The 57,671-nt window shown below is 38.5% G+C and carries 41 protein-coding genes, 2 tRNA genes and 2 pseudogenes (1 of these 45 running past the window's edge); 13 read left to right on the forward strand and 32 right to left on the reverse strand.

What is annotated here, in order from left to right:
- Positions 1–2: 2 nt before the first annotated feature.
- A tRNA-Asn gene (locus tag B091_RS0104525) sits at positions 3–76 on the reverse strand.
- 81 nt (positions 77–157) lie between these two features.
- Here B091_RS0104525 and B091_RS0104530 point away from each other — a divergent pair.
- Both B091_RS0104530 and B091_RS0104535 read left to right on the forward strand, forming a co-directional pair.
- Positions 158–1,150: an adenosine kinase gene (locus tag B091_RS0104530; RefSeq protein WP_018108821.1), complete on the forward strand. Its 993-nt coding sequence runs from the start codon at positions 158–160 to the stop codon at positions 1,148–1,150.
- Positions 1,151–1,195: 45 nt separating this feature from the next.
- The gene (locus B091_RS0104535) at positions 1,196–2,899 is read left to right on the forward strand and encodes a S41 family peptidase (protein WP_018108822.1); all 1,704 of its coding nucleotides are present in this window, start codon (positions 1,196–1,198) and stop codon (positions 2,897–2,899) included.
- A gap of 74 nt (positions 2,900–2,973) precedes the next feature.
- Here B091_RS0104535 and B091_RS0104540 read toward each other — a convergent pair.
- Positions 2,974–3,045: transfer RNA gene (locus B091_RS0104540), tRNA-Arg, on the reverse strand.
- Between the two features lie 374 nt (positions 3,046–3,419).
- Here B091_RS0104540 and B091_RS0104545 point away from each other — a divergent pair.
- Positions 3,420–5,285: a fimbrillin family protein gene (locus B091_RS0104545; RefSeq protein WP_018108823.1), complete on the forward strand. Its 1,866-nt coding sequence runs from the start codon at positions 3,420–3,422 to the stop codon at positions 5,283–5,285.
- 65 nt (positions 5,286–5,350) lie between these two features.
- On the opposite strand, the gene B091_RS0104550 is transcribed toward B091_RS0104545, so the two are convergent.
- A complete protein-coding gene (locus B091_RS0104550; RefSeq protein WP_025069470.1) occupies positions 5,351–7,042 on the reverse strand; it encodes a tetratricopeptide repeat protein in 1,692 nt (563 codons plus the stop codon).
- Between the two features lie 171 nt (positions 7,043–7,213).
- Positions 7,214–8,131: a site-specific tyrosine recombinase XerD gene (gene xerD, locus B091_RS0104555; protein ID WP_018108825.1), complete on the reverse strand. Its 918-nt coding sequence runs from the start codon at positions 8,129–8,131 to the stop codon at positions 7,214–7,216.
- A 76-nt stretch (positions 8,132–8,207) separates the two neighbouring features.
- On the opposite strand from xerD, the gene aroQ reads away from it, so the two are divergent.
- The 5 genes from aroQ to B091_RS0104580 are packed head-to-tail and all read left to right on the forward strand — an operon-like array spanning position 8,208 to position 12,318.
- Positions 8,208–8,627, forward strand: coding sequence for a type II 3-dehydroquinate dehydratase (aroQ, locus tag B091_RS0104560; RefSeq protein ID WP_018108826.1), 420 nt, complete (start codon positions 8,208–8,210; stop codon positions 8,625–8,627).
- Positions 8,628–8,654: 27 nt separating this feature from the next.
- Positions 8,655–10,106, forward strand: coding sequence for a pyruvate kinase (gene pyk, locus B091_RS0104565; protein WP_018108827.1), 1,452 nt, complete (start codon positions 8,655–8,657; stop codon positions 10,104–10,106).
- An 8-nt stretch (positions 10,107–10,114) separates the two neighbouring features.
- Positions 10,115–10,756, forward strand: coding sequence for an O-methyltransferase (locus B091_RS0104570; protein ID WP_018108828.1), 642 nt, complete (start codon positions 10,115–10,117; stop codon positions 10,754–10,756).
- A 3-nt stretch (positions 10,757–10,759) separates the two neighbouring features.
- The gene (gene rbfA, locus B091_RS0104575) at positions 10,760–11,095 is read left to right on the forward strand and encodes a 30S ribosome-binding factor RbfA (RefSeq protein WP_018108829.1); all 336 of its coding nucleotides are present in this window, start codon (positions 10,760–10,762) and stop codon (positions 11,093–11,095) included.
- On the forward strand, positions 11,092–12,318 hold the full coding sequence (locus B091_RS0104580; RefSeq protein ID WP_018108830.1) for an FtsX-like permease family protein: 1,227 nt from the start codon (positions 11,092–11,094) through the stop codon (positions 12,316–12,318). Before rbfA ends, B091_RS0104580 begins: the two co-directional genes overlap by 4 nt.
- Here B091_RS0104580 and B091_RS0104585 read toward each other — a convergent pair.
- The 10 genes from B091_RS0104585 to leuS form a co-directional block, all read right to left on the reverse strand.
- Entirely contained in the window at positions 12,315–13,904 is a 1,590-nt protein-coding gene (locus B091_RS0104585) for a S41 family peptidase (RefSeq protein WP_018108831.1), read from the reverse strand. The genes B091_RS0104580 and B091_RS0104585 overlap by 4 nt on opposite strands.
- Before the next feature lie 6 nt (positions 13,905–13,910).
- Positions 13,911–14,363 (reverse strand): pantetheine-phosphate adenylyltransferase, encoded by a 453-nt coding sequence (coaD, locus tag B091_RS0104590; protein ID WP_025069469.1) that lies wholly within the window; start codon positions 14,361–14,363, stop codon positions 13,911–13,913.
- An 11-nt stretch (positions 14,364–14,374) separates the two neighbouring features.
- Positions 14,375–16,240: a DNA topoisomerase IV subunit B gene (locus tag B091_RS0104595; RefSeq protein ID WP_018108833.1), complete on the reverse strand. Its 1,866-nt coding sequence runs from the start codon at positions 16,238–16,240 to the stop codon at positions 14,375–14,377.
- 9 nt (positions 16,241–16,249) lie between these two features.
- Positions 16,250–17,386: a hypothetical protein gene (locus B091_RS0104600; protein WP_018108834.1), complete on the reverse strand. Its 1,137-nt coding sequence runs from the start codon at positions 17,384–17,386 to the stop codon at positions 16,250–16,252.
- A gap of 79 nt (positions 17,387–17,465) precedes the next feature.
- The gene (locus B091_RS0104605; RefSeq protein WP_018108835.1) at positions 17,466–18,434 is read right to left on the reverse strand and encodes a calcium/sodium antiporter; all 969 of its coding nucleotides are present in this window, start codon (positions 18,432–18,434) and stop codon (positions 17,466–17,468) included.
- A 12-nt stretch (positions 18,435–18,446) separates the two neighbouring features.
- Positions 18,447–19,637: a THUMP-like domain-containing protein gene (locus B091_RS0104610; RefSeq protein ID WP_018108836.1), complete on the reverse strand. Its 1,191-nt coding sequence runs from the start codon at positions 19,635–19,637 to the stop codon at positions 18,447–18,449.
- A 2-nt stretch (positions 19,638–19,639) separates the two neighbouring features.
- Complete coding sequence (locus tag B091_RS0104615; protein ID WP_018108837.1) at positions 19,640–20,314, reverse strand: M15 family metallopeptidase; 675 nt, start codon at positions 20,312–20,314, stop codon at positions 19,640–19,642.
- The gene (locus B091_RS0104620) at positions 20,304–20,891 is read right to left on the reverse strand and encodes a non-canonical purine NTP diphosphatase (protein ID WP_018108838.1); all 588 of its coding nucleotides are present in this window, start codon (positions 20,889–20,891) and stop codon (positions 20,304–20,306) included. Before B091_RS0104620 ends, B091_RS0104615 begins: the two co-directional genes overlap by 11 nt.
- Complete coding sequence (locus B091_RS0104625) at positions 20,891–21,790, reverse strand: YitT family protein (RefSeq protein ID WP_018108839.1); 900 nt, start codon at positions 21,788–21,790, stop codon at positions 20,891–20,893. The genes B091_RS0104620 and B091_RS0104625 overlap by 1 nt, the downstream gene beginning before the upstream one ends.
- A 77-nt stretch (positions 21,791–21,867) precedes the next feature.
- The gene (gene leuS, locus B091_RS0104630; RefSeq protein WP_018108840.1) at positions 21,868–24,699 is read right to left on the reverse strand and encodes a leucine--tRNA ligase; all 2,832 of its coding nucleotides are present in this window, start codon (positions 24,697–24,699) and stop codon (positions 21,868–21,870) included.
- A gap of 471 nt (positions 24,700–25,170) precedes the next feature.
- Here leuS and mutS point away from each other — a divergent pair, with 471 nt between their 5' ends.
- Complete coding sequence (gene mutS / locus B091_RS0104635) at positions 25,171–27,765, forward strand: DNA mismatch repair protein MutS (protein ID WP_026166315.1); 2,595 nt, start codon at positions 25,171–25,173, stop codon at positions 27,763–27,765.
- Positions 27,766–28,122: 357 nt separating this feature from the next.
- On the opposite strand, the gene B091_RS11760 is transcribed toward mutS, so the two are convergent.
- From B091_RS11760 to nadB, 13 genes and pseudogenes are all read right to left on the reverse strand, one after another.
- Positions 28,123–28,851 (reverse strand): NAD(P)/FAD-dependent oxidoreductase, encoded by a 729-nt coding sequence (locus B091_RS11760; protein WP_018108842.1) that lies wholly within the window; start codon positions 28,849–28,851, stop codon positions 28,123–28,125.
- A pseudogene (locus B091_RS11765) lies at positions 28,838–29,932 on the reverse strand (UxaA family hydrolase); the annotation flags it as partial. The gene B091_RS11760 and the pseudogene B091_RS11765, both read right to left, overlap by 14 nt.
- A 34-nt stretch (positions 29,933–29,966) precedes the next feature.
- Complete coding sequence (gene lgt, locus B091_RS0104650; RefSeq protein WP_025069467.1) at positions 29,967–30,818, reverse strand: prolipoprotein diacylglyceryl transferase; 852 nt, start codon at positions 30,816–30,818, stop codon at positions 29,967–29,969.
- A 135-nt stretch (positions 30,819–30,953) separates the two neighbouring features.
- Complete coding sequence (ychF, locus tag B091_RS0104655) at positions 30,954–32,054, reverse strand: redox-regulated ATPase YchF (RefSeq protein ID WP_018108845.1); 1,101 nt, start codon at positions 32,052–32,054, stop codon at positions 30,954–30,956.
- Between the two features lie 90 nt (positions 32,055–32,144).
- The gene (locus B091_RS0104660; RefSeq protein WP_018108846.1) at positions 32,145–32,873 is read right to left on the reverse strand and encodes a TIGR02757 family protein; all 729 of its coding nucleotides are present in this window, start codon (positions 32,871–32,873) and stop codon (positions 32,145–32,147) included.
- Between the two features lie 65 nt (positions 32,874–32,938).
- The gene (locus B091_RS0104665; RefSeq protein WP_025069466.1) at positions 32,939–33,973 is read right to left on the reverse strand and encodes an endonuclease/exonuclease/phosphatase family protein; all 1,035 of its coding nucleotides are present in this window, start codon (positions 33,971–33,973) and stop codon (positions 32,939–32,941) included.
- A 19-nt stretch (positions 33,974–33,992) separates the two neighbouring features.
- A complete protein-coding gene (locus B091_RS0104670) occupies positions 33,993–36,041 on the reverse strand; it encodes a DUF5689 domain-containing protein (protein ID WP_018108848.1) in 2,049 nt (682 codons plus the stop codon).
- Positions 36,042–36,067: 26 nt separating this feature from the next.
- Positions 36,068–38,788: a TonB-dependent receptor gene (locus tag B091_RS0104675; RefSeq protein ID WP_018108849.1), complete on the reverse strand. Its 2,721-nt coding sequence runs from the start codon at positions 38,786–38,788 to the stop codon at positions 36,068–36,070.
- Between the two features lie 111 nt (positions 38,789–38,899).
- The gene (locus B091_RS0104680) at positions 38,900–40,615 is read right to left on the reverse strand and encodes a fimbrillin family protein (protein WP_018108850.1); all 1,716 of its coding nucleotides are present in this window, start codon (positions 40,613–40,615) and stop codon (positions 38,900–38,902) included.
- Between the two features lie 63 nt (positions 40,616–40,678).
- On the reverse strand, positions 40,679–42,403 hold the full coding sequence (locus B091_RS0104685) for a fimbrillin family protein (RefSeq protein WP_018108851.1): 1,725 nt from the start codon (positions 42,401–42,403) through the stop codon (positions 40,679–40,681).
- A gap of 62 nt (positions 42,404–42,465) precedes the next feature.
- Positions 42,466–43,983: a fimbrillin family protein gene (locus tag B091_RS0104690; RefSeq protein ID WP_018108852.1), complete on the reverse strand. Its 1,518-nt coding sequence runs from the start codon at positions 43,981–43,983 to the stop codon at positions 42,466–42,468.
- A gap of 236 nt (positions 43,984–44,219) precedes the next feature.
- A complete protein-coding gene (locus tag B091_RS0104695; protein WP_018108853.1) occupies positions 44,220–45,866 on the reverse strand; it encodes a DNA/RNA non-specific endonuclease in 1,647 nt (548 codons plus the stop codon).
- Positions 45,867–46,224: 358 nt separating this feature from the next.
- Entirely contained in the window at positions 46,225–47,790 is a 1,566-nt protein-coding gene (gene nadB, locus B091_RS0104700) for an L-aspartate oxidase (protein WP_018108854.1), read from the reverse strand.
- A gap of 109 nt (positions 47,791–47,899) precedes the next feature.
- Here nadB and B091_RS0104705 point away from each other — a divergent pair, with 109 nt between their 5' ends.
- The 3 genes from B091_RS0104705 to dacB are packed head-to-tail and all read left to right on the forward strand — an operon-like array spanning position 47,900 to position 51,081.
- Positions 47,900–48,319, forward strand: coding sequence for a PH domain-containing protein (locus B091_RS0104705; RefSeq protein ID WP_018108855.1), 420 nt, complete (start codon positions 47,900–47,902; stop codon positions 48,317–48,319).
- A 24-nt stretch (positions 48,320–48,343) separates the two neighbouring features.
- Positions 48,344–49,690, forward strand: coding sequence for a dihydrolipoyl dehydrogenase (gene lpdA, locus B091_RS0104710; protein WP_018108856.1), 1,347 nt, complete (start codon positions 48,344–48,346; stop codon positions 49,688–49,690).
- Entirely contained in the window at positions 49,687–51,081 is a 1,395-nt protein-coding gene (gene dacB, locus B091_RS0104715) for a D-alanyl-D-alanine carboxypeptidase/D-alanyl-D-alanine endopeptidase (RefSeq protein WP_018108857.1), read from the forward strand. The genes lpdA and dacB overlap by 4 nt, the downstream gene beginning before the upstream one ends.
- A gap of 5 nt (positions 51,082–51,086) precedes the next feature.
- Here dacB and B091_RS0104720 read toward each other — a convergent pair whose 3' ends face one another.
- From B091_RS0104720 to B091_RS11770, 5 genes and pseudogenes are all read right to left on the reverse strand, one after another.
- Positions 51,087–51,698 (reverse strand): porin family protein, encoded by a 612-nt coding sequence (locus B091_RS0104720; RefSeq protein WP_018108858.1) that lies wholly within the window; start codon positions 51,696–51,698, stop codon positions 51,087–51,089.
- Between the two features lie 81 nt (positions 51,699–51,779).
- Positions 51,780–52,001, reverse strand: coding sequence for a DUF2795 domain-containing protein (locus tag B091_RS0104725; RefSeq protein ID WP_018108859.1), 222 nt, complete (start codon positions 51,999–52,001; stop codon positions 51,780–51,782).
- Between the two features lie 81 nt (positions 52,002–52,082).
- The gene (locus B091_RS0104730) at positions 52,083–52,646 is read right to left on the reverse strand and encodes a cob(I)yrinic acid a,c-diamide adenosyltransferase (protein ID WP_018108860.1); all 564 of its coding nucleotides are present in this window, start codon (positions 52,644–52,646) and stop codon (positions 52,083–52,085) included.
- Positions 52,647–52,669: 23 nt separating this feature from the next.
- Positions 52,670–53,257, reverse strand: coding sequence for a hypothetical protein (locus tag B091_RS0104735; protein WP_018108861.1), 588 nt, complete (start codon positions 53,255–53,257; stop codon positions 52,670–52,672).
- Between the two features lie 64 nt (positions 53,258–53,321).
- Positions 53,322–55,592, reverse strand: a pseudogene (locus tag B091_RS11770) (GH92 family glycosyl hydrolase).
- 335 nt (positions 55,593–55,927) lie between these two features.
- Here B091_RS11770 and B091_RS0104745 point away from each other — a divergent pair.
- Positions 55,928–57,671, forward strand: the 5' portion of a protein-coding gene (locus tag B091_RS0104745) for a 2-oxoacid:acceptor oxidoreductase subunit alpha (protein WP_018108864.1). Its footprint extends 116 nt past the window's final position; only the first 1,744 of its 1,860 coding nucleotides appear in the window; it begins with the start codon at positions 55,928–55,930; its stop codon lies beyond the right edge, outside the window.

Consider the following 57,671-nt stretch of genomic DNA (forward strand, 5'->3'; position numbering starts at 1 on the left):
AGCTCTTCCTCTTGGACTTGAACCAAGGACCCCCTGATTAACAGTCAGGTGCTCTAACCAACTGAGCTAAGGAAGAATCATTTTTCAATCAAATGCGTTGCAAAAGTAATAGGTTTTTTTGAAATATGCAATATCTTTGTGAAAAAAATATCACAAAATGAGAAGAATTATTGGTTTAGGTAATGCCTTGATAGATCTGCTAGTCATACTAAAGGATGATAACTCACTGGATAACATGAAATTAGCCAAAGGAAGCATGCAGCTTATCTCAGCATCTAAATTTCAAGATTTAAATAAAATAATCTCCTCTATGGAGGTTTCTCAGACAACAGGAGGTTCTGCAGCCAACACAATTCAAGCTTTAGCTTCACTCGGATCACCCGTTGGCTTCATTGGCAAGATCGGAAATGATGCTTATGGTAGCTTTTTCGAACAAACTTTCAAAGCAAAAGGAGTCCACACAAATCTCATTCACGACAATAACTTACCCTCAGGAGTAGCTTCAACATTCATCAGCCAAGATGGTGAACGTACATTTGGTACTTTTCTAGGGGCTGCAGCAGAATTATCAGCCTCCGAAATATTAACTGAGATGTATTCAGGATACGATATACTCTATATCGAAGGGTATTTGGTCCAAAACCATGACTTAATACTTAATGCTGTTAAATTAGCTAAAGAAATGGGGCTAAAAGTATGTATTGACATGGCAAGTTATAATATTGTATCTGAAGACTTGGATTTTTTCACCTATTTGGTTACCAATTTCATTGATATCGTGTTCGCCAATGAAGAGGAGGCTTATGCTTTTGCCCGAACCACGGATGCTACCGAAGCTTTAAACTACATTGCCGAATTATGTGAAATAGCAATTGTAAAGGTGGGGTCGAATGGATCATATCTTAAGTCAATAAACCAAACCTACCCTATCTGTGTTTATCAGAAGCATTGTGTGATTGATACCACAGGAGCTGGTGATTATTACGCAGCGGGATTTCTCTACGGATACATCAACGGCTTTGATTTGGAAACTAGTGCAAATATTGGAGCACTATTATCAGGGTATATTATTCAGGTCGTAGGCACAGCTCTACCCATCGAAACTTGGGATAAGATTAAATGGGAAATAGCTGAGTTAACAAAAAAGTAGGTACCTTTAAATCGTTCATTTCACTTAAACCTAAAATATAGATTAATGAAGAATAGTATAAAAAAGATAGTAATAATAGCAGCAGTTCTTGTAGGTGCTTTGGCTATTTACTCTTTTCGTCCATCGAAAAATCACAACTTCGAGATGGCAAAGAACATCGACATATTCAATGCCGTAGTAAAAGAATTGGATATGTTTTATGTTGACACCATTGATGCCAACGCAACAATAAAAAGAGCAATAGATGTAATGCTAGCCTCATTAGACCCCTATACCTCATACTATCCAGCCGAAGATCAAAGCGAGCTAGAACAGATGATAAAGGGCTCCTACGGAGGTATTGGATCGCTTATTACATATGACCCCAAAAAGAAATGCTCCATGATAGCAGAACCTTATGAAGGTATGCCCGCAGCTGAAGTCGGTTTAAAGGTGGGCGATGTTCTTTTACAGATCGACACAGTGAGCCTAAAAGACAAAAACAACCAACAGGTGAGTGAAATGCTCCGAGGTGAAGTTGGAACAAGTTTTACACTTAAAGTTCAACGCCCAGGAGTTAAAAAACCTATGGAGTTTACAATTGTTAGAAAATCAGTTCAACTCCCTACCATTCCCTATTATGGAATGCTCAAAGATAGTGTCGGTTATATTGAACTAGTGAGTTTTTCGGGAACCCCTGCTGCCGATTTCAAGAGAGCCTTTTTAGATTTAAAGAGCCAAGGTGCTACATCACTTGTTATAGATGTAAGAAATAATGGAGGTGGTCTGCTCGACGAAGCAGTAGACATCATCAACTACTTTGTACCTAAGGGCAAAACGATAGTCACCACCAAAGGCAAGATCAAACAAGCATCCAGCACTTACAAAACAAAAAATCAACCTTTAGACACTGAGATCCCAATCGTAGTATTGGTTAGTGGTTCTACTGCATCCGCTGCAGAGATTTTAGCAGGCTCACTTCAAGATTTAGATAGAGCTGTGGTATTGGGTACTAAAACCTTCGGTAAGGGGCTTGTACAAATTCCTAGAGCACTTCCTTACGGAGCAAACATGAAGCTTACTTCTGCTAAGTATTATATACCAAGCGGACGTTGTGTACAAGCAATCGATTACTCGTACCGTGGTCCTGATGGTAAACTTGAGAGAACCCCCGATAGCCTACTCACAATTTTTCACACCTCGATAGGTCGTGAAGTAAAAGACGGTATTGGCGTTATTCCCGATATCGAAGTGACTCCAGAAAAACTACCAAATATCTTATTCTACCTGGTTAACGAGAATATGACATTCGACTATGCTACTGAATACGCACTAAAACATAAGACTATTCCACCAGCACAGGAGTTTGCATTGACCGATGCCGACTATACAGAGTTTAAAGAGTTTGTAAAAGGAAAAGATTTCAAATACGACCAACAGAGTGAAAAGGTTCTAAAAAGCCTGAGAGAGATTGCCGAATTTGAGGGTTACCTCGAAGATGCACAAACTGAGTTTACTGCCCTAGAGCAAAAGCTATCTCATAATTTAGAGAAAGACTTAACTTACTTTGAAAAAGACATTAAACAGATGCTGGCTATCGAAATCATCAAGCGCTACTACTACCAACGCGGAACAACCATCGAACGTTTGAAACAGGACGAAGATGTAGACATCGCCTTAAAGCTTCTTAGAACACCTTTATACGATGAGGTTTTATCGCCAAGCTTTAAACCCTTGGTAAGCGACAGCATTGCTTCTCTAAACCAATAAAAGTAGAGCAAATCAACAATAAAAAAAATCGGCTTGGTAATCACTAAAGATTATCAAGCCGATTTTTTTTATTGTAGCCTCGCCGAGAATCGAACTCGGATCTAAAGTTTAGGAAACTTCTATTCTATCCGTTGAACTACGAGGCCAATAATTTTACAAATATAGGATTTTTATTAAAAACCACCTTTCAAAATTGCTTTAATAAACACCCTATTTATGAATGCTTCTAAAAGCTTTAGTAAAACAACTTACTCGCTATGGCCAAACGACCTACTCGGAAGACTCATACCACCTACTCGTATATCACCTCCCAACTAGTAAAAAATATTATTTACAATCAAGTCAAAAAAAGAGAAATGTTTTAAATAATTTATAATATTTAATACTAAATTAGATGTTATAAATCGGGTGTGTTGCCGCTAAAATTTCGACAATATAGAATCGACTATAATTACGAAAACAATTCACAACCCAACCTCTTTAGGAGATTGAGTATTTTTTAATATTTAACCCTAAGTTTATGACTAAAAGGAGTATTCAAAAAGCTAAATCACTTTTTGGTGGGATAACTGTTGTATCCCTGTTTTTATCATCCTGTTACAATGAGATCAAAGAACCGCTAGAAGATAGCGATGTCCCCATCAGAATTACAACAGACATTCTACCCCCTTCCACACGAGTTAGTCAAGAGAAGTTTGAGACTAAAGATGCCATAGGGTTCTTTCTGCTCACCAACACAGACAACTTAAATGAATCTTACTTCAAGAACATTCAGTTTACCTTTCATGAAGGAGAAGATTTTATACCCTCGAAAGAGCTATATTATCCCAAGACACAAGATCCTTCAACGATTATCAGCTATTATCCCTATAAAAAAGATATCCTCACCGATGAAGGATTCCTTAGAGTATCGATTAAGAGCAATTCGTCCGATAAGGCTAAAGAGGTGGATACAGACTTTTTGATCGCACGAAAAGAAAATGTATTCGCTGATCTAAAACCTCAGCAGCTGAACTTTAAACATGCACTAGCAAAGGTAGAAGTAGAAATCAAGCCCGCGCAAGGCTATTCTGCCGAAGAGATATTAGGCACAGAACCCTTACTTAAAATTTTAAACCAACCTACAGAAGCTTTGTTTGATACACAAAAAGGCATTTTCACTCAGCACACCAACAAACTCGATTTGCAACCTAATGCCCAATGGCAAGTGCAAGATGGAATTATAAAAGGCTGCTCTTTTCTGTATATACCCAAAGAAGCAACATCTACAGATGAGCAGATTACTATCCTAGCGGAGAACATAACCTATAAGTGCTCATTCCCTAAAAAATGGAACTTAAAAGCGGGGACAGTAAATCGATTAACCATAAACTATACTCCCTCAAAAGGGATTGAAATAGCCAAGGCAGAATCAAATATTAAACCATGGGAGAAAGGAGAGAACGATGAAGTTAATACCCAAATAGAAACCTGTGCGATCCAAACCACAATGTTTAAGTTCCAAAACACAAATGTTTACCGTTTAGTAAATTCGCAAGGCATTATTAGAGCGCAAGTTTGCCGAGAACTGTTGGTTAATAAAGAGATGAAAACTGAAGCAGTCGTAATCTACCCCATCGACAAAGATCTTAAAGTTGCCAACAGGGGAATATGCCTAAAAACGTTTAATCTGAAAGATAATATAGTAGGAGATACTATAATTTGGGATAAAAAGGATAACTCTTTTAGCATAGCAAAACATGGAAGTAAGGTAGATAATACCTATTTCTTCATCGACACACAAGGTGAAATTTGTTTTTCTGAACCGAAAACTCCTGATTATATTCACAGTGAAGAGGTTTACCTAAACAGTAAAAAAGAATCTCTAGCTAACCAATATCCAATTGTAAAAATAGGAACACAATATTGGACCACTGAGAACTGGAAGGAGGAGTTTAAATCAGATCATACTCCGTTAGCATTTGAAAAGGCTAAGACTGTTATTAATGCGGGCTACACAATGAGTTCATATTGTGGAGATGAACACTTCTACAATCGTGCAGCAATTGAGTCCGAAGCTCTTAATCCTCAAGGATGGGCTATACCCAGTACAGAAGAGTGGAAAAAACTCTTTAAGTATATTGACCAAGACTATAACCTGCTGAAGAGTGGTCAATGGATTTCAGCAACATCGCCACTCAATTCAATCTTTAAAATCACTCCACGCGGGTGCTTTGTCAGAGGAGAGTTCAAAACAGACTCAAATTGCTTTGCAGCATATGATAGCCAAAGTGAAGATAAGCTAACTACTATCATATTCCATAACCGAGAAGATTTACCACCTCTAGAGATTAGACTTATTAAGACTAACGACTATATGCTAAACATCAGGCTCATTAAAAGATAAAAAAAATAGGCTGTGTCGTATTGACACAGCCTATTTTCATTATTTCAAAAACTTTAAGCTTTCAATTAGAAGATAGCTACAAAGTCTACATTTGTAAAGTATTTAGCAAATTCCAAATCAGTAGCTGCTTTTTTAGCTAATGAAGGATTTTGTTTAACAGCTTTAGCTAAGTTATCAATAACCATTGCATTGTTGTTAGTGCGAGCACCAAGAACAGCTTTTAGGTAAGATGTGTAAGCATCAGCATTCTTGATACTATCAAGAGTGTTTTTCGCTTTGTTATAATCTTTAGCTAAGATTTGAGCAAGAGCAGCACTGTTTGATTTTACATCACCAAATGCGCTTACTGCTTTGTTATAGTCACCTTGAGCAACGTAAAGGTTACCCATGATTTCGTTCAATTCTTTAGCACCAGCACCTTTACCTAGGTAAGTTTGAGCTGTAGCATTATCACCTTGTACAAGAGCGATAAGACCTAAGTTAGTATTAACCTCAGGAGCAGCATTGATTGAGTAAGCTTTCTTGAAGAAAGACTCTGCTTTTGCAAGGTTACCAGCTTGGTAAGCTAATCTACCTAAGTTGTTATAAGCACGGAAATCACCAGGGAAGTACTCAGTAACTTTAGTAAAGATTACTTCTTGTTCTGCTGGGTTTTCTGTTAGCGTAGTAGCATAAAGAAGTTCTTCGATGTTAAGTTCTCTTGGATTAGACTTAGCTAATTTAGAGATTTCCTCATCAGATTTACCAATGATCTCGTAGTTCAAGATTAAACGTGCACGTCTAAGCTCTGGAAGAATATCTTTTGCAAGAGTAGAGTAAACAGAAGAAATATTTTTGATTTCTTGCTCTCTTTTTTCTGGATCTGGGTACATAGAAAGAACACGTAGAATTAGGTTCTTGTCTTGGATGTTAGATTTAGAAACTAGTTCTTTGAAACCTTCCCAGTCTTGAGCTGTATATTTACCATCAACAACAACATCAGCTAAATCACCTTTTTTGAATTCACGGTTGATTAGAGCTTCTGTGTTTTTCTCACGATTTTTAGCAAGACCTGTATTAAGCTCAACACCACCATCAGGAGAAGCATAAGCAGAAACTTCTACGCTACTGATTCTTTTGTTAACCGCGTCTTTAATGCTTTGAACTTGGTTTTTGAAGTCTTTAGCTTTAGAAAGTTGGTTTGTACGAATGTTAGCTTGTTGGATAAGGAACATAATGTTATCCTTATGAGCATCTAAAATAACACGTTGGAAAGCATCTTGTCCCAATGCAGGGTTTGCTGAACCTAGAGTGTTTTTGATTAACTCAGAAGTAGAAATAACACCATCAGCAATTTTTACTGCAGGGATAGTATACGTTTTTTTACCTTTAAGAGCTTTAAACTCTAAGAACAATTCTGACTGTGCCATTTCTGGAACATAATCAAAAGATGTTTTCATTGTGTAGTTACCACCCATTTTGTAGGCGATTGATTGATGGTTACCTTGAACCTTCTCACCTTGGAAAATAGCAGTCTTACCTCTCGATTCTCCACCTTTCCATTTCAGAACAGGAGTAACTTCAACAACTGTCTTTTTGTTAAAGTATTTTTCTGGGAATTTTCCGTTAATAGTAACAGGAACTTTACCTCCTACAGCCTCTAGGACTACAGGGTTAGTAGTGAAATAGTCTGATGAAAGACCTCTCATTTTACTTCCGCAAGAAGAAAGCACTACAACAAGTGCAACCAATACGGGTAAATACAACTTTTTAGTCATCATTTTTGGCAAAAATTTAGTGTTTATAATTTATCGCAAAGTTATCAAATTATCCCTCTTCTGTATAAAACATACACTAGCTGTAATCTTTACAAAATGAACAATTTGCAACTTAATTTATATTATAGGACAAAAATAACTATAATTCAAGAATTTTCTACTACTTTTAAATTATTTATTTCTAGGATGGTACTCTAGTATTTCATGGCGTATCAAACTCTTGTCTAAATGGGTATATATTTCAGTAGTTGTAATAGACTCGTGGCCCAGCATAGCTTGGATTGCCCGAAGATTAGCCCCCCCCTCCAGCAGGTGAGTTGCAAAAGAATGTCGAAAAGTGTGTGGACTTACATTCTTTGAGATACCAGCCAATTCGGCATACTTCTTTACAATATTAAAAATCATAACACGTGATAGACCAGCACCACGGCGATTAAGAAACAAGGTGTCTTCAGCACCTCTTTTTATAACAACTGCCCCACGCTCCGTCAAATAATATTTAATGAGTTGAATACAGCACTCTGAAATAGGAACTAAACGTTGTTTGCTCCCTTTTCCATCCACTACAACGTATTGATCTTCAAAATTTAACTGAGAAATTTTCAAACCGGTTAGCTCCGAAACACGCAAACCACAACTATAGAGTGTTTCGAGTATCGCCCGATTCCGAACGCCCTCAGGTGTACTCACATCAACAGCCTGAACAATAGCATCAATTTCTTCTACAGACAAGAAGACAGGAATGTGAAAACCCAATTTAGGGCCATCCAATAAACGTGAAGGGTCATTTTCAATAAGTTCTTCCAGAAGCAGGTAGTGATAAAACGACTTAATACCCGAAAGTATCCGAGCTTGCGAACGAGGATGAATTCCTAAATCATGCAATTCGGCCAAGAAACCCTGTAAATCTTGCAGTGTTATTTCAAGAACTGATCGATTTATGCTTTTTGCATAGTCGGTAAGTTTGGTCAAATCGAGTAAGTAAGCATCCAACGTATTGAGAGATAGAGATTTTTCAAGTTTTAAATATTGTCTATAATTGGATATAACTTGTAAAAGCTGTTTCATATTCGCTGAAAAATCTTCCATAACAGTAAAATTTTAATATCTTTGCAGAATAGTATCAAGTCTGAAAACAAAGATATTAAAATAGATTATCGAAAACATGAAAGTTCAACTAATTAATGGACCCAACATTAATCTACTAGGGAAGCGAGAACCCTCTATTTATGGGTCTTCGTCTTTTGATGATTACTTCTCCATTTTGGAGAAAAGATACCCTACAATCGAACTCTCATCATTTCAGTCCAACATTGAAGGAGAACTTATTAATAAGATTCAAGAAGTTGGTTTCTCACACGACGGCATAATATTAAATGCCGGAGCTTACACACACACATCAATAGCTATTTTGGACGCCATTAGAGCCATCACTTGCCCTGTAATTGAAGTTCACATTTCAAATACACAGGCTAGAGAGTCGTACCGTCATCACTCAATGATTGCCGCAGGCTGTAAAGGAGTCATTTGTGGATTCGGACTGGATTCTTATCGCTTAGCTCTAGAGGCCTTATTAGTTAAATAATTAGAGCAGATTAAATATAAATATATTATGATGTTAAAACAAACAAAAATCGTAGCGTCAATTTCTGACAGACGTTGTGAGGTTGATTTCTTGCAACAACTTTATGAAGCAGGAATGAACGTTGTGCGTATGAATACAGCACACGCTACCCAAGATGGTCTTGAAGTATTAATCAACAACGTAAGAGAAGTATCTAATAAAATAGGTATTCTTATCGACACTAAAGGTCCTGAAGTAAGAACAACTGCTTGTGATGAGCCAATCGATTACAAAACTGGTGAAAAGGTTATGATCGTTGCTGACCCTAGCAAAACTACAACTAGAGCTTGCATCTCTGTATCATATACAGGATTCATCAACGACCTCGAAGTAGGTAGAGATATTCTTATTGACGATGGTGATCTTTGCCTTCACGTTCACGAAAAAGAAAACGACCACCTAGTTTGCGAAGTTATGAACGACGCAACATTGGCTAGCCGTAAGAGTGTTAACGTTCCTGGTGTACGTATCAATCTTCCTTCACTAACTGAAAAAGATAGAAACAACATTCTTTTTGCAATCAAAAAAGATATCGACTTTATCGCTCACTCATTCGTTCGTAACGAACGTGACGTTCAAGACATCAAAGATATTCTTGCTGAGCACAACAGTGACATCAGAATCATTTCTAAAATTGAGAACCAAGAAGGTGTTGATAACATCGACGAAATTATTGCAATTTCTGACGGTATCATGGTTGCTCGTGGTGACCTAGGTATCGAAGTTCCTCAAGAAAAAATACCTGGAATCCAACGCCGACTTATCAAAAAATGTATTCTTGCAAAGAAACCAGTTATCGTAGCTACTCAAATGCTTCACACAATGATTAGCAACCCGCGTCCAACACGTGCTGAGGTTACTGACATTGCTAACGCAATTTACTACCGTACTGATGCTTTAATGCTTAGCGGCGAGACTGCATACGGTAAATACCCAGTTGAAGCTGTTAAAACAATGGCTACAATTGCAGCTCAAGCTGAACAAGATAAGCTAGACGAAAATGACATCAGAATACCTTTGGTTAATCCTGACGTTACTGCATTCTTAGCTAAACAAGCTGTTAAAGCTTCTGCTTTGATGAGTATTGGTGCTATCATCACTGACAGCTATAGCGGCCGTACAGCTCGTAACATTGCTGCATTCCGTGGTAAAGCTCCAGTTTTAGCTATCTGCTACAAAGAAAAAACAATGCGTCACCTAGCGCTTTCTTACGGTGTTGAAGCGATCTTCATGCCAGAAAAAGCTAACGGTCAAGAATATTACTTCGCAGCTCTTAACCAATTGGTTAAAGACGGTAGACTTAACGCTGAAGACAGTGTTTGTTACCTAAGCAGCGGCAGAAGAAATATGCGTACTTCTTTCTTAGAAATCAATACTGTAGAAGATGTGCTTAAATATGCTGATGACTACGTTTTACCTAACAGAAACAGATATTTATAATTTGGTAAATGAAAGAAACCGAGGCTTTAGATCAATATATTGCTGATCATAGCGACTCCGAGAGCGATTATCTGAAAGCACTTTATCGTGCAACTCATGTCAATCTTCTTCGACCTCGCATGGCCTCTGGACATATACAAGGACGAATCTTAAAGATGTTTACATCTATGATTCGTCCTCGTAATATTTTAGAGATAGGGACTTATAGTGGATATTCAGCTCTTTGTCTCGCAGAAGGTCTAGAATCAGGAGGAATGCTCTACACATTTGAAATCAATGATGAGCAAGAAGACTTTACCCGTCCTTGGTTAGAAAACTCTCCTTACGCCGATAAGATAGAATTTATCATTGGAAATGCTTTAGATATTGTCCCGCAAATGGACGTAACTTTTGACATGGCATTTATTGATGGTGATAAAAGAAATTATATCGCATATTATGAGATGGTTTTAGCCAAACTCTCAAAAGGAGGCTATATCTTTGCCGACAATACCCTTTGGGATGGGCATGTACTCGAAACCCCAAAACATAATGACTGGCAATCCATCGGGATCAAGGCATTTAACAGCTACATTGTCAATGACAAACGCGTTGAAAAAGTTATATTACCTCTTCGCGATGGCTTAACAATCATAAAAAAACTAGGATAGAAAATGGAAACAACTAGACAACAAAAAATATCACGCTTAATTCAAAAGGAATTAAGCAACATCTTCTTATTGCAAACAAAAGCAACTAACGGCATTTTAATCTCTATTAGCGCGGTTAGAGTGACATCAGACCTTAGTATTGCAAGGGCTTATCTAAGTATTTTCCCTCAAGACAAGAGAGAAGAGTTAATCAAAAATATCAATGCCAACTCTAAGGCTATCCGTTTTGATTTAGGACAAAAGGTAAGACACCAACTAAGAATTGTACCAGAACTCGAATTTTACGTGGACGACTCACTTGATTATGCCGAAAGAATTGATTCTTTACTAGATCAGTGAAACTCCCTTTAAAAATAGCTTGGCGTTATCTTTTCTCTAAAAAGAAGCATAACGCAATCAACATTATTTCAGCAATTTCTGTTTCAGGGATTGCTCTTGCTACTTTAACTCTAGTATGCACACTATCGGTGTTTAATGGCTTTCAAGAGTCAGTAGCAAGTTTTTTCACCTCTTTCGATGCTGAACTAAAGATAGTATCAACAACAGGCAAAACCTTCTCTTCTAACTCCCAACTACTAAATAAAATCAGCAATCTTCCTGAAGTCGAACTACAGACTACTACTCTCGAAGAAAATGCTATGGTCAAATACAAAGAGCTACAAACCATGATTACGCTCAAAGGAGTAGATGACAATTTCCATAAAGTCACCTCGATCAATACCCTACTCTTTGGGCAAGGCAAGTTTATTTTATACGATGAAGTTGTTAATTATGGCATCATGGGAGGAGAGCTAGCTTCTAGTCTTAGCACAGGAATACATCACATCCAACCTCTTGAGATTTTTGCACCAAAACCTGGAGCAAAAATAAATATGAGTAACCCAAGTACCTCTTTTAATACTTCATATCTATATTCCCCAGGGGTTATATTCTCGGTTGGACAACAGAAATATGATGGTAGTTATATTCTATGTTCACTAAAGTTTGCGCAAGACTTACTCGAAAAGAAGAATCAGATTTCCGCAATTGAATTAAAACTCATTGAGGGAGCAAGTATTAAGCAGGTCAAAGAGAAGCTAGCTGCGATTCTAGGACAAGGTTATACTATTCTTGATAGGTATGAACAGCAAACAGATGTTTTCAACATTATGAAGATAGAAAAATTAATTTCTTTCTTCTTCTTAATATTCATCCTACTTATCGCATGCTTCAATATCGTAAGTTCACTATCTATGCTAATTATAGAGAAAAGAGATGATATGCAGATACTCATGAATATCGGAGCAGACAAAAAGTTTATCGCTAAGATATTCCTTTACGAGGGTAGACTAATAACTGCCATAGGGACGGGAGTCGGACTTGTGCTAGGTGTTATTCTAACACTCTTGCAAGAGCACTTTGGCTTTATTAGGTTGAACGATGGATTCCAATTCATCACTTCTGCATATCCTGTTAGCCTACAGCTAACCGATTTACTACTAATTATCGTTACTGTAATTGTAGTTGGATTTATCTCCGTATGGTATCCAATCCAATACTTAAGCAAAAAGATCCTTCGCTAGTTAAGCTCTGCCCTATATGTATCCGAATTTAAGACTTCAAGGCTTTTCAGTACCCCCTGATCGGTTTTATTACGCACTTGATAATAGACTAAATCTCCATACAAATCACGAGCTATAAGTGATTTCAACCAACTATTTATAAACTTATCAACACTAAGAATATCCACCTGCGAATCGGTCGTATCTTTATATCCCTTCATCAAAGCTTTACGAATACTAACAGTTAAGTCTTCGGGAACCACATAGCTCTCAATAAACCTAGTAGAATCATAAGACGAAAGAATGGTACTACGCTGGCTATGAATAAACTTAAAGAGAGGATTAAGAGTGTCTGGCTGATTCAAGCCACGAAATACGGGTGATAAAAGAACAGAGTCTACAGGTATAAAAATATCAGGCATAATTCCGCCACCACCATAAACGGACCTACCCTTAACAAGGGTTCGAAAAGAGAGTGAATCAACCACCATGATACTATCCGGATGAACTAACTCCCCACGATCTAATCGATCAAGAAGCTCCATCCGATACTTAAGTTGATTATCGGAGCCTTTAGCATAGGGTTTCTGAATATGTCGACCCGAAGGTGTATAATATCGAGCAATAGTCAAACGAATCATTGAACCGTCTAAAAGATCAACTGGTCGCTGCACAAGCCCCTTACCAAAAGATCTGCGACCCAAAATCAACCCCCTATCCCAATCTTGAATGGCGCCCGACAAGATTTCACTAGCCGAGGCTGAATACTCATCTTGCAGAATAATAAGTCGACCATCCTTAAACTTGCCAGAACCTGTAGCATAGAAACTGCCCAAATCAACACGTTTACCTTGTGCGTAGACAATTCTCTCTTTGGCTTTGAGGAACTCGTTAGAAATATCAACAGCAATATTAAGTAGACCACCACTGTTACCTCTGAGGTCCAAAATAAGATCTTTTAACCCCTTTTTTTTGAGAGCTTTAAGCGCTGATATAAATTCGACATGTGAGTTTGTATTAAAGCTTTCTAGATTAATATAGCCCACAGCAGGAGTAAGCATATAGGCAGCAGGAATGGTGTTAATCGGAATTGTATTTCGTTCTATAGATAACAGATGCGGTTGACCATCTCGAAAAAGCGTGAGCTCAACTTTAGACTTTCTAGGCCCCCTAAGCAGATCCGATATATCTTTTGTTGTAATGTGCGAACCAACGATAGGCTGACCGTTAGCGGCAATAATTTGATCACCATCCATGATACCAGCTTTTTTGGATGGGCCCCCATCAAGAGCTCGAATAACGTAAAGTGTATCATTTTGCATTCGGTACTGAATCCCTATCCCAACAAACTCTCCTTTTATAGACTCCTGGAGAGCTTTAACCTCCTCGGGAGTGGAGTAAGTTGAGTGAGGGTCTAAATTAGACAACATACCTCGAATACCAGCCTCTACCAGTGCATTTTCATCTACCGAATCAACATAGAGTTGATCAATGAAAAACTCAGCCATATGAAGCTTTTGAGCAGCAGCTCTTGGTGCTTTCTCTTGTGCTTCTACCGAGTATGTTGTAATTATGCCACTAAAGAGAAGCAAAAAGAGATATCTCATAAGTTATTATATTTCCATCCCTTGAGGAATAAACTGTGATATGTCTTTTCCATAGGATAATAATTCGCGTACTAAAGTGGAACTAATACAACTTAATTCAGGTTCAGTAAACAGAAGAATAGTCTCTATCCCTGTAAGTTTTTTGTTTATATCGGCAATAGACTCTTCGTACTCAAAATCTTTGACCGTACGAATGCCCCGAATAATAAAGCCAGCCTCAACATCCATCGCAAAATCGACAGTCAGATTTTCATAGGGCAAAACCTTAATTCGAGGTTCGTCCTTGAAAAATTCAGTAACCACTCGAATCCGCTTATCAATGGGGAAATGCGTATTCTTAGCTTCATTAATACCAATGCCTATTACTAGTTCATCCATAAAAGCTAGCGCTCGCATAACTATAGAATAATGCCCGATGGTAAAGGGGTCAAATGTACCTGGGAATAATGCTCTTCTCATAAATAATTGTCTTAGACTATAATATCTTCTTCAACTACTAAGTTCTCAATAATAAATTCTTGTCTTTCCATAGTATTCTTACCCATATAGAATTCAAGAAGATCGTTTACAATATCGGTCTTACGCCATTTAACCTGCTCTAGACGCATATCTTTGCCTATAAAGTGCTTAAATTCGTGAGGGGAAATCTCACCCAACCCTTTAAATCGTGTTATCTCAGGATTAGGACCTAACTCACCAATAGCCTCTACACGCTCTTCTTCACTATAGCAATAGCGAGTTTGTTTTTTATTTCTCACCCTAAAAAGAGGGGTTTGAAGGATATAAACATGTCCCTTCTTAATCAGATCAGGGAAGAACTGCAAAAAGAAAGTAATGAGTAGCAGACGAATATGCATACCATCAACATCGGCATCAGTTGCTACAATTACCTTGTTATAACGTAACCCATCAATACCATCTTCAATATTAAGAGCAGCTTGTAGAAGATTAAATTCTTCATTCTCATAAACTACTTTTTTAGTTAGTCCATAAGAGTTTAAGGGCTTACCTCGCAAACTAAATACTGCTTGAGTATTTACATCACGGCTTTTAGTAATAGAACCACTTGCTGAGTCACCCTCGGTAATGAAGATGGAAGAACTCTCTTTCGCATCTCCTTTACTATCATTCAGGTGAATACGACAATCTCTAAGCTTCTTATTGTGTAAGCTAACCTTCTTTGCACGCTCACGAGCAATACGAGTAATACCAGCAATAGCTTTACGTTCCTTCTCCGACTCTTGAATTTTTTTAAGCAATACATCGGCTATCTTGGGGTTCCGGTGTAAGAAGTTGTCAACTTCAGTCTTGACAAAATCGCCCACAAACTTATTTACGGTCGGTCCCTTTGGGCCGATATTAGCTGAACCCAATTTGATTTTTGTTTGACTCTCAAAAAGCGGTTCTTCAACATTGATTGCTATAGCACCAACCAAACCATTACGGATGTCCGAAAAATCGTGATTCTTGCCATAAAAGTCGCGAATAGCTCGGGCAAGATGCTCCTTATATGCACTTTGATGCGTACCGCCTTGGGTAGTATGTTGTCCGTTTACAAAAGAGTAATACTCTTCTCCATATTGAGTAGTGTGAGTAAAGGCAATCTCAATATCCTCACCCTTAAGATGTATTATGGGGTATAATCCTTCAGAGGTTAGGTTATCTTCGAGCAGGTCTTGGAGACCATTCTTAGATATAATTTTAGTACCGTTGAAATTCAACGTTAAGCTAGTATTCAAATAAGAGTAGTTACGAAGCATTGTTTCGATATACTCCTCTCTAAAGCTATAGCCTGTAAAAAGTGTCTCATCAGGTTCAAAATAGATATAAGTTCCGGTCTTCTCATCCGAAGGTGCAGTAATGTCTGACTGCAAAATTCCTTTAGAAAAAATAGCATGTCGAACCTTACCTTCACGATAACTCTTTACTTCAAAGCAAGAGCTCAAGGCATTTACAGCTTTAATACCCACACCATTTAAACCAACACTTTTCTTAAAGGCTTTGCTGTCGTATTTTCCTCCTGTATTTAAGACGCTAACAGCTTCTACAAGCTTGCCCTGAGGAATACCACGGCCAAAGTCTCTTACCGAGACTTGAAGGTTATTGGTTACAGATATATTTATCTGTTTACCCGAATTCATTTTAAACTCATCTATACTATTATCAAGTACCTCTTTTAATAAAACGTAGATACCATCCTCAGCATAGGTTCCATCACCAAGCTTACCGATATACATACCCGGGCGCACACGAATGTGCTCCATGTCACTCAAGTGACGAATATTATCATCAGTATAAGCTACACTTCCAGTTTTATTTTCCAAGATCTCACTCATAGTTTAGTTTTAGTTTATTTCTTTAATAAATGCTCTTCTACGCTTATGTTGATCAGTCTTAAAATTAACCCACTGTGCTTGAACCTTATCATTGAGTTCGAGTTCAGGATTAGACTCAGCTATCGTAAAGCCAAGCTTTCGGCTATTAGGTATCATATCTGCAAACACAATTGCATTAACACCCTTATTCTGATACTCAGGCTTAACAGCGACAAGTAAAAGGTCGAGAATATTCGATCTTTTTTTGAAGAATAGTGCCTTAAGCAAATAATACCAGCCAAAAGGTAAAAGCTTTCCTTTGGCTTTTTGCAGAGCTGAAGAAAGAGATGGCATTGACAAACCCACAGCAACTAATTTCTTGTCCGAATCAATAACCAGGGATAACACACGCAAATCGACAATAGGTAAGTACATCTTAACATACTGATCGATCTGCCTCTGATTTAGAGGTGCAAAACCATAAAGAGGCTGATATGCCTCATTCATTAATTCAAAAATAGCTTGACCGTAGTCTGCAGCTAACTTTTTGCCCGAGGTGTACTTAATAATTTCTAAGCCTAGTTTTTGTTGTACTATCTTAGAAACTCGTGCATGTCTTTCGGGAATCTCTTCGGGAATATATATCTTAAACTCAACCCAATCGGCATCTTTTACAAAACCCATTTTATCCATATGTTCTGGATAATAAGGATAATTATAAATAGTAGCCATCGTACCAAGCTGATCAAAACCTTCAATCAACATACCCTCAGCATCAAAATCGGTAAAACCAAGCGGCCCGTGGATATGCGTCATTCCACGCTCTAACCCCCAGTTCTCAACAGTTTTTATAAGCTCTTTAGAGACTTCATCATCATCGATAAAGTCTATCCAACCAAATCGGACTTTGTTTTCGTTCCAAATCTTATTGGCTCGTGTATTAATTAGTGCTGCAACTCTTCCTACAAGTTTTCCATTTTTGTAAGCCAAGAAAAAGTCAGCCTCACAATAGTCGAAAGCAGCATTCTTATTCTTATCAAAAGTGTTTAACATATCATCATATAAGTCGGGAATAGCATAGGGATTGCTTTTATACAACTCATAGTTAAAGCGAATAAACTTCTTCAAGTCATTTTTAGAAGAAACCTTTTTAATTTCTATTGACATATTTAAATAAAGTAATTGAAAGCCTAAAGATACACGAATTGATGGATATCTTACATTATATAACAGAGAAACTCTGCACCTAGATATTGTAGATCAAGTAGGTTACATAGCCCACATACAGCAATATAAACACAATTCCCTCACTTCTCTTGATGATCCGTTTGCCAAAACATAGCGACACAACGAAGAGTAAAATAGTAGAAACAACCATGGTCCACAAATCGAAAGAAGTGATCCCTCCTATCTCCAGGGGCGTAATTGTCGCACTACAACCCAAAACAAAGAAGATATTAAACAAACTACTTCCCACCACGTTACCAATAGCTATTTCGGGGTTTTTCTTAAGCGAAGCAACAACTGAGGTTGCCAACTCGGGCAAAGATGTTCCACCTGCCACTAAAGTCAAACCTATAACAGATTCCGATACACCCAAAGCTCTTGCAATATCTGAAGATCCCTCAACAAAGATCTTACCACCGAAAACTAAAGCCGCTAAACCTATTACAATAAATAGACTTGATTTCAAGAAAGACATCACATGAATCTCCTCAGCTTGCGTCTCTAACGACTCACTACCACTCTTTTTGGCCACATAAAACGTATAGCTCAAGAATATAATAAAAAAACAGAGAAGAATCAAACCATCAGCCCTACTTAATGAATCGGACAAGGCTCCAGCCAACGCAATATCACTAGCCAGAATTACCAAAATAAATGAGGCTAAGATTGTCAAAGGTATCTCAACCTTAAGTGTTCCTTCTGAAATCGTTATAGGAGCAACAAGTGCCGTACACCCCACAATAAGTAAAATATTGAATATATTACTACCCACCACATTACCAATTGCCAAATCAGCACTCCCCTGAATAGCCGAAGAGACACTAACTGCCAACTCGGGGGCAGAAGTACCAAAGGCAACAATAGTCAAACCTATAACAATAGGTGGTATATTAAAACGTTTGGCTACCGAAGAAGCTCCATCAGTGAGCCAACTTGCACCAAAAAGGATTAGCAATAACCCTCCTACTAAAAATACTACATCTAACATATAACTGTATAATTATTTACATCTTGTTCCTTTAATCAAAAGTTTGCTCTCGTCACTAAGTGTCGTAGCATATATATAGTCTATCCCTCCCTCTTTTATCTTTAAACGTTTGATAAGCTCAGGTACAGACGAAGGAAAGTTACGAATAATCACATTGGCCTGAGAAACATCAGACTTCAATTGCTTTAAGGATCGCTTATCGAAGCCGTAGACCTTACTAACCTTAATTATTCGCCCTGGGAAATGAGCTATATATTCATCTGAAGAATATAAATGGCTATTGGGATGTAGTTTTGCAATATTAAAAGCCTGTGTTAATCGATTGAAAGCACCTGCCTTCAAAATCGAGCCGTTAGGCTCATAGAGATACGCACCTACCGACGAAGCGTAATTAATATCGACCACACCCTTATTGAAGTCAAATGTAAAAACTTCTTTTGAATTATTGGGAAGTAAATTAATGCAATGTACATCGAGCCTGTCAGATTGAACCGAAACATAGTCAGTTTTGAGCAGCACTTCTTTACATTCATTACGAACGCTGACAACGTAGACTGCAACAACGTCATCTAAGTCTCTTATAGCTTGTGTTAGGTCTAGCATAGGAGAGAGTTTGATTAACGCTCCTTTGGATTTCTGCCTAAACAACTTCTGAAGTTCAAGCAAATTTGGAGTACAGTCGGCTATTGAAACCGTTTTTTCGCCATGACTATCTCTTCGTGCAGGATCAATAAATATTAAATCAAGATTGTCTGCCCCACTTAAGTAGGTAACAGCATCCATAGCATGACAAGTCACGTTATCCATCCCGAGTGCTCTAAAGTTATGCTCGGCAATTTGCGATAAGTCTGAATCACGTTCGATGTGAACAGCTTTATTAAATCGTGTAGCCAAGAAGGCAGTATCAACACCAAAGCCACCTGTTAAGTCAACCATTGCATCACCTTGAACAAGCTCAGATTTTAGGCGTGCAGTCTCTTCAGATGAACACTGCTCAAGAGAGAGGTGGACAGGATAAATAATATCAGGGTTAGCGTGCCAAGTCGGAAGTTTTTTAGCAGATCGTTGCAAACCATCAATTTGTTGTATTGCTAGTTTAAGCTCATCGGGTGTAAGCTCTTTAGGCTTAGAAAACAGCAGCTGGTGAACATCTGCTGTGCGATGTGTCTCGACAAAAGATTTTATTTTATCATTTAATACCATAACTAGGGTACAACTTTATAGTTTTTACGGGCTTCAGCTCGATAAATTCGGTTAAAATGCCACCACTCCGACTTTAGAGGTTTAAACCCACCGTGAGTCATAACTTCACGCAATAATAACCTATTTTTTCGCTCTTGCTCAGTAATAATTCCTTTTACTACAAGTTCTTTTTCTTGATCGATATGTGCCTCATAGCCCAGGTGATCGACTTTGGTACCCATAGAGAGTGGCTTTCCACTACCACCTAAGATCGAGATATCGACCGCCATTCCATAGTTATGCAATCCTCCCCCATTGGCAGGGTTAGATACATACTTAGCCTTAGCAGTTCCTTTTACCTTATTCCACATGGTTTGCTGTACAGACATAGGGCGAGTTGCGTCATAAACGATAAACCTACACTTGGGACATCTGCGCTTTAACTCTTGATGGGCTTTTATAAGAGAGCTTGCAGCCAAAGGATGAAGATAAGCAGTATGCAAATCTTTATACATAACAACTCCTACAAAGTTATCTGCTTTAGCATACATCATATCTACAACAATGGAAGGGTCTTTTTTTCGAATATCTACAAAACCAAGCTCTTGTATCTTAACCTCAGTATCGCTTAGCTGTTGAGCAGCTAATGAAAAAGAGAATAATAAGCTCAGAAGAATACAGATTAAATTAGATTTCATGCGTACTTAAAAAATCAATTAGTTTTTGAGTAGCGCGAGCACGGTGGCTAATTTGGTTCTTAACCTCATTACCCAATTCGGCAAAAGCCTTATCGTTACCTTCAGGTACAAATATAGGATCATATCCAAACCCGTTGGTTCCACGCTTATCTTTAGCGACATGTCCTTTTACAATACCATCAAACTGATAGCGCTCACCATTTATGATTAGTGCTATCACTGTTCTAAACTGAGCAGAACGGTCGGACTTAACTTTAAGGTTAGCAAGTAGCTTATCCATATTATCATTAGAGTCTCTACCCTGCCCTGCATATCTTGCAGAATAAACACCTGGTGCACCATCAAGTGCAGTAACTTCTAAACCTGTATCATCGGAGAAACAGTTTAGATTATACTTTTCGAACACATAAGCTGCCTTTAAGAAGGCGTTGCCCTCCAAAGTATCTTCGGTTTCTTCTATATCTTCGGTACAGCCAATATCGTTAAGTCCCAGTACATCAAAAGCAGGAGATAGCATTTCTGCTACCTCCTTTAATTTATACTCGTTATGTGTTGCAAATACAATTTTCTTACTCATCACTTTACTTTAATTTTATCAAATCCTTGACCATAAACACCTATCACAGAGCTTTGTGATATAAAAGCATCTGGGTCAATCTCTTTTACGAGTCTAAAGATATAAATCGATTGTGTCTTTTTTGCCAAAACCATCAAGACATTTACCTCATTTTTACTATACCAACCCACCCCTTTGACCAGTGTAACCCCACGACCTGTCTTCTGGATTATCTGGTCTGCAATTTCAGCATGATGTTTTGAGAATATAAAAAACTGGACCGATTGCCTCGCACTATTAACTACCCAATCGAGCACACTAGTAATTATGAACAGGGTCACAAAACCCATTAGAACAACTTTCCAATCCCCCTCTATAAAGTAACTTGAAGAGACAATAGCAAAGTCGCAAAACAAGATTACACGACCCAGAGAGATATCACGGTACTTATTAACAACAGCCGCTACAATATCAGTACCTCCTGTACTACCGTTATTAATAAATACTAATCCAAGTCCTAGCCCACACATAGCAGCACCTACAACACAAGCCATAAAGACTTCATTAGGGCCTAAAATCTGCAAGACTGATCCATCTGCATTTTTAAATAGCTCTTGGGTAATAAAGGTACAGATATTCATCATTACAACTCCAAAGAGTGTTCGGACAGTAAACCGTTTACCTAAAATCTTGAAGGTTACCAGTAGCAATACAACATTGATTATAGTATAAGTAAACTGAATAGGAAAATCTGTAGCATAATAGACCAGAGTCGCTATACCTGCTGTTCCACCAAGTGGTAATTTGTAAGGAAGCAAGAAGAGAGCCCACCCAACCGAGTAGCATAAGATTCCCAACGATATCGACAAATAGTCACGCAACATGAGTGACCAACTTTGGTTGTTTTTGAGTTCTGTCATAGAGGTTTTGGTTTGTTACGTTATTTCAATTAAAAAATAAGGTAAGCCAAATAATATAGCTTACCTTAAAGATAGATTTAAAATACCAAGTTCACAATCTTACCGGGAACAACAATTACCTTTTTAGGCATCTTGCCTTCTAACCAACGCTCAGTTCGCTCGTCAGCCAGCACCAGTTCTTGTACCTCTTCACGGCTAAGATCTGCACTTATATCCATGCTGTATCTTGATTTACCATTGAAAGATATACTGTAAGTTTTAACAGCCTCTTTCAGGTATTCTTCATTGTATTTTGGCCAATCAGTCAAGCAGATTGAAGTAGTATTGCCTAGTATAGACCACAACTCTTCACATACGTGAGGAATAAATGGAGACAATATAATGGTTAATTCTTTTAGAATCTCTCTCTTGTGACATTTGAGTGTAGTGAGCTCATTTACACAAATCATCGCCGCACTCACAGAGGTATTGAAAGAGAAGCCTTCAATATCTTCAGTTGATTTCTTAATAAACTTATGGAGAGCTTTCAACTCTTCAGCAGTAGCTGGAGCATCAACTACCAAATCATTTCCTTGACGGTCGAAGAATAATCCCCAGAATCTGTTGATAAATCGGTAAACTCCATCGATACCATTTGTATCCCATGGCTTAGATTGCTCAAGTGGCCCCAAGAACATCTCGTACATACGAAGTGTATCAGCACCATAACGATCAACAATCTGGTCAGGGTTTACAACATTGAACATCGATTTACTCATCTTTTCGACAGCCCATCCACATTTATAGTTACCCTCAGCATTAAGAATAAACTCAGCAGTTTTGAACTCAGGTCTCCAAGCCTTGAAAGCTTCAAGATCAAGAATATCATTTTCCACAATATTGACATCTACATGTAGTGCTGATGTTTCGTATTTATCTTTTTCTTCTAAAGAGACAAACTTGTTGGTATCCTTGATACGGTATACAAAATTACTACGTCCTTGAATCATCCCTTGGTTAACCAATTTCTGGAATGGTTCAGCACAGCTAGCAACCTCAATATCGTAAAGAAACATGTTCCAAAAACGAGAATAGATAAGGTGACCTGTAGCGTGCTCAGTACCACCAACGTATAAATCAACATTTTTCCAATATTCACAAGCCTCAGGAGAAACAAGCGCTTTATCGTTATGTGGATCCATGTAGCGTAAGAAGTAAGCAGAAGAACCTGCAAACCCTGGCATAGTATTAAGCTCCAATGGGAAAACAGTTTTATTATCAATCTTACTGTTTTCAACCACAGCATGATTTTCTGTATCCCAAGCCCAAACCTTAGCTCTACCCAATGGTGGTTCACCTGTTTCTGTTGGTAAGAATTTTTCTACCTCTGGAAGTTCAATAGGAAGGTATTGCTCTTCGACCATACATGGCAACCCGTCTTTATAATACACAGGGAATGGTTCTCCCCAATAACGTTGACGTGAGAAGGTTGCATCTCTAAGACGATAATTCGTTTTGATATGACCTAGTTTAGTCTCGTGGATATAAGCCTTCGTTTTTGCTATCGCATCCATAATGGTTAAACCATTCAGGTTTAAATCCGAATCAATTCCAGCTATTGGAGAGTTAATCATAATACCCTCTTTGGCATCAAAACTCTCTTGAGATACATCACAACCTTCAACGAGCGGACGAATTTCAAGGTTGAAATGTTTTGCAAAAGCATAATCTCTACCATCGTGTGCAGGAACAGCCATAATAGCACCAGTACCATAGCCTGCCAAAACATAATCACCAACCCAAACAGGAATCTCTTCGTTGGTTAATGGATTGATAGCATAACTTCCAGTGAAAACACCCGTAACTTTTCTGTCGGACATACGTTCACGCTCGGTACGTTTCTTTGTTTTCTCAACATAAGCCTCAACCTCAGCTTTTTGCTCATCGGTAGTCAAAGCAGCTACATATTCACTCTCAGGTGCAAGAACCATAAAGGTTACACCAAAAACAGTATCTGCACGTGTGGTAAATATAGTAAGCGCTACATCGCTATCTTTGACATTGAACTGCATCTCAGCACCGTTAGATTTACCAATCCAATTGCGCTGTGTATCTTTTAGTGAGTCGGTCCAATCAATAGTTTCAAGCCCGTCTAGCAAACGTTGTGCATAAGCCGAAACTCGTAAACACCATTGACGCATCACTTTTTGGATTACAGGGAAACCACCTCTTTCTGAAAGACCATCAATAACTTCATCGTTAGCCAGCACTGTACCAAGCTCAGGGCACCAATTCACCATCATATCACCTAGATAGGCGATTCTGTAGTTCATCAAAACCTCTTGTTGCGCTTTTTGGTCCATCGCTTTCCACTCTTGAGCAGTGAATTCAAGTTCGTCTGACCCAGAAGCCGTCAAATCTTGTGTTCCTTTTTGCTCAAAATGATTTACGAGCTTAGTTATAGGTTCAGCTTTTTGACTAGCCGAATCAAAATAACTCTCAAACATTTGTACAAATGCCCATTGAGTCCAATGGTAATATTCTGGCTCACTGGTTCTAATCTCTCTGCTCCAATCAAAAGAGAACCCGATTTTGTCGAGCTGCTCACGATATCTCTTAATGTTTTGATCAGTAGTAATCGCTGGGTGTTGGCCCGTTTGGATGGCATACTGCTCAGCAGGTAATCCGTAAGCATCATACCCCATAGGGTTTAACACGTTGAAACCGCTCAATCTTTTATAGCGAGCATAAATATCAGATGCAATGTAGCCCAAAGGGTGCCCCACATGTAGACCAGCACCTGAAGGATATGGGAACATGTTTAGAATATAGAATTTTTCTTTTGAGGGATCTTCTTCTATTCTATAGGTATCCATTTCAACCCATTTATTCTGCCATTTCTTCTCTATATCCCTAAAGTTATACTCCATAATTGATAATAATTTTATAGTGATTCTACGTTATAATCTATAATACTTCTATTTTGAAGAGCAAAGATAATGAATCTATAAGTAACCATCACTTTAGAGCAACATAAAATGAGGGAGTTAATTCTAAGCTCCCTTTAAAATTTAGAGTCAGTAGCTACCACAATTATAACCACCCTTTGATTTATCTGCAACGAGTAACTCGTTTACTATTTCCACCTTAGTCGTTTTAAACCTAGCCACTAAGGTGTAAACAGAGACCAATTAGCCCCTCCAATATCCTACCCACTGATTAACTATTAAAATATTTATTGCTTACCTTTGTAAGAGAGTTATAAAGAGCATTAACTCGTATTCTGAAAATTCATTAAGTACCCTGAACTAATGAAGTAAATTGCCGTTCGTAGTATAAAGCAATCATAAACTTTTAAACCCAAAACCACCTTGAAGACTCAAAAAATAGCCCAAACTCCTATGATGAAGCAGTTCTTTGATTTGAAAAAGAAACATCCCAACGCTGTTATGTTATTTCGATGTGGGGATTTCTATGAAACTTTTTCAACCGATGCTATTCTTGCATCAGAGATACTTGGCATCACACTCACCAGAAGAGCGAACGGAAAGAGTACCTATGTAGAAATGGCTGGTTTTCCGCACCATGCATTAGATACTTATTTACCCAAATTAGTTCGTGCAGGTAAGCGTGTAGCAATCTGCGACCAACTCGAAGATCCTAAGACAGCCAAAGGCATTGTCAAGCGTGGAGTAACCGAGTTAGTAACTCCTGGAGTCTCTATCAACGAACATATTCTCAACAACAAAGAAAATAATTTCCTTGCAGCTATCTATTTTAACAAATCTGTTCTAGGTATCTCTTTCTTAGATATCTCAACAGGTGAGTTTTTGACTGCTGAGGGGAATGCCGACTATATTGACAAACTACTTACCAACTTCTCACCCAAGGAGGTTTTATTCGAAAGAGGCAAGAAGGCCCTGTTCGAAGAGCGATTTGGTAGTAAATTCTTTACTTACGAACTTGATGACTGGGTTTTTACTGAGCAAAATGCAACTGAGAAACTTCTTAAGCATTTCCAAATAGCCAATTTCAAGGGCTTCGGGGTAGATCACCTACCCAATGGTCTGATTGCATCGGGAGGTATTCTTCAATACCTTGATATTACTCAGCACCACAATATTAACCACATAACCACCCTATCTAGAATAGAAGAGGATAAGTTTGTAAGGCTAGATAAATTTACCATCCGTAGCTTGGAACTGCTCAGCAGTATGAACGACGGTGGAAGCAGCCTACTTCAGGTATTAGATAAAACCACCACACCGATGGGTGGACGACTCTTAAAACGTTGGGTGGTATTCCCACTAAAAGAGGTTGAATCGATCAATAATCGACTTGATGTAGTGGAGTACTTCTTTAAACACCCCGAGTTTAGAGAGCTTATTACAACTCAGTTACACCTTATTGGTGACTTGGAGAGAATAGTCTCTAAAATAGCTGTCGGACGAGTATCACCAAGAGAAGTTGTTCAGCTTAAAGTAGCGCTTCAGGCTATTGAACCCATAAAGAAAGCCTGTCTCAAGGCCGAGGATAAGAGCCTAAATCGCATGGGGAATCAACTTAACCTTTGTGAGAAGATTCGTGATAGAATAGATATTGAAATTGAAAATGACCCGCCTTTACTTATTAATAAAGGACATATCATCTGTTCGGGAATAGACAAAGAATTGGACGACTTACGTAAAATTGCATATTCGGGAAAAGATTACTTACTTCAAATTCAAAAAAGAGAGATTGAAGCAACGGGCATTCCGAGTTTGAAAATTGCTTATAATAATGTCTTTGGATATTATATTGAAGTTCGAAATACGCATAAAGATAAGGTTCCTGCTAACTGGATAAGAAAACAGACCCTCGTGAGTGCTGAACGGTACATTACTGAGGAGCTTAAAGTTTACGAAGAGAAGATTTTGGGAGCCGAAGAGAAGATCATAGCCCTAGAAACGAGAATATTTGAGGCCCTAGTTATTGATTTAGCTGAATATATTTCGGCCATACAGGTTAACGCCAACCAAATCGCAGCCCTAGACTGCTTGTTATCGTTTGCCACCATAGCACAAGCCAATAAATACCTCAGACCCATAATCAAAGACAACGACGTGCTATCCATCGAGGAAGGGCGACACCCTGTTATTGAGAAAGAACTACCCCTAGGAGAACAATACATCTCTAACTCGGTATATCTCGACAATAAGACACAGCAAATCATGATTATTACGGGACCAAATATGTCGGGTAAGTCGGCTCTACTCCGCCAAACTGCACTAATCACTCTCATGGGGCAGATTGGTTCGTTTGTGCCTGCAGCAAAAGCTGAAATAGGTGTAGTCGATAAGATTTTTACGCGTGTTGGTGCCAGCGATAATATTTCGATGGGCGAATCTACCTTCATGGTTGAGATGAACGAGGCTGCAAACATCCTTAATAACCTGTCTGATCGGAGTCTTGTACTCTTTGATGAGCTAGGTCGAGGAACTTCAACTTACGATGGGATATCAATTGCTTGGGCTATTGTGGAGTATATCCATAATCAACCTAAGAATAGAGCAAAGACTCTTTTTGCCACCCATTATCACGAACTCAACGAAATGGAAAACTCGTTTGATAGAATCAAGAACTATAATGTTGCAGTTAAAGAGATTGACAATCGGGTGATATTTTTGCGAAAGCTCAAGCGTGGAGGAAGCGAACACTCATTTGGTATTCATGTGGCTAAGATGGCAGGCATGCCTAGCAGCATTGTGAAACGTTCAGACGAAATTCTTGCGCAACTCGAATCGGTCAACCGAAGCGGAAGCATGGCAGCAGAGCCAGTAAAGACCATAATTCCTACGAAAGTTGAAGAGGGCGTACAACTCAGTTTCTTCCAACTAGACGATCCTGTCCTTTCTCAGGTACGTGACGAAATCATCAATCTGAGTGTTGATCACCTCACACCTCTGGAGGCACTCAATAAACTCAATGATATTAAGAAGATAATTAAAGGAGACTAATTCGAATATCACAGTCCATTAAAAATGAGTGAGGGCTATACCACCTTAAATTGGTATAGCCCCCTAGGACAAACTCTAGAAACAAACTCGAATTTTATCTTTGATGTTTTAAAGATCTACTCTAAAACTATTCTTTCAACACTAAGATGGATTATAATCTAAGATTATTAGAGCCTAAGAGAAAAAAGTTTTAACACTAATACTACAATTATGTGACTACAATAATAAACTTACTGTCACAAATATAGCATTATTCAAACGATCAAATCAACTGAAACAGGATAGGAGACGATAATTGACACCTAAACAGGATGGAACCACTCAATTAAGTTTCATTAGCATGACAATTAAAAAATATTATAAATCATCACCTTGGTGATGTACCTGTTCGTACTCTTCTTGTTTAGCAACCACGTAGTTTTTTCTTGGATAAAGAATGAATCTTGTTGAGCGATCGTAAGTGAAATAATTCCATACCCATTGTAAAAGGACAAAAAACTTATTTCTTACTCCTAGAATAGATTTTAAATGCACAACTAGCCACATAGACCAAGCCAGTTTACCTCCAAGCTTTACTTTCCCTAAGTCGGCAACTGCTTTATTCCTACCCACAGTAGCCATTGAACCGTAATTTTTATAACTGAATGGAAGCAGATCTTGATGATTATCTAACCGAATTAAATTTTTGGCCACCATACGCGCCTGCTGAATTGCAACTTGAGCAAGTTGTGGATGCCCATTTGGATAGGCTGGATCGTCAAGACTCAAAGCCAAATCACCAATACAGAACACATCCTGCAAACCTTCAAGCTGATTAAACGTATTAACCAAAATCCGGTTCCCCCTACCAATCCTATTACCATCAATATTTTTAATTGAGATACCTGTTACCCCACTAACCCAAATTAGAGAACGCGTAGCAACTTGCTCACCCGAATCTAAATAAGCAATATCGCCATCATAATCTTTTAGCCTTGTGTTGAGTCTTATGTTGACTCCCATCTTTGTAAGATATTTTTTGGCATTGGCTGAAGCCTCATCAGACATACTCGCCAAAAGATGACCAGAGCCTTCAATTTTTCTCATTATTAACTAGTTTGCCTGAAGCAACCTCTGCAATATAGTGTAGAAAGGATAGGCTCACATCATCCATCTTTTCACCCTCTAACAAGACGCCTGCATTAAAATCAATCCAACCAGGCTTAAAATTAGAAAGCTTAGAGTTGGTAGAGACTTTAAGAGTAGGAACAAAAGTTCCAAATGGAGTTCCACGACCTGTAGTAAACAGAACTAAATGGCAACCAGATGCAGCTAAAGCTGTACTTGCTACTAAGTCATTGCCAGGTGCACTCAACAGATTTAATCCCTTAGTAGATAATCTATCACCATAAAGCAGTACATCACGTACGGGAGAAGTTCCCGCTTTTTGAGTACAACCAAGTGATTTTTCTTCTAGTGTTGAAATACCTCCTTGCTTATTACCTGGTGAAGGGTTCTCATATATAGGTTGTTTATTCTCTATAAAGTAGGCTTTAAAATCGTTGATCAAGTGAACAGTCTTATCAAAGACCTCTTTACTTTCACAACGCTCCATAAGAATGGTTTCAGCTCCAAACATCTCAGGCACCTCAGTTAAAACAGTTGTTCCACCTTGTGATACCAGTAAGTCTGAAAAGGCCCCAAGCAAAGGATTTGCCGTAATGCCAGAGAAACCATCCGAACCTCCACACTTCAAACCAACCTTCAACTCACTCAGTGGAACATCCACACGTTCGTCTTTAGAGGCCAAGGCATAAAGTTCTCGAAGTAATTTCATTCCCTCTTCATACTCATCAGAAACACGTTGAGTAGTCAAAAACTTCACTCTATCAGAATCAAATTCGCCCAAGAAATCCTTGAAAGCTCCTATCTGATTGTTTTCACAGCCCAGTCCTACTACCAAGACAGCACCAGCATTTGGATGTAAAACCATATCACGAAGTATCTTACGTGTGTTTTCGTGATCTTCGCCAAGTTGAGAACAACCATAGTTGTGAGGGTATGCAAGAATAGCATCTACACCCACCCCTTTAGTTTCTTCTTGTAATCCTTTAGCCAATTCAGCAATTGTACCGTTAACACAACCTACGGTAGGTAAAATCCACACTTCATTACGAATGCCGACCATTGACTCTTCTTTTTAATGAACTTATGATAAGGTTCTATTTTTGAACTCTTTTGGGCTGCATTTGATCAAGCTTTTTGCCGTAAAAAATGCTAATTAACCCGATAATGATAAATGGGATACTTAACCATTGTCCCATATTAAGAGCCATTCCTGCTTCAAAATCAACCTGATCTTCTTTAATAAACTCGATAAAGAATCGGAAAGTAAAGATATAAACCAGACAGAAACCAAAGTAGAAACCTCGGTGTAGTTTTGAATCGTATTTCTTATAGAGATACAGCATGATAAAGAACAGAAGTAGATAGGCTAGAGCCTCATAAAGCTGTCCTGGGTGGCGAGGCAGATTATCTACGCTCGAAAACACAAACGCCCAAGGCACATCGGTAGGCATACCAATAATTTCGGAATTCATCAGGTTAGCCAAACGAATCCAGCAAGCTGTAATCGGAGTTGCCACGGCAATCATATCAAGCACATCCATGTAGTTCATCTTTGTTTTGCGGCAATACATCCACAAAGCAACGATTAGCCCTAGGGTTCCACCATGACTCGCTAAACCTGCATAACCGACAAATTTCCACCCACCACCGTCGAGGAATTTAATAGGCAGAAATATTTCTAATGGATTAGCCAAATAGTATTCAGGGTCATAGAATAGACAATGCCCCAATCGAGCACCAAGCAAAATTCCAATAAAACAGTAAATGAACAGAGGTTCAAAGATCTTCTCAGATATCTTTTTATCACGATATTGATAGCGAACTACATAATAGCCCAAGGCTATACCAATAGCCCAAAACAGACCGTAATATTTAATAGGAATACTTCCTAAATGAAACAGAACTGGACTTGGATCCCATTCTATAAAGAGAGGTAATGAATTCAGCATATCGTGTTCAATTATAATTTATTGATTAATATTTATTCAAAGTAAATAATTCTATCCCAATGTACATAAAAAAAGATAGAGGATTATGTAAAACACATCCTCTATCTTCAAAATATCTTTGAGTACTAAGCCTTATACGTTAAAACGGAAGTGCATAATGTCACCATCTTGGACAATATACTCTTTACCTTCAACGCCTAGCTTACCAGCTTCACGAACAGCAGCTTCTGAACCGTATTTGATGAAGTCTTCATATTTGATTACTTCGGCACGGATAAAGCCTTTTTCGAAATCAGTATGGATTACTGCAGCACATTGAGGAGCTTTCCATCCTTTTTCAAAAGTCCAAGCTCTTACTTCAACTACACCTGCTGTGAAATAAGTTTGCAAGTTAAGCAATTGGTATGCAGCACGAATCAAACGACTCACACCCGACTCTTCAAGACCTGCATCGGCTAGGAACATTTGACGCTCTTCGTACGATTCTAGTTCAGCAATTTCTGATTCAGTTTTAGCAGCAACTACCAAAATCTCAGCCTTCTCCGCTTTTACAGCTTGGCGAACAGCCTCAACATGAGCGTTACCCGAAACAGCACTATCTTCATCAACATTACAAACATACATCACGGGTTTGTTAGTCAATAAAAAGAGCTCTTTAGAAGCATCAATTTCGTCTTGAGATTCAAACTCAACCGAACGAGCCGATTTACCCTCTTCAAGAGCTGCCTTGTATTTCAGAAGCACATTGTGTTGCACCTTAGCTGCTGCATCACCAGTTTGAGCTTGTCTGTAAATCTTTTGGATACGTTGATCAACAGTCTCCAAGTCTTTAAGTTGAAGCTCCGAGTCGATGATCTCTTTATCACGAACAGGATCCACAGTACCGTCAACATGGGTTACGTTCTCGTCTTCAAAACAACGAAGCACATGAATAATTGCATCAGTTTCACGGATATTGGCCAAGAACTTATTTCCTAAACCCTCACCTTTACTTGCACCTTTAACTAGGCCCGCAATATCAACAATTTCAACAGTTGTTGGTACTATCTTTTGTGGTTTAACAAATTCGGATAATTTATTTAAGCGTTCATCAGGAACAGTAATCACACCCACATTCGGTTCTATAGTACAGAAGGGGAAGTTAGCTGCCTGAGCTTTTGCATTCGATAAACAGTTGAAGAGTGTCGATTTACCTACATTAGGAAGTCCGACAATACCACATTGTAAAGCCATTATATTATTGTATTATTTATTTTTAATTACTCGATTCTCAATGAATTACTTTTTCTCAAAAGTTGTGCAAAGATAGTTATCTTTTAAGAACTAACGGTCCTCCCCCCAACCAAATAATGCAAAATCATAGCTGATTGGGTCGCTAGGATCAAACTCTTTTAGGCTAGTAGTGAGCATTTCAACAGCTTTTCGGTCATTTGCTTTACGGTCAAGAAGCCCGAGTTCTCGAGATACCCGAGCCACATGTGTATCTAGGGGAATGAATAATTTGCTCGGAGAGATTGTTTTCCATAGCCCTAAATCGACTATTCCATCGTCTCGAACTAGCCAGCGAAGCGCCATATGCAAACGTTTACAAGCTGAGTTTTTAAGTGGGTTGGAGATATGTTTAGTTGATATCTCATCATTTGCTTTGGCTATTAGCGTGCGGAAATTAGTTATCCCTTCCCAAAGCGAATCGGCCTGACCAAAAATAGGCTCTAAACTCCTACTTTGTTGGTATGCAGCCTGAAGCCCCTTGCAATAATAGTACAAATCGTGCTCAAAGAAGGTGCGGTGTAGATTGGCTGTACCCAACGACTCGTAACCTCCACCCATTATATAATCGTAAGGAGATGCTCCCATCTTGTCCAAAATCTTTCGGGCGGAGTTTAGAATCATTGGCCTTTTTCCCCACGAAATTGTAGCCACAATAAAGCTAACTACCTCAATATCTTGCAAGCGCTGGTATTGATGCGAAAACTGAATGGGGTCATTGGCGATAAATTCGGGTCTATTGTATTGAGCTCTTAGCTCATCTAATCTTTCTTTAATATCCATATATAAATAATAAGGCACTTCCTAAATATATAGAAAGTGCCTCATATCATCTCGTTTATCAACTACTATTTAAGCTCTTTAAGCAAATAGATTAGGGTTGGGAAGTGATCACTATACCCGTTGATAAAATTATTACCATCGAAAGTACGGAAAGGATATCCCTTACGTTTACCTTCTCTATTGGTTAAAAACTCTTTGTTAAACACCTCAGCTTTCCAAAACTTCAATGTATATGGAGCAGCCGAAAGAAGACTCTCGGAAATTATAATCTGATCGAATAAGTTCCACTTCCCTTGATAGGCAAGAGAACCAATTCCTTGATCGTATAATCTCCACATCGGGTTATACAACCCTTGAGGTTTAACATCCGTAGGAAATTTCTTAGCGTTAAGCACCACACGTGTACTCTTGTTATTAGGGTCGTCGTTAAGGTCACCCATAATAACAATCTTAGCATCGGGGTTAATGTTTTGCAAAGAGTCAACCAAAGATTTTGTTATTGCTGCTGCATGCTCACGAAGTTCGGAAGATTTACTTCCGTAGCGCGAAGGCCAGTGATTAACAATAACGTGCATAGGTTCTCCAGCCAACAAACCACTCACAACCAATTGGTCACGTGTTTTGAAATTAGGATTGTCTGGAAGTACATAGGGTTTTGCCACACTATTGGTTACTCTAAACAGTTTAGGGTTATAGAGCAAAGCAACATCGATACCACGCCAGTCGGGAGATTCGTAATGCACAATCTCATACCCCACATCAGCGATACGTTTATTCTTTACTAAATCTTCCAATACACGGCGATTCTCAACCTCTGCTACCCCCAAGATGGCTGGACCTGCGGGTGTGTAATCAGCACCAATTCGGCTAATTACTTTGGCAATATTGTCCAGTTTCTTTTCATACTTATCTTGTGTCCACTTATTGGCACCACTAGGTAAGTATTCGTCGTCACCAGGGTTATCCACATCATCTTCGGTATCGAAAAGGTTTTCAACATTATAAAAAGACACGCAGTAAGTCGCATACGACTTCTGGGCCTTCAACGAAGTCAACCCAAACGAAAGACAAAGAGTCAGTAGTAAATATTTAATTTTCATACTATTATCTCTTTAGTTCTTATTTAACACTTACTTCTAGGTTGTCCAAACGCAGACCGAACTTATTGTTTGCACCTTTAGCAACAAACTTGAGTTCTGCTCCGTCAACACCTTGAATTCCTTTGATAGATAGGGTATAAAACTTATTTAAGTCGGCTTTACCTTTCACCTCTTTGGATTCAGTGGTTAATTGCTTACCGTTATACCAAACCTCTACACTATTAAGATTGGTTGCATCAGTTTCGTTATAAACATTGGCAGCAACAGCATAGCTCAAGCTAAGTTCTTTACCACCTACACCTACAAGGCCAGCAACTACAAATTCAGAATCAGCATTTGCTTTAAGCCAAACGTGATTGTCCAAATCTTTAGTGTTTCTGATATCAGAAACATTAGTTGGGTCCGAGTAAACAACAGCTTTGTCGTCATAGCCAGTAAAGGCTGCGATTTTTGGCCAAGCTGCATCACCTTTTTCAAATTTGGCTCCGAAACTCTCTTTCAAGACTACTCCATCTACAGGATCAGTCGGATCTGTAGGTTCTGTAGGGTCTGTAGGTACTTCACCATTAAAAGGAGTTACATCACTTGTACTGCGAATAGTCATTTGCCACTCACCTTTATGTGTCTCTACAAGACCAACAATAGTCAAATTGCCTGAAGGCATAATTTGGTCAGCAAATTTAGAGAAACCACTATTACGCATTGTCAAAGTCTTTCCACTAGCATCCTTGATTGTTCTATTGGTATTGACCTTAGGATTAGCATAAGGCTGACCAGCCTCAACAATAGTTACACCACTAAGCTGGACAAGGGTGTTCAAGTTGCTACTGTTCAATGTTTCAATGGTTACAACTTTAGGTGTAACCTTATTGCCCACTGAAACTGTTGTAATGCGACTTTCAAAGTCGGCTAGGCTAATACGGTTAGCTTGTGCAGTTGACGAACCAATCTGAAGTAGACCTTCATAGAAAATTGCATCAAGACCTTTGGCATTAAAGACAACCTTTGTCCCTAAAGCTAGAGTTTTAGAAACGAAGCTATCATCTACACCCACAGTAATACCACCCGTTTCATCTTCGATATAAACTTTCTTAAATACGTTACTGTCAGTATCGTCACTCACCACAATACCTCCGATTTTAACATCGTCTTCAATCTTCATTGCAGCTGATGCAGCACCTGCATACTTAGCTGCAAATTCAGCAATAGTCATGTTAGGTTTAGCATTGGGGTCTTCAGGATCAGTTGGCTCAGTTGGGTCGGTCTCACCTGGTGCTTTACCATCAAAAGTCAAGACATCGTCAAGTGAGCGAATCATCAACTGCCAATCACTTCTATGTTTACTCAAAATACCTACAACACTACCTGTACCAAAAGGTAAGATCTCTTTGTAGAAGTTCGAGTAACCACTAGTTCTTAGAATGATGGTATTTCCTTTAGCATCTTTAATATTTCTATTAACAGTCTTTTGATCTTCAGCATAAGGAAGCTTGCCTCCATCAGTGAAGTAAATACCCTCTAGCTCCACTAGCGTATTAACATCTTTATCACTTAGTTTGCTAAAGTCAGTAACAACTGTAGGTTTGATAGCTTCAACATTTGGCCAATTGTTTTTAACCACGTGCTTAGTGAAGATATTCCATGGAATACGATTGGCTTGTGTATCACCATAACCGATTTGTAACTGCTCTCCATAAGAGACCATATACAAACCATGTAGATTAATATACACCTCTTGTCCTAGAGCGTAATCTGTTGATATGTTGTTTTGATCAGCACCTAGGTTAATACCCCCTGTGTGATCTTCGATATAAACCTGTTTGAAGATATTACCCGAAGCATCACTGCTGATCACTCTTGCTTTAAGAATATATTCGAATTCAATAAGCTGGGGTGTGCCTTCGGCAACATTCTTATAGTTCTCTTTAAGTTCTTTTATGGTAATGTTTTCCTCTGGACCTGTATAAACAGGCTTGTTCAGAGGTGGCATGTCATAATCTTTAGAACAGCCAACGGCTGCAACTACCAATACGAGAAGCAGACCAAGTATTTTATGTATTGTTTTCATATCTAATTTGCTTTATGATCGTTTAATTAAAATTTATAGCTAACATTTAAGAAACAGTTGATTCCTTGCATATAGAAATAACGAGATTGGAACTTATTGGGTTTTTCTAAATCCAAACGTCCTTGCTCGTAACCACCAGTCTTTACGTTCTCTCTATTTAGTAAGTTATTTACAGATAGATTAAAGTTGATGGAGTTTCTATTTTTAAGGTAAAGTATCTTTCCAAGAGAGAAATCTAAAGTAAATGCACTTCCATAACGCTCTTGATGTGTTAGGTCACGATATGCTTCGTACTCGGGAGTACCTGGGTTCACATTTACATAATTGGAAGCCAGACGGCGCATAGGTGAAATATCAATATAGTTTCTTCCCATACCGTTTAAGTTCATACTCACGAACCAGAAGTCGTAGAAATAGTTAACACCGATAGTTCCTGCAATCTGCGGAGTTCCTCCTACATAAGCATTCTTTAAATAAACTTTTTCCTGAATTCCCATCTCTTTACCATTCTCATAGCTGATAGTTCCTTCAGGGTTGTTATTGTAATAATATTGAGCTACAGTACCTGCAAAGTCAAAGTTCCAGTTATCGTTTAATTTATAATTGAAACCCAACTCTACTCCTCGGTGTACTTTATCAACTCCTGTAAGCAGGTGGTTAACAAAAGTACGCTCAGAGTCGTGATAGTAACTTGATCTCATCATTTGATCAAAGAAGCTCGTTTGGAACAGTGACACTCGTCCATGAATAGAAGGCATAGAGAATACATAGCTTAAGTCAGCTGTAAAAATCCCTGCACTCTTCATATCGTCCGAAGTAAAATCGGATATTCTAGGTGAGATGTAAGCCTTTTCAACCATTGGAGCTTCTGTCATATAACCAATATTGGCAGTAATAAAGTGACGACCATTGATTTTGTAGGTCAATCCTGCTTTCATACCGTAGTCAACAAATGAATGGTTATCACCACGACCATAAGAGTTGTCTGGATATCTACCGTTCATCATATAACCCTTACGATGGAAGTCTGTATACGAAAGTTTAGCTCCATAGTAGAAGTCAACATTTCGGTATTTATAGACATTTTGGAACCAAACATTAGCATTGTTCACATTAAACTTAAAGTCGTAGCCAAAAGTATCACCACCATAAGCTCTACGATTAGGCTTTAACAAGTCATTCTGAACTGCATTCGGGTCACCCTGGAAATCACGCTCTGCAAACTTGTCAATATCAAGTACGTATTGAGAACCCAAAAGGTCTTTTACGGTCTTGTACTGATACGATTGAGAGTTGCGAAGTCCGATACCTCCAATAAACTTCATATTTTCGTTTATATCAGCATCAAAAGTTGAGTTTAGCGAAATCTCAAACAAGTCTTTGTGACGTTCTTCAAGCATATAAAGGGCAGCATCATTGCCTTGTCGAGCTGCCATTTGGTTAGCCTCATACATCTTATCCCAGTTCACCTGAGTTACATTGGGATCGCCCGTACTCCAAAGATATTTGTAGTAGTCTTGAACCTCTTCATTTTCAAAATAAGAAGGCAAGTATCTGTAGTAATCAGGACGTGGGTCTGGAGCGTTATACCAGTTTAGCGCTGTACCACCATACATATTATAGTGTGCACCAACCCCTGTGGTTAATCTCATGTTTTCATCGATTTTCCACACGTGAGAAATTACAGCTGTTGGGTCAAACGAACGTACTACTTTCGAGTTACGACGTTTACCGTTTTGATATCCCCAGTTTGGGTTGTATAGGTTATTATCTCTTAGATCGTAAACCTCTTGGTAAGAACCTCCTTGTTGTCCACGACGAACAGGAGAACCAAATGTTATGAACGAGATGCTATGTCTACCCTCATCCCATTGTTTTTCAGCGCCAATAGCATAAGAGAAGTTATCATAAAACACACCATCAATATAACCACGGTCAGCATAACGACCACCCACAGAGATGTTAAATGCCCAACCATCGTCTCTTAAGCCTGTAGCATAAGAAGCCATACCACGTACGTAATAATTACGATTCGTGTATGAGGCTGATATTTTTCCACCCTGAGCATAGTTACCCGAACGCATGTTGATGTTTTCGGCTCTTCCAATACCTCCGAATGAGAAACGAGAAGGCGCTAGATAATCGGCAGCATCACCATTACGAGTAACATCGTTGAGCGCTCCAATAGCAGAGTAGTTGAATACTCCTCTGATCTGATCATTAAAAGCTACACCGTTAATGAATTTCTGTTCGTAGTTGTTGTCATAACCACGGACTTTAAAACGCATTGGAGACAATTGGTAAGCAATATTATTAAGATACATATCGTTAGATAGAATAACCATTGGGCTGACATCTTGCGAAAGACCGCCATCATCATCACCTATCATATCTTCATCTAGAAGACCTACCAAGTTCTTATCCATACTGAGCTGTTTTACAGCTACTTTTATACCCCCCAAATCATTTGATTGAGTTGGACTGTACTTCACTGGCACCTCCTTGGCCATAATCCTCGCAGAGGATATAATTAACACATCTGAATCACCTGTTAGGTTAGTGAATATAAATTCACCCTTCTCATTGGTTTCAGTAGTGTAATTATGACCTCGCAAAATCACAGCAATTCCCTGCAGTGGCTCTCTAGTTGCATCATCAATAATCCGTCCTTTTAATCCACCATTGGTTTGAGCCAATACTGGTAGAGATAAAAGGAGCATTATAAATGCCATTAGTTTTTGTTTCATACTCTTTGCGATTTTATTTCAATAAACTGTTTAAAACTCATATTATCTTAATCATTAAGACAACTTGAGACAGCATAATAACGTGCTGTCTCAAGACTTTATGTATTATGTTTAGCGGTAACCCTTTACTACTAGATTACCCAATCGTATTCCACCATCAGTGGGTAGTGCTCCAACATGGAAACTTATATTTATCTCCTGAGTAGATGGATCAATATCCCCCAACTCTAAAGTATAATCCGTATACTCTGATCCACCTTTAAGCAATTCTTCAGGTAAAGCGACAAGCTCTCCATCACCAAGTTGAACTTTAAATTCAGATGCAAAGGTTCTATCTGCTGTTTGCCCAACCAACTGAAGTGATAATGTTAGGTTGGTATAACCTGCTACATTTAAGTTTTCTAAAGTAAGAACTTTTGTCTCTGCTGTAGGAAACCAAACAGAACCTTCACTAGATTTTCGAACATCCACCTTAGAAGAAGATGGTTTATAAACAAAATTCGGATGTCCCTCTAGATAGTCACCATCTCTCAACATATTCATATAAGCCGTAAAACTTGTGTTTTTAGTAACTAAATCAAACCCATCTTCAAATATAACGCTAGCTTCAGTCGGTGTATCTTTCTTACCCTCTTGAGTTACTGTAATTACCACATCGGCAACACCATCAGCCGAGAGCACAACATTCATTGTTCTTGCGTCGGGTGTTTCGTTAGGTTCTACAGTTACTTTTACCTTGCTATCTTCTTTGACAGTTGTAATCCAATCCGCACCCTCGCTCACAGCAACAATCCAGTCTAAACCTTCAGATGCTGATACATCAAAAGTTTTGGAACCGCCATCTGCATTAACTGCAAACTCACGCTCGGTAACCGTAAGACTCTTATCGTCTTCTGAAGGATCTACTTGACCAGGATCGGTATCTTCATGGCCTACCTCCCAATCTTGAATTGAAGCATCGGGGTTAACAAGAATAACCTTGCCCTCTTCAATCTCACGTAGTGCTGCCTTGAAAGTATATTGTTTCCCCGATTGTAAATCTAAAGCAGTCGTAGCTTTCCATACAAAGGTTTTGCCATCGAGCACCATAGGGACTTCAATCGTATTTGTAGATTGACCAGGAACAAGATAAGCAGTAACTAAAGCTGAATTTCCCTCACTACCTACATTGAATATAGGAGTGATTGATTCGGTTTGAGCTGCTTCAGCAAATGCAAGAGCTCCTGTGCTTAAGTTGAATTCCCCTTTTGCTATTGTACCTTCTACAGTCTTAGCCGTAAGACCAGCCAAAGAAGTTACCAAGTTGCCTTCAGTAGCATCAATCGACAGAACAAGCTCAAACTTAGAGAGCTGATGCGTAAACGTCAAGTCGGGGTTTCCATTATCTTTTATGCCTTTTATATTATTGGCATAGAGCAAGTCAACCAACGGAGTTGTAGTTGTTACATCGATAGGATATACAAAGTCGACTACTCCTTCTTTAAAAGGATAGTAAGCTTTAATATCCACTGCCGTAGCTCCATCTAGGCTTATCCCAGGATTTGAAGCATCAGGTGTAAACTGACCCTTAGCACCTGCATTGGAAGAGTTGTATTTCACATTAGAAAATCCTCCAAATAAGGTTTGGTCTGCCGAATTAAGGGCATAAACTCCAATAGCATCACCCAACTCCCAGTTATTATCGATAACTCGGCTTGAGGGTTTAATGATATTTGATTTAAAATTCAATACATTATTGTCTTTAGGATTATCAAATCCCTCATGGTTTGAACAAGCTGCCAGCAGAAATACGCCTGCTGCATAAATTAAGGTTCTTAGCTTTTTCATTTTCTCATATTTTAGGTTAGAACTCTCTGTTAGGGTTAAAAGCTAACAGAGAGCATTATATTTTTATTTCTTACCTGATAGTTTGATATCAGTTATACGAGTTCCCGTATTATTATCAACAGTGAACTTCAAAGAGCTGAAGTTTGATGGAAGACCTGTAAGCTTCACAACATAGAACTTCTCAAAGTAACCATCCGCTTTAGTTATTACAAAAGAAGGTACAGCGACTTTAGTATCATCACAGAACACGTTTATATTCCCTAAGTCAAACTCACTACCTGCATTAAACAAGTTAGTAGTTACTGCAAATTCGAGCTGAACATCACTAAAGCCCGTCAAATCAAAGCCTTCAATCACTAAGTTTCCTCCTTTTTCAGGAAGCCAAATATGATTATCTAACTTTGACGTGCTTCTTACATCAGTCTTTCCTTCAGCACCAGCAGTATCCTTAAATGTCAAGTTTTTATTATCATAGTTGGTATATTTACTTAAGAGTGGCCATGGTTTAGCAACTTTTGTAGACTTACCAAATGTCTCTAAGAAGACTACTTGCTCAACGCCTGGTTGAGAAGTTCCAGCTGCCTGACTAACATTAACTACAGCTACACTTTGTCCACTAGTAATCGTCAACTTTCCACTACGTGCATTACCAGAGTTTACTAAGGCTTGAACATTTATGGTTTGATTTCCATTACCTGAAGTAACATCAACACTTAGCCACGCTGCATCACTTGTAATAGTCCAAGCCAAGCTTGAAGTAATATTAAGTGCAAGAGCTGAAGCGTCTTTAGTAAAATTCAACATCGACTTATCAGCAGTCAAATCATTACCTTCTGTTGGTTTTGGGTCTGGATCTTCACCACCAGGAGTAATAATATCAACACCATTATCATCATTACCTTCTACCCAATCTTCAATTCCCCCTTCAGGATTAAGTGTAGCCACGCTACCATCTTTAGAGAGTTGGATTCTGAATGTATATTTAGTTCCAGCAGCCAAGTCAAACTCTTTCTTTGAAGTCCAAGTAAACTCCTCTGCACCGAGTGTAAACTTAACGGATACATTTGATCCTAATTTTTGACCAGGAATCAGAATAGCAGATACCGATGATCCATTAACTTTAGGCTGAAGCATAGTCGCATCACCCGAAAGAGTTATAGCACCAGTTTTAAGATCGAATGAACCCTTGTTGATAAGCCCTTGTAGATCTTTAGCACCTAAACCAGCAAGTGATGGATAATCGGCCGTTGGCTCAACAATAAAGATAAGCTTTGATAGTTGATGTGAAAAGGTCATGTTAGCAGGACCTGCTTTCTCAACGTTCTTCAAGTTGTTTGAGTACAACACATCAATATCTTGAGGTTTTGACTGGTCGTTAACATCTACTGCTAAAGAAAAGTCTGTAATTGGAGTCGTAAAAGGATAATAAGCAATAACATCAATCTCAGTTTTACCATCAAGGGCAATAGCCTGAGCAGGATTAGCTGCTACGAACTTAGCTGTTTTTCCAGCCGATGTTGTAGTGTGTTTAATATTCGACTTGCCGTCAAATATATCTGCTTCACTTAATCCCGTACCTGCTTTAACAGCATATATACCTATGGCATCACCCGAAGTCCAATCGGAATCGATTGCTCGACCTACAGCTCGAGAAGAAATATTAGTGTTAAACGTAACATCATTTTTTCCACTAGGATCGCGACCTTCATAAGTATCACGATCGTTGGAGCAAGCTCCTAGAAGAGCAATTGCTCCTAGTCCAAACAATAAGGATTTTAACTTTTTCATTCTGTTTTATTTTAAGATAAGGCCCAACGAACGAGTCATCAAGCTTTTTTTAGTTAGTTATATTATTCTGTTTTTAGCCCCTTGATCACAAGGTTATCTAAGCGAATACCTGTATAGTTTTCGGTACCTGTTTTAAACTCAAGGGTTGAAAAGGATTTATCTATTTTTACTCTAACTCTATAATATGCACTTTCATAGTTGTCAAAGGCAATTACTTCATCATCAGTTTTTACCTTTTGACCATCAATATATACATGAATAAAATTAGCATGTATGTAGTCCGACTTTCGTAAATCTCCAGTCATGTCGAAGCTCAACTCGATATCCTTAAAGTTTTGAGTGTTGATATTCGAGATGCTGAGTGTTGGCATTATATCTTCAGGAGTAGCTACAGAAGAGTCATAGGCAGGAAACCAAATATGTTTATCCCCTTCAAGGAAAGCAACACGTGCACGAGCAGCAACCTTACTTCCTTTATTACTAAAAGTAACACCCGAAGTGGAGAACTCATTCTTCTCGTCAAACTCATAATACTTTAAGTCCCATTTCTTTCCATCGTTAATACCAAAAGTCTGATTCATTACAACCACCTCCTCACCAACAGTCGCATCATCACCAGGTTTAGTCTCTTCATTAGGATCCTCAATATCACCTGATTCAGATTCGTCTGGATTTAAAACCTCAATATCATCATCTACATTGCCTTCAGTCCAGTCGGTTACAGTTCCATTGGGTTCAAGAGTCCAACTGCCATCTGCATTAATAGTCATTTTATAGGTATAGATTTTGCCCGACTCAATAGTCACATCGTCGGTTGGCGTCCACACATATTGCTTACCCTCTAAAGTGACAACCACCTTTGCGTTGCCTATTGTTTGACCAGGTAGAATAAGTGTCTGAATATTTGCTTGAACAGGACCAGCTATCACTGTCGTTTTTAGGTTATTGACGCTTTGATCATCCACTAATACCAAACCAGTACTTAAATCCAAAACTCCTTTGGTTGCAATGCCTGATAAATTATCAGCTTTTAAACCAACCAGAGTATTTACATTCTCGCCAGGAATAACTTGAATTATCAACTGAGACAATACATGTCCAAACTCTAAGTTAGCTTGCTCACCAGCGCGTAAGCCTTTAGCATTATTAGAGTATAATACATCCTCCGGCTTATTCAAATCCAAGGGATATTTACAGTCTTCAATAATATTCTTATATGGGGCGTAGCCAATGATATCAAGACTACCTTTTTTAAGCTGAATGGATTCAATTTCTTTAGCCGAACTGAATATTGCCACATCACCTGTAGATAAGGAAGTGTATTTAATATTTATTCTATTATCATAGGCTGTTGCATCTGAAAGTATTTTTCCACTTCGAACAGCATAGAGTCCGATAACATTCTTACCAGCCCTATTTTGAGTGGTTATCTTATCAGTACCCAAAACTCTACCGATTACTTCAATAGTGGACTTTCCACTATAATCAAAGCCGTCATACGAATCACTGCTGTCGCTAGAACATGCGCTCAACAGTAAAAAAACAGCCAAAGCTGAGAACATAGATTTAAGCTTAGTCATATTTACCTATTTAAAGATTAATAGCTTATTGAGTGAGGACTAACCTCACTCAATAAGCTATTGTTTTTTGATTTATTTATATTCCTATTCAGAGCTTGAATATAAGTCTCACCAGCGCTCCTTGTATGTGATACAAGTGTATAAACCCTGCAAGAAGCTTCGAACCTCTTATTGATTAGGTCTATGCATATATTTGTCATTGGTTTTTTCATATTCAAGGGTATTAGTCTTATTTGCTACCACTGTGAGTTTACAATTACCTCTTTATCCTCTGCAGGTATAGATGGGAAGAATGTAAAACCTGTTTCTTCTTCTAAAGCCTTAACAGTAACACGGAAATCATCGTAATGCTCACCTTTAGTATGAACTCTTTGCTCAAGTCGATAACCCAAAGTATAGAACTTGCCTCCAACTTTTTTGGCTACTACCTTATAGTAGTATGTCGGGATTGCTGTAGGTTCACCATCCTTGGAGTGTGCATACTTGATTTGGCTTTTATCTTTAGGCAAACCAGCACCTGTCACCACCCATAGTGTATCGTTACCTAGCACATAACCTCGAACAGCTTGCTCTAAATGAGCCCAAATATCTCCATTTAGTCCATTTTGAATTTGAGGAGTCATGTTCGAATAATAAAAAGTGGGCCTATTAACAGCGGCATCAGCAGTACGGTCACCACTGGCAATCTGATGTCCACGTGAGTAGTTCTCTTTATAGCTAGATTTCAGGTTAATTTGATAACCTCTATCTATAAGTGGATCGTAAGCCCATGCATTAGTACGTTTAGCACTTCCAACATAGTTTTTATGTTGAGGGTAAGCTACCCAGTGAGCTATTTTATACTCTTTATCATATAGCATCGTAAAATTACGCTGCGGATTTCCATTGGCATCCTTCAACAAATTAGCACTCGCACCAGATGGCACATTATGCACCACAAACTGCGTATTTGCAGTTTCATTACCTTGAGGGGTTTCAAAGAAACCGTATTTTTGTTCAGGTTGAGGATCTGGATCAACACCACCGGTTTCACCAATACTAATAGCTTTGGTGTAAACACGACCTTGCTCCCAAATCCAACCAGCATCCTTATGATTGTTCCATCTTGCTACTTGTCCATCCTTTAGCGTAATTTTCACCGTAAAGTCTTGAGCTTTCTGAGTAGGAAGGATTAAAGCATTGATTGTCATTTCACCGTTTAGAAGTGTATAAGGAAGATTAACAACCTCCACAACACTTTGGTCAACCAATACCACACCAGAAATCAAGTTGAAATCAGCTTTAGCATTGAAGTTTGTCAGTTCAACTTTAGCTCCAGTTAAGTCGTACTTTTTTGATGTTATAGTTAATTTCAAACGGGACAGTACATGTTTGAACCTAAGCTCGGGTTGAAGTAATAGATTAAAATCCTTTAGGTTGTTAGAGTACAACAAGTCGATTTTATCAATATCTAGCTGATTAGCTAAATCAATGGGGTAAGTAAAATCCTCAGATATTAAGACATCAGATTTATAAGGGAAGTACGCAATAAAATCTTTTCTTTCTGTAGGATAAGGAACAGACGGCGTACCTGGTTTTGTTGAGAATTGGCCTAGACCATTTAAAGTTATAAACTCGCGATTATTAAGGTTAGCATCTACAGTAGCTTGACTGTTTGGCTTTCCTGTTTCAAACGAAAACAATCCAATTGCATCATTTGCTTCCCAGCGATTACCAGTTTTTCGCGTCGTTGCATTTTCTGCTGTAGATCCTTCTACATAGCTTGAAAATGTTAATTGATCGCGATCGCCTTTACCTGGGGAATTTTCAATAAAATTATGACTATTACAACAATACAAAAAGATTGCTAATGTTGCTAATAGACCTGCTTTAATACTCCTCATAGTCTTTATAATGTATTATAGTTGACATCAAAGTTACACACAAGTAACCTAAAGTGTAGTCATAAATAGTTAAAAAAATACACTCAACTAAAGTCATATCTTAAGTAACTTTAATTGGGAGTAACTTCTTAATAATATCTTAATCAATACGTCAACTAAAAAGTTTATTTAAAGAAAGATAGTCATTAGTTTAAAACTTTTAACGTATATAGAAAACAAAAGCTCAAAGGAAAAGTTTCTATACTTTAAATAACCCTTCAAAAAACCGACGTTTAACAGCTATACAAACAGCTACTACACGTCGATTTAGAATAAATATCAAAAAATCAAACATGCTATCAAACATGTCTAGACAAAATTATTTGAAGGGGTAATCTATATTATAATGCAACCCTCTACTTTCTTTACGATCAATAGCTTGTCGCATAATTAGGTAGCCTGTATTAATCATATTACGGAGCTCACAAATTTCACGGGAAGCATAGCTTCTCTTAAAAAGATCTTCAGTCTCTTCGTATAAAATATCGAGTCGGTCCCAAGCCCGCTTAAGTCGTAAATCACTACGTACAATACCAACATAAGTACTCATAATTTGATTGACCTCTTTAATGCTCTGAGTAATGAGTACCATCTCTTCGGGGGAACGCATACCTTCGGCATTCCACGAAGGAATTTCATTCTTAAAATTATAATTAGTAAACATCTCTAAACTATGCTTAGCAGCTGCATCTGCATAAACAACTGCCTCTATTAAAGAGTTAGAAGCCAATCTATTTCCTCCGTGCAGACCTGTGCACGAACACTCTCCAACAGCATAAAGCCTTTTAATTGATGATTGCCCATCAGAATCGACAAGTATCCCGCCACAAAGGTAGTGAGCTGCAGGCGCTACGGGGATATAGTCTTTGGTGATATCAATCCCTAAAGAGAGGCATTTTTTATAGATATTAGGAAAATGATTGATAGTTTGTTGCGGATCTTTATGGGTCACATCAAGATAGACATGATCATCACCTCTACTTTTCATCTCACTATCGATAGCACGAGCAACTATATCACGCGGTGCCAAGCAAAGTCTTTCATCGTATTTTTGCATAAAAGGCTCTCCTGCACAATTTCGCAATATTGCCCCATAGCCTCGCATAGCTTCAGTTATTAGAAAAGATGGGCGATCGCCAGGATGAAAGAGTGCTGTTGGATGGAATTGTACAAACTCCATATCTTTTACAGTTCCTTTGGCCCGATAAACCATTGCGATACCATCGCCAGTTGCCACAAGTGGATTTGTTGTTGTTTTATAGACAGCACCTACACCTCCTGTAGCCATCAATGTCACCTTAGCCAAAAAAGTATCTACCTGATTAGTTTCAGGATTTAGAATATAAGCACCAAAACACTCTTTACCGGGTGTGCGTCGAGTTACTTCAACTCCTAGATGGTGTTGGGTTAAGATTTCAATGGCAAAATGATGTTCGTAAACAGCAATATTGGAATGCTGCTGAATCGCTCTAATGAGACTCTGCTGAATTTCAGCTCCAGTATTGTCTTTATGATGAAGAATACGAAACTCTGAATGTCCACCTTCACGGTGAAGGTCGAACTCCCCCTGCTTATCTTTATCAAACTGGACACCCCAATTGACTAATGCCTCAATCTGGCTGGGCGCACCACGAACCACTCTTGCCACAGCTTCAGCATTATTTAACCAGTCACCAGCAATCAGCGTATCTTGAATGTGCTTATCAAAGTCGTCAACTTTTAGGTTAGTTACTGAGGCTATTCCTCCCTGAGCATAAAAAGTATTAGCCTCTTCAAGCTCAGTCTTACAAATTAGGGCTACAGAACCTTGGTCTGCAACTTTCAAAGCATAACTCATTCCAGCAATGCCTGATCCTATAACAAGAAAATCATATTCCTTAACCATAAAACTCATATCATTAGAGATATACAAAATTATAAAATTACTTAATACTTTTTTAGTTTTAGTTGGGATTAATTTTTTTAATTCAGTAATTTGTAGCATAAAAACAGTAATGAACAGAACCTTTCACTCAAGAACTCGTTGGGATCAGCTCTTTTTAACGCTGATTATCACAGCAATATGCTTCTACATGGTTTGGGAAAAACAGATCATTTTAGCCACGGTCTTAACCATTCTGCTCATCATTATGATTGAGAGAATTATCCATACGGCATATATGCTAACAACAGATAATAAATTAATTATCAAGAGGGGGCGGTTCTCCAAAGTAAAAATCATAGATTTAGAGTTAATCAAAGATATTCAGCTTAAATCAACTACTAAGTTTGGCTCTTTCTATCTTACAAGCTATGTACTTATCCTATGTAAACCCAAAGAGTATATTGCCATCACACCAGCCAACCCACAGCGGTTTATTGAAGCAATTATCAAGAGAAAAGAACACTATATAGACGACGATTTTAGTGAGTAACCTAACATATAAAGTATTTAGACTATGAAGAAATATCAAGTAGCAATTATTGGTGGTGGACCTGCTGGTTACACTGCTGCCGAAAAAGCAGGAAAAGCTGGACTAAGCGTTATTCTATTCGAGAAAAGAGCATTGGGAGGTGTCTGCCTTAACGACGGATGTATCCCTACCAAAACACTTTTATACTCAGCCAAACTATACGACACTTTCAAAGAGGCCAAACGATTTGCCCTAGAATGTACCGATTTTACTTACGATTTTAAGAAGATTATATCACGCAAGAATAAGGTTGTCCGTAAATTAGTCTTAGGTATAAAAGCAAAAATGCAAGAGGCTGGAGTAACTGTTATTGAGGGTGAGGCACAACTTAAAGATAAAAACACCATCATTTGCAACGATGAATCCTACACGTTTGATAACCTAATTATTTGCACAGGATCAGAAACCTTTGTACCTCCTATCAAAGGGATAGAAAACATCGACTACTGGACACACGAAGAGGCCCTATCAACCAAAGAACAACCAAAATCTCTGATTATTGTGGGAGGAGGTGTAATTGGAATGGAGTTTGCTTCATTTTATAATAGTCTAGGAACAGAAGTTACTGTAGTAGAGATGATGGATGAAATTCTGTCTGTCATGGATGCTGAAACAGTTCAAATTCTCCGAGACGAGTATACCAAACGTGGTATCAAGTTTATGACAAGCACTCAAGTGATGAGCTTTGGTAAGAGTGGTGAACTACTCAACGCCACCGTGGTCTTTGAGGGTGAAGAACAATTTATCGAGGCCGAGAAGATCTTGATTAGCGTAGGCAGAAGAGCAATGCTAGACAAACTAGTAAGCCCAATAGGACTTGAGCTTAATGAGCGTAAACAAGCAATCGTGAGCGATAAACTACAAAGTAATATTCCACATGTTTATGTTTGTGGAGATGCCAATGGAAAATCACTGCTAGCGCACACAGCTATTCGTGAAGCTGAGGTAGCGGTAAACACTATTCTGGGGATGACTGATACTATGAGTTATCAAGCTATTCCAAGTATTGTTTATACCAACCCAGAGTTAGCAGCTGTTGGACATACTGAGGCCTATTTGATAAAACACAAGGTATCGTACACTAAGAAAACATTACCTATGACTTTCTCCGGTAGATTTGTAGCCGAGAACGAGGGATTCAGTGGTCTTGTTAAGATACTGATTGACACCAAAACAAAACACATTTTGGGTGTACATATCATAGGTAACCCTGCATCCGAAATTATCACATTGGCTGCAATGGCCATCGAAAACAAACTCACTGTTGATCAGTGGAATAAAATTGTATTTCCACACCCAACAGTATGCGAAATATTTAAAGATCTGTTATGATTAAAAGCTTTTGCCTTACTCTGATATTCTTATTGGGACTACCATTAGTAGGATCTAGTCAAACCAATATAAGTGAAGAAGTAAGCCAACTTATAGATAAATACCTACCTCAGAGTTCTGAGGTAGGTATTGCTGTTTATAACCTGACCACGAACCAATGGGTATATAAACATCAGGGGCACAAACTCTCTAGACCAGCCTCAACGATGAAGTTGATTACGGCCATAGCGGCACTAACCTATGATGCCGAACCCTTTGAGACCTCATTATGGTATAAAGGTGAAATAAAAGACGAAACACTTCACGGGGATCTTTACATTATTGGAGGATTAGACCCAGAGTTTGGAAATACAAAAATGGATCAACTCGTTACAGCAGTCTCAGCACAGGGAATCAAAGAGATTAAGGGTAATATTTATGGCGATATTTCTTTGAAAGACTCACTCTATTGGGGTACAGGATGGGGGTGGGACGACAATCCGAACTCTTATCAACCCTATATATCACCTTTGATGTATAACAAAGGAAAGGTGAGCGTGATTGCTAAGCCTCAAGCTCAAGGGCATAAAGCCAAACTTATTCTTACACCTGAAACTTCCTACTATACACTAACCAATCAGACTCAAAGTAAGAATCCTAGTGCAGGTAAGTTTAAGGTTACACGCAAGTGGTTAGAAAACAAAAATGACATTATAGTCAAAGGAAACGTAGATAGATACAGAGTTCAAGAGATAAACATGCAGAATTCGGGGCACTATTTTTTACATGTATTCTGCGAAAAGTTATCCGACAATTACATCACTATCAATGGAGGATATCAAACGACGGAGTCAACACCCACAGATGCAGAGCTAATTTGTACCATAAACACACCCATAGAAGAGGTGCTTACTGCCCTTCTTAAAGATAGCGACAACCTCAATGGTGAGGCTATTTTGGTAGCACTAGCTAAAAGAGATAAAAGAAAACATATCCACGCCCAAGACGGAGTGAAGTATATCGAACAACTGGTTACACTAATAGGCGACGACCCAAGTAAGTATCGGTTCGCTGACGGTTGTGGACTATCTTCATACAATCTGATCAGCGCAAATCTACTCGTAGAGCTGCTGAAATACAGCTATAGAGACAACGAGATTTATGATAAAATCTTGCCAGCTTTACCTGTCTCTGGTATTGATGGTACACTGGCCTATCGAATGAAAAGCACCCCAGCTTTTAGAAAAATAAAAGCTAAAACCGGTACCATTAATGCAATCAGCACCCTAGCGGGTTATGCCGAAAACAGTAAAGGCGAGATTTTAGCTTTTGCTATACTGAATCAAAATATAATAAAAAGCATACATGCAAGGCGATTTCAAGACGCACTGTGTAGCCTCTTATGCAGGTAATTCACTCAAAATAAATAAGCGAATGAAACCTGCCAGATTTTAGATTTATACGATGAGTTTAAAGCCTCATCCGCTCCATCTATGATTTTGCTTGTTGCAGATTTGCTCAGAGGGATATTGTAGTTTATGCCCAACTGATAATGGGTAAACAGACGTACACCACCACCTACATTAAAACCTACTTGTGCCTTTTTCTTACTAAACTTCATACTATCGGCAATTTTAAGATCCTTATCGATATTAAAGAAGAAGTTTGGACCCGCTGCCAAATAAACAGAAGCTAGTTTGGATAAGCCAAAGCTGTATTTTAAGTTAACAGGAATATCAAAGCCCGACTCAGAGAAGTTCTTATTCCCCTCGTCAGTTTTCACTCGGCCTTCTCTTGTTGAAAACAGAAGTGCTACATCAAATCCTAGCCCGACAATCGGAACTTTTGCATCAAGCATAGGACCTACAAAAAAGCCTACTCGGTTGCTAGAGCTAAAGTTTTCGGGTACATCACTGAATGACATTTTCGTCATGTTCAACCCACCTTTAATACCAAATTTAAGTTGGGCATTGGCTGCAAACGTGAAAGAAAGCAGCATTATAACTAATAAACCAACGTTCTTTTTCATAAACTATACATATTAAAAATAGGAAAGAAAATTCCAACTTGTTTACACGTTATATTTTCTTTCCTATTCAATTTTTTGTGTCTAATACTCATCTTCATTGAAGAAGAAGTCTTCGTTACTAGGGTAATCTGGCCAGATATCCTCTATACTTTCATAAACCTCACCTTCATCTTCGATTTCTTGTAGGTTTTCAATAACCTCTAATGGAGCTCCTGAGCGTGTTGCGAAATCAATAAGTTCGTCCTTGTTTGCAGGCCATGGAGCATCTTCTAATTTAGATGCAAGTTCTAATGTCCAATACATAGTCTTAGTAGTACTTTTTATTTATATTAATGATAATTGAATTTTATATTTCATTTTCGCACAAATATAGGATAATATCTATCATTTACAATTTGTATCCCAATAAATTTCGGTTTGATCGGAGTCGTGATTCAATTTGCGCGATAAGACAAAGAAGAAATCGGACAAACGATTCACGTAGCAGATCAAATCTTCCGAGACAGCTACTTTTTCTGATAACTCAAGTATCCTACGCTCAGCTCTACGGCAGATTGTACGGCACACATGAGCCAATGCTGAAGAAGCCGTACCACCTGGGAGTACAAAGGTTTTTAAGTTGGGCAGGTTGGCATCATAAATATCAATCTGTTGCTCCAACTCTTGAATCTCTTCGGGTAGGATAATAGATGTTTTATGAAGCTCAGTCTTCTCTTGGTCAGTAGCTAAGTGCGAACCAATATCAAATAACTTGTTTTGAATACCTCTAAGAAACTGAATATCTTCAGCTATAGTCATGTTTGCTATAAGGAGTCCCATGTGAGCGTTAAGCTCATCAACTGTACCATAAGCTTCCAAACGAATATCAAATTTTGGAACTCTTGTTCCTCCAATTAGGCTGGTTTTCCCTTTATCTCCTGTACGGGTATATATAAAACTTTTCTTCATGTTGTTTATATTTACTGTTAGTTTTAAAAGTTAACAATATAATCTTGTTTATTCCTAGACTTATTAAAAAATAAAATCCCCAAATCATACAAATCGAATGAGATTCCCGATTTTTCGTCTTTAATAAGTTCGCTCCATAAGGTTTTCATCTCCTTAGAATAACCAATACCATAAATTATTAGCATGGAATTTTCGTGAAGACTGGGCCAAAGAGTACCAATTTCATTTACTAAATCCTCCATTGGGGTTTGATACGAAAGGTAAGCTAAATCCACGCGTGCAAAGTCACTAAAACTCGTGCTTATCTGGACATCCGACCTACTCCAACGCATCACCTTAGGCACAAAACTATTTGTACTTCTATATACAATAGTTTTAGGCTGAATAAAGTTCACCAAACGAAAAATTAATTTTAGGATTCGCTTAGATTCGTCTCTACTCCGAGGTAATTCATTAATCAACTTGTAGTTATAAAATTGACCTCTCTGGTAAAGAACAGTAGTAATAAAATTAAAAGCAAAGGGAGAGTGTACTCCATACCCCCGACGTTTACGAAATCTTACAGCCCAAATAAATGGCTTTTTTATCTGATTTATATAATGCTTCAACATGGTAAAATAAAATAAGCAGCAAGTTACGTATAACCTACTGCTTATTATTAATTATTTGTTCAATTTATTTCTGCTTTGAAAAAGAGTAAGGTGCATTTTCATCGAGTGTACCACGAGTCTTATTAGGTTTTTCACTCATGATATAATCTATTTTTGCACCATTTAGGAACTCTTGATGTGTAAAGAAGTTGTTATTATACTCTTTACCATTGAGCTTGATCTCATCAATATAACAGTAGTCGGTATTGCTAGACTTAAGCTCTACCTCTTTGCCGTTTTCAAGATGAATCTTAACCTTCTCAAAAAGTGGAGTACCTATAACATACTGATCACTCCCTGGGTTAACAGGATAAAAGCCCAGTGCGGAGAAAACATACCATGCCGAGGTTTGACCATTATCTTCATCACCACAGTATCCATCAGGATTGGCTGTGTAAAGACGATCCATCACCTCACGATTCCAATATTGTGCTTTCCAAGGCTCACCTCCATAGTTATAAAGGTAAATCATATGTTGAATCGGCTGATTGCCATGCGCATAATTACCCATGTTCATCACCTGCATCTCACGAATTTCATGAATCACGGCACCATAATAGCTCTCATCAAATGAGGGTGGTACACTAAATACAGAATCAAGCATAGCTACAAAATCCTTCTTTCCACCCATAAGGTCAATTAATCCTTGTGGATCATGGAATACTGACCAAGTATAGTGCCAGCTATTTCCTTCGGTAAAGGCATCACCCCACTTGAGTGGATTGAATGGGCTTTGGAAAGAACCATCTTTATTTTTACCACGCATAAGCTTGGTTTCCTTATCGTAAAGGTTCTTATAGTTCATAGCACGTTCTTTGAATGGCTTAAGCTCTTTCTTAGATTTGCCTAGTGCCTTACCAAGTTCGTAGATACACCAGTCGTTATAAGCATACTCAAGTGTACGTGCAGCATTCTCGTTAATACCAGTATCATAAGGAACATAACCTAGCTTGTTATAATACTCAAAGCCTTTTCTACCCGTAGAGCTAATTTCAGGGTGTACCGCATTAGCACCGTGTACAACCGCATCCCATAGCACGTTAATCTGATCCGATTTTACACCTTTTATATAAGCATCAGCCACAATCGAGGCCGAGTTGTTACCAATCATACAATCTCTATGACCTGGGCTTGCCCATTCTGGTAAAAAGCCACTCTCTTTAAAGGTATTGGCAAGACCCTCTTGAATTTTAAGATTTTCTGAAGGATAAACCAAGTTAAGTAATGGGAAGAGAGAACGGAAAGTATCCCAGAAGCCTGTATCGGTAAACATATAGCCCGGCAATACCTCACCCGAGTAAGGGCTATAGTGCACTACCTGACCTGCAGCATCGTATTCGTAGAAACTACGAGGAAACAATACCGAGCGATAAAGACTTGAGTAAAACGTACGCAGATTATCAATATTGTCATCTTCGACTTCTATTCGACCCAATATATCGTTCCAAATAGCCTTAGACTCCTCACGAAGCTCTTCAATTGAGTTATTACCTAATTCTTTGAGGTTTAACTGGGCCTGATCAAAACTGATAAAAGAAGATGCAACCCTAGCATAAACCTGCTCACCACGCTTTGTTTCAAAGCTTAAAATTGCACCCGAGTGGTTTGATGTGTTTTCTAGAGCACTTGTTAACTCTTTATCGTTAACACCTTTAGCCAGTTTGAAGGGCTTATCAAACTCAATTACAAAATAGTTTTTGAAGTTATCAGGTACACCACCACTGTTTTTAGTAGTATAACCAATAACCTTGTTTTGAGAAGGAATTACCTTAACATAAGATCCATTATCAAATGCATCAATAATAATATTTGACTGTTTATTTTCAGGGAAAGTAAAACGGAATAGAGTAGCTCTTGAGGTAGGTACAAGCTCGGTAACAACATCGTAATCGGCCAGATATACCTGATAATAATACGGAGTTGCTGTTTCAGCTTTGTGAGCAAACCAACTCGCACGCTGATCTTCATCAAAGATAGGGTCACCTGTCTGAGCCATTATAGAGAACTGACCGTAGTCGTTAATCCAAGGACTGGGTTGATGGGTTTGTTTAAAACCTCTGATTTTATCGGCATCGTAGGTATAGGTCCATCCATCGCCCATTTTGCCAGTTTAAGGAGTCCAAAAATTCATTCCCCACGGCACAGCAACAGCTGGGTAGGTATTTCCTGTTGAAAAGGAATGTTTTGATTGGGTACCAACCAAAATACTAACATAGTCTACAGGAGTATATTTCTTAGCGAAGATTGAGGTGAAAATGGCTAAGAATAAAAACATAAGTGTACTTCGTAGCTTCATATCTCATAATATTATATTGTAGCCAAATATAATAAGAACGAATTAGAATATAGACAGATAGAGGATTAAAAAGCGTTTACGAAGCCTATTAAGTTCGAAATAAAACCAGTCACTGGTTTATAGCAAGCCAGTAAGTGGTTTACCCCTGACAACTAAGGCATAAGACTGAAACAAGCTAGTCACACAAGACCACTTTTGAAGCAAGTTATAGTTTCAAAGCCTAAAAGAAGATTTAATTTGCAATTATGCTTGATATTCTTTAGTTATTTAATACATTTAAAACCTATGTAGACAGCAAGATACCCAATAAATTAACCTATTTAAAAAGACCTCTTATGGATACTGCGAATAATATTCTAAATATTGATAACCTTGTGATCTGTTTTGCAGGCGATTCGGGCGATGGCATGCAGCTTGCAGGTAATTTATTTTCTAATGCTTCGGCCATCATGGGAAATGATATCGCTACATTCCCCGACTACCCTTCTGAGATACGTGCTCCTCAAGGGACATTGGGCGGAGTTTCGGGGTTTCAAGTCCATTTAGGATCAAGTAAAGTATATACCTCTGGAGATAGTTGTGATGTACTAGTAGCAATGAATCCTGCCGCACTAAAAGTTAATACCGGGAGAATAAACTCACGAACAGTTATTATAATTGATAACGATTCGTTTACGGCAAGAGATCTGGCCAAAGCTCAATTTAAAACAGAAAATGCCTTTGAGGAGTTAAATCTTAAAAATCAGGTCGTTGAGATTCCAATTACCTCTATGTGCGTTGAATCTCTCAAAGCCTTAGATCTTGACCAAAAATCGGCATTAAGATCCAAAAACATGATGGCTTTGGGCCTCGTGTGTTGGCTATTTAATAAACCTCTAGAGATAATAGAACAACTCATATCAAGAAAATTCAAGAATAAGAGCGAACTCATTATCGAGTCAAATATCAAAGTACTTCGAGACGGCTACAATTTTGGCTACAATACGCATGCATCCATTACAAGATATAGCATTGAACCCCTGACCACCCTCGAAAAAGGGGTTTACATGGACATAAACGGAAACAAAGCAACCTCTTACGGATTAGTTGCCGCTGCACAAAAAGCAAACCTAACCCTCTATTTGGGTACTTATCCCATAACACCAGCAACAGACATATTACATAACCTAGCTAAACTCAAAAACCTAGGAGTAATTACCGTGCAGTGCGAAGATGAAATTGCTGGGTGCGCAAGTGCACTTGGAGCTTCTTTTGCTGGATGTTTGGCCGTAACAACCACTTCAGGACCTGGATTATGCCTAAAGAGTGAGGCTATAAACTTAGCTATAATGACCGAGTTACCTTTAGTTGTTATTGATGTGCAACGTGGTGGACCCTCTACAGGACTACCCACAAAATCGGAACAAACCGATTTGCTTCAAGCACTCTATGGTAGAAATGGTGAAAGCCCTATAGTTGTAATAGCAGCCAGCTCATCGGCCAACTGCTTTGATGCAGCCTATTGGGCCAGTAAAATAGCTCTAGAACATATGACACCTGTTATCCTGCTGACCGATGCTTTTGTGGCCAACGGGGCTTCAGTTTGGAAACTTCCAAACTTAGAAGATTACCCCAATATCAATCCACCCAAAGTAAAGGGGGAACGTCCAGAAAACTGGTCACCCTACTTAAGAGATTCTCAGAGCCTGGTTCGCCCTTGGGCAATTCCAGGCAACGAAGGCTATATGCACCGAGTGGGTGGGCTAGAAAAAGATTATGTTACGGGAGATATCAGTTCAAACCCAAAAAACCACGAGCGAATGGTGGCCACACGCAAAGCAAAAATTGAACATATAGCCTCGTGTATTCCTAAATTGGAAGTTGAAGGAGATCAAAAAGCAAAAACACTTTTAGTGGGTTGGGGTAGCACCTACGGCCATTTGCTCGAAGCTATGAATTTGCTTGCCCAAGAAGACTGCCCATTAGCTCTAGCACATTTCGAGTTTATCAATCCCTTCCCTATCAATACAGAAGCAGTTTTGAGAGGCTACGACAAAATAATTATCGTAGAACAAAACTCTGGACAATTGGCTCTTGTGC

This window comes from Bacteroides propionicifaciens DSM 19291 = JCM 14649 (assembly GCF_000375405.1).
GTDB lineage: Bacteria > Bacteroidota > Bacteroidia > Bacteroidales > Bacteroidaceae > Bacteroides_E > Bacteroides_E propionicifaciens.

What these genes read in the sequence shown, in the direction of transcription:
- B091_RS0104605 (WP_018108835.1), bottom strand. Translation starts at nt 18,434, where the DNA reads ATGTTAGATGTAGTATTTTTAGTAGGAGGGTTATTGCTAATCCTTTTT.
- B091_RS0104660 (WP_018108846.1), bottom strand. Translation starts at nt 32,873, where the DNA reads ATGGATATTAAAGAAAGATTAGATGAGCTAAGAGCTCAATACAATAGA.
- coaD (WP_025069469.1), bottom strand. Translation starts at nt 14,363, where the DNA reads ATGAGAAGAGCATTATTCCCAGGTACATTTGACCCCTTTACCATCGGG.
- B091_RS0104735 (WP_018108861.1), bottom strand. Translation starts at nt 53,257, where the DNA reads ATGTTGAAGCATTATATAAATCAGATAAAAAAGCCATTTATTTGGGCT.
- B091_RS0104570 (WP_018108828.1), top strand. Translation starts at nt 10,115, where the DNA reads ATGAAAGAAACCGAGGCTTTAGATCAATATATTGCTGATCATAGCGAC.
- nadB (WP_018108854.1), bottom strand. Translation starts at nt 47,790, where the DNA reads ATGGTTAAGGAATATGATTTTCTTGTTATAGGATCAGGCATTGCTGGA.
- B091_RS0104730 (WP_018108860.1), bottom strand. Translation starts at nt 52,646, where the DNA reads ATGAAGAAAAGTTTTATATATACCCGTACAGGAGATAAAGGGAAAACC.
- B091_RS0104595 (WP_018108833.1), bottom strand. Translation starts at nt 16,240, where the DNA reads ATGAGTGAGATCTTGGAAAATAAAACTGGAAGTGTAGCTTATACTGAT.
- B091_RS0104695 (WP_018108853.1), bottom strand. Translation starts at nt 45,866, where the DNA reads ATGAGGAGTATTAAAGCAGGTCTATTAGCAACATTAGCAATCTTTTTG.
- mutS (WP_026166315.1), top strand. Translation starts at nt 25,171, where the DNA reads ATGATGAAGCAGTTCTTTGATTTGAAAAAGAAACATCCCAACGCTGTT.
- pyk (WP_018108827.1), top strand. Translation starts at nt 8,655, where the DNA reads ATGATGTTAAAACAAACAAAAATCGTAGCGTCAATTTCTGACAGACGT.
- B091_RS0104545 (WP_018108823.1), top strand. Translation starts at nt 3,420, where the DNA reads ATGACTAAAAGGAGTATTCAAAAAGCTAAATCACTTTTTGGTGGGATA.
- B091_RS0104665 (WP_025069466.1), bottom strand. Translation starts at nt 33,973, where the DNA reads ATGAAAATTAAATATTTACTACTGACTCTTTGTCTTTCGTTTGGGTTG.
- B091_RS0104610 (WP_018108836.1), bottom strand. Translation starts at nt 19,637, where the DNA reads ATGGTATTAAATGATAAAATAAAATCTTTTGTCGAGACACATCGCACA.
- lpdA (WP_018108856.1), top strand. Translation starts at nt 48,344, where the DNA reads ATGAAGAAATATCAAGTAGCAATTATTGGTGGTGGACCTGCTGGTTAC.
- B091_RS0104685 (WP_018108851.1), bottom strand. Translation starts at nt 42,403, where the DNA reads ATGAAAAAGTTAAAATCCTTATTGTTTGGACTAGGAGCAATTGCTCTT.
- B091_RS0104720 (WP_018108858.1), bottom strand. Translation starts at nt 51,698, where the DNA reads ATGAAAAAGAACGTTGGTTTATTAGTTATAATGCTGCTTTCTTTCACG.
- B091_RS0104705 (WP_018108855.1), top strand. Translation starts at nt 47,900, where the DNA reads ATGAACAGAACCTTTCACTCAAGAACTCGTTGGGATCAGCTCTTTTTA.
- aroQ (WP_018108826.1), top strand. Translation starts at nt 8,208, where the DNA reads ATGAAAGTTCAACTAATTAATGGACCCAACATTAATCTACTAGGGAAG.
- B091_RS0104620 (WP_018108838.1), bottom strand. Translation starts at nt 20,891, where the DNA reads ATGAGTAAGAAAATTGTATTTGCAACACATAACGAGTATAAATTAAAG.
- B091_RS11760 (WP_018108842.1), bottom strand. Translation starts at nt 28,851, where the DNA reads ATGAGAAAAATTGAAGGCTCTGGTCATCTTTTGGCGAGTATGTCTGAT.
- B091_RS0104550 (WP_025069470.1), bottom strand. Translation starts at nt 7,042, where the DNA reads ATGACTAAAAAGTTGTATTTACCCGTATTGGTTGCACTTGTTGTAGTG.
- leuS (WP_018108840.1), bottom strand. Translation starts at nt 24,699, where the DNA reads ATGGAGTATAACTTTAGGGATATAGAGAAGAAATGGCAGAATAAATGG.
- B091_RS0104725 (WP_018108859.1), bottom strand. Translation starts at nt 52,001, where the DNA reads ATGTATTGGACATTAGAACTTGCATCTAAATTAGAAGATGCTCCATGG.
- B091_RS0104670 (WP_018108848.1), bottom strand. Translation starts at nt 36,041, where the DNA reads ATGAAAACAATACATAAAATACTTGGTCTGCTTCTCGTATTGGTAGTT.
- rbfA (WP_018108829.1), top strand. Translation starts at nt 10,760, where the DNA reads ATGGAAACAACTAGACAACAAAAAATATCACGCTTAATTCAAAAGGAA.
- B091_RS0104530 (WP_018108821.1), top strand. Translation starts at nt 158, where the DNA reads ATGAGAAGAATTATTGGTTTAGGTAATGCCTTGATAGATCTGCTAGTC.
- ychF (WP_018108845.1), bottom strand. Translation starts at nt 32,054, where the DNA reads ATGGCTTTACAATGTGGTATTGTCGGACTTCCTAATGTAGGTAAATCG.
- B091_RS0104680 (WP_018108850.1), bottom strand. Translation starts at nt 40,615, where the DNA reads ATGAAAAAGCTAAGAACCTTAATTTATGCAGCAGGCGTATTTCTGCTG.
- B091_RS0104690 (WP_018108852.1), bottom strand. Translation starts at nt 43,983, where the DNA reads ATGACTAAGCTTAAATCTATGTTCTCAGCTTTGGCTGTTTTTTTACTG.
- B091_RS0104535 (WP_018108822.1), top strand. Translation starts at nt 1,196, where the DNA reads ATGAAGAATAGTATAAAAAAGATAGTAATAATAGCAGCAGTTCTTGTA.
- B091_RS0104600 (WP_018108834.1), bottom strand. Translation starts at nt 17,386, where the DNA reads ATGTCAATAGAAATTAAAAAGGTTTCTTCTAAAAATGACTTGAAGAAG.
- B091_RS0104675 (WP_018108849.1), bottom strand. Translation starts at nt 38,788, where the DNA reads ATGAAACAAAAACTAATGGCATTTATAATGCTCCTTTTATCTCTACCA.
- B091_RS0104625 (WP_018108839.1), bottom strand. Translation starts at nt 21,790, where the DNA reads ATGACAGAACTCAAAAACAACCAAAGTTGGTCACTCATGTTGCGTGAC.
- B091_RS0104615 (WP_018108837.1), bottom strand. Translation starts at nt 20,314, where the DNA reads ATGAAATCTAATTTAATCTGTATTCTTCTGAGCTTATTATTCTCTTTT.
- dacB (WP_018108857.1), top strand. Translation starts at nt 49,687, where the DNA reads ATGATTAAAAGCTTTTGCCTTACTCTGATATTCTTATTGGGACTACCA.
- B091_RS0104585 (WP_018108831.1), bottom strand. Translation starts at nt 13,904, where the DNA reads ATGAGATATCTCTTTTTGCTTCTCTTTAGTGGCATAATTACAACATAC.
- xerD (WP_018108825.1), bottom strand. Translation starts at nt 8,131, where the DNA reads ATGGAAGATTTTTCAGCGAATATGAAACAGCTTTTACAAGTTATATCC.